The organism is Winkia sp. C0117E2, assembly GCF_056590455.1.
The window spans coordinates 1-57,671 of sequence record NZ_JBWPWD010000006.1; the positions used below are offsets into that span (position 1 = coordinate 1).

The 57,671-nt window shown below is 58.2% G+C and carries 43 protein-coding genes (1 of these 43 running past the window's edge); 31 read left to right on the plus strand and 12 right to left on the minus strand.

Translation table 11 applies throughout. The features are described 5' to 3' along the window. The 11 genes from AC1EKG_RS08485 to brxL all read left to right on the plus strand — a co-directional run. The coding region (locus tag AC1EKG_RS08485; RefSeq protein WP_481067822.1) for a Rib/alpha-like domain-containing protein at positions 1–1,321 on the plus strand (1,321 nt) is incomplete at its 5' end. Between the two features lie 117 nt (positions 1,322–1,438). Next, positions 1,439–2,083, plus strand: a complete 645-nt coding sequence (locus AC1EKG_RS08490; protein ID WP_481067823.1) for an endonuclease III domain-containing protein — start codon at positions 1,439–1,441, stop codon at positions 2,081–2,083. A gap of 283 nt (positions 2,084–2,366) precedes the next feature. Then, entirely contained in the window at positions 2,367–4,025 is a 1,659-nt protein-coding gene (locus AC1EKG_RS08495; RefSeq protein ID WP_004808456.1) for a BCCT family transporter, read from the plus strand. A 32-nt stretch (positions 4,026–4,057) separates the two neighbouring features. Then, on the plus strand, positions 4,058–5,008 hold the full coding sequence (locus AC1EKG_RS08500) for a restriction endonuclease (RefSeq protein WP_004808453.1): 951 nt from the start codon (positions 4,058–4,060) through the stop codon (positions 5,006–5,008). A 118-nt stretch (positions 5,009–5,126) separates the two neighbouring features. Next, complete coding sequence (locus AC1EKG_RS08505; protein WP_004808452.1) at positions 5,127–5,765, plus strand: BrxA family protein; 639 nt, start codon at positions 5,127–5,129, stop codon at positions 5,763–5,765. Then, positions 5,765–6,433, plus strand: coding sequence for a DUF1788 domain-containing protein (locus AC1EKG_RS08510; RefSeq protein WP_004808450.1), 669 nt, complete (start codon positions 5,765–5,767; stop codon positions 6,431–6,433). The genes AC1EKG_RS08505 and AC1EKG_RS08510 overlap by 1 nt, the downstream gene beginning before the upstream one ends. Continuing rightward, positions 6,430–9,984 carry a BREX system P-loop protein BrxC gene (gene brxC / locus AC1EKG_RS08515; RefSeq protein ID WP_004808447.1) on the plus strand — a complete coding sequence of 1,185 codons (3,555 nt, stop codon included), beginning with the start codon at positions 6,430–6,432 and terminating at the stop codon, positions 9,982–9,984. The genes AC1EKG_RS08510 and brxC overlap by 4 nt, the downstream gene beginning before the upstream one ends. Further along, positions 9,981–11,756, plus strand: coding sequence for a BREX-1 system adenine-specific DNA-methyltransferase PglX (pglX, locus tag AC1EKG_RS08520; RefSeq protein ID WP_004808445.1), 1,776 nt, complete (start codon positions 9,981–9,983; stop codon positions 11,754–11,756). Before brxC ends, pglX (AC1EKG_RS08520) begins: the two co-directional genes overlap by 4 nt. Continuing rightward, positions 11,678–13,603 carry a BREX-1 system adenine-specific DNA-methyltransferase PglX gene (pglX, locus tag AC1EKG_RS08525; RefSeq protein WP_257876675.1) on the plus strand — a complete coding sequence of 642 codons (1,926 nt, stop codon included), beginning with the start codon at positions 11,678–11,680 and terminating at the stop codon, positions 13,601–13,603. Before pglX (AC1EKG_RS08520) ends, pglX (AC1EKG_RS08525) begins: the two co-directional genes overlap by 79 nt. A 2-nt stretch (positions 13,604–13,605) precedes the next feature. Next, positions 13,606–16,143 carry a BREX-1 system phosphatase PglZ type A gene (gene pglZ, locus AC1EKG_RS08530; RefSeq protein ID WP_481067824.1) on the plus strand — a complete coding sequence of 846 codons (2,538 nt, stop codon included), beginning with the start codon at positions 13,606–13,608 and terminating at the stop codon, positions 16,141–16,143. Then, the gene (gene brxL, locus AC1EKG_RS08535) at positions 16,140–18,320 is read left to right on the plus strand and encodes a BREX system Lon protease-like protein BrxL (protein WP_004808432.1); all 2,181 of its coding nucleotides are present in this window, start codon (positions 16,140–16,142) and stop codon (positions 18,318–18,320) included. Before pglZ ends, brxL begins: the two co-directional genes overlap by 4 nt. Before the next feature lie 31 nt (positions 18,321–18,351). On the opposite strand, the gene AC1EKG_RS08540 is transcribed toward brxL, so the two are convergent. The 5 genes from AC1EKG_RS08540 to AC1EKG_RS08560 form a co-directional block, all read right to left on the minus strand. Beyond that, the gene (locus AC1EKG_RS08540) at positions 18,352–18,552 is read right to left on the minus strand and encodes a hypothetical protein (protein ID WP_040315538.1); all 201 of its coding nucleotides are present in this window, start codon (positions 18,550–18,552) and stop codon (positions 18,352–18,354) included. Between the two features lie 52 nt (positions 18,553–18,604). Further along, positions 18,605–18,880 (minus strand): hypothetical protein, encoded by a 276-nt coding sequence (locus AC1EKG_RS08545; protein WP_141740498.1) that lies wholly within the window; start codon positions 18,878–18,880, stop codon positions 18,605–18,607. A 153-nt stretch (positions 18,881–19,033) separates the two neighbouring features. Beyond that, complete coding sequence (locus tag AC1EKG_RS08550) at positions 19,034–20,395, minus strand: alpha/beta hydrolase-fold protein (protein ID WP_004808429.1); 1,362 nt, start codon at positions 20,393–20,395, stop codon at positions 19,034–19,036. Between the two features lie 146 nt (positions 20,396–20,541). Then, positions 20,542–21,819, minus strand: coding sequence for a Fic family protein (locus AC1EKG_RS08555; RefSeq protein ID WP_004808427.1), 1,278 nt, complete (start codon positions 21,817–21,819; stop codon positions 20,542–20,544). A 1,062-nt stretch (positions 21,820–22,881) separates the two neighbouring features. Continuing rightward, positions 22,882–24,936: a hypothetical protein gene (locus AC1EKG_RS08560; protein ID WP_004808424.1), complete on the minus strand. Its 2,055-nt coding sequence runs from the start codon at positions 24,934–24,936 to the stop codon at positions 22,882–22,884. Between the two features lie 198 nt (positions 24,937–25,134). Between AC1EKG_RS08560 and AC1EKG_RS08565 the strand changes: the two genes are divergently transcribed. Continuing rightward, entirely contained in the window at positions 25,135–25,269 is a 135-nt protein-coding gene (locus AC1EKG_RS08565; protein WP_004808421.1) for a hypothetical protein, read from the plus strand. A gap of 40 nt (positions 25,270–25,309) precedes the next feature. On the opposite strand, the gene AC1EKG_RS08570 is transcribed toward AC1EKG_RS08565, so the two are convergent. The 4 genes from AC1EKG_RS08570 to AC1EKG_RS08585 form a co-directional block, all read right to left on the minus strand. Continuing rightward, positions 25,310–26,161, minus strand: coding sequence for a class C sortase (locus AC1EKG_RS08570; RefSeq protein WP_004808420.1), 852 nt, complete (start codon positions 26,159–26,161; stop codon positions 25,310–25,312). A 164-nt stretch (positions 26,162–26,325) separates the two neighbouring features. Beyond that, positions 26,326–27,759, minus strand: a complete 1,434-nt coding sequence (locus tag AC1EKG_RS08575; protein ID WP_004808418.1) for a SpaH/EbpB family LPXTG-anchored major pilin — start codon at positions 27,757–27,759, stop codon at positions 26,326–26,328. 48 nt (positions 27,760–27,807) lie between these two features. Continuing rightward, positions 27,808–30,519 (minus strand): SpaA isopeptide-forming pilin-related protein, encoded by a 2,712-nt coding sequence (locus tag AC1EKG_RS08580; RefSeq protein ID WP_481067825.1) that lies wholly within the window; start codon positions 30,517–30,519, stop codon positions 27,808–27,810. Between the two features lie 401 nt (positions 30,520–30,920). Beyond that, complete coding sequence (locus AC1EKG_RS08585; protein ID WP_040315513.1) at positions 30,921–32,852, minus strand: glycogen debranching N-terminal domain-containing protein; 1,932 nt, start codon at positions 32,850–32,852, stop codon at positions 30,921–30,923. 67 nt (positions 32,853–32,919) lie between these two features. On the opposite strand from AC1EKG_RS08585, the gene AC1EKG_RS08590 reads away from it, so the two are divergent. The 7 genes from AC1EKG_RS08590 to AC1EKG_RS08620 all read left to right on the plus strand — a co-directional run bounded on the left by AC1EKG_RS08590 (position 32,920) and on the right by AC1EKG_RS08620 (position 41,911). Further along, the gene (locus AC1EKG_RS08590) at positions 32,920–33,900 is read left to right on the plus strand and encodes a substrate-binding domain-containing protein (RefSeq protein WP_004808412.1); all 981 of its coding nucleotides are present in this window, start codon (positions 32,920–32,922) and stop codon (positions 33,898–33,900) included. A 5-nt stretch (positions 33,901–33,905) separates the two neighbouring features. Beyond that, a complete protein-coding gene (locus AC1EKG_RS08595; RefSeq protein ID WP_278614542.1) occupies positions 33,906–35,138 on the plus strand; it encodes a sugar ABC transporter substrate-binding protein in 1,233 nt (410 codons plus the stop codon). Positions 35,139–35,195: 57 nt separating this feature from the next. Next, a complete protein-coding gene (locus tag AC1EKG_RS08600) occupies positions 35,196–36,293 on the plus strand; it encodes a carbohydrate ABC transporter permease (RefSeq protein WP_167568220.1) in 1,098 nt (365 codons plus the stop codon). Continuing rightward, entirely contained in the window at positions 36,294–37,166 is an 873-nt protein-coding gene (locus tag AC1EKG_RS08605; RefSeq protein ID WP_209070782.1) for a carbohydrate ABC transporter permease, read from the plus strand. 517 nt (positions 37,167–37,683) lie between these two features. Further along, positions 37,684–39,207 (plus strand): DUF3152 domain-containing protein, encoded by a 1,524-nt coding sequence (locus AC1EKG_RS08610; protein WP_481067826.1) that lies wholly within the window; start codon positions 37,684–37,686, stop codon positions 39,205–39,207. A 2-nt stretch (positions 39,208–39,209) separates the two neighbouring features. Continuing rightward, positions 39,210–40,820, plus strand: a complete 1,611-nt coding sequence (locus AC1EKG_RS08615; protein WP_278614498.1) for a cytochrome ubiquinol oxidase subunit I — start codon at positions 39,210–39,212, stop codon at positions 40,818–40,820. Beyond that, positions 40,817–41,911 (plus strand): cytochrome d ubiquinol oxidase subunit II, encoded by a 1,095-nt coding sequence (locus tag AC1EKG_RS08620; RefSeq protein WP_167568217.1) that lies wholly within the window; start codon positions 40,817–40,819, stop codon positions 41,909–41,911. The genes AC1EKG_RS08615 and AC1EKG_RS08620 overlap by 4 nt, the downstream gene beginning before the upstream one ends. A gap of 61 nt (positions 41,912–41,972) precedes the next feature. On the opposite strand, the gene AC1EKG_RS08625 is transcribed toward AC1EKG_RS08620, so the two are convergent. After that, positions 41,973–42,215 carry a hypothetical protein gene (locus AC1EKG_RS08625; RefSeq protein WP_167568216.1) on the minus strand — a complete coding sequence of 81 codons (243 nt, stop codon included), beginning with the start codon at positions 42,213–42,215 and terminating at the stop codon, positions 41,973–41,975. Between the two features lie 178 nt (positions 42,216–42,393). Between AC1EKG_RS08625 and AC1EKG_RS08630 the strand changes: the two genes are divergently transcribed. The 5 genes from AC1EKG_RS08630 to AC1EKG_RS08650 all read left to right on the plus strand — a co-directional run bounded on the left by AC1EKG_RS08630 (position 42,394) and on the right by AC1EKG_RS08650 (position 48,426). Further along, on the plus strand, positions 42,394–43,758 hold the full coding sequence (locus AC1EKG_RS08630) for an APC family permease (protein ID WP_481067827.1): 1,365 nt from the start codon (positions 42,394–42,396) through the stop codon (positions 43,756–43,758). Between the two features lie 23 nt (positions 43,759–43,781). Further along, positions 43,782–45,368: an amidohydrolase gene (locus AC1EKG_RS08635; protein ID WP_481067828.1), complete on the plus strand. Its 1,587-nt coding sequence runs from the start codon at positions 43,782–43,784 to the stop codon at positions 45,366–45,368. A gap of 106 nt (positions 45,369–45,474) precedes the next feature. Beyond that, on the plus strand, positions 45,475–46,242 hold the full coding sequence (locus AC1EKG_RS08640) for a DUF308 domain-containing protein (RefSeq protein WP_278614506.1): 768 nt from the start codon (positions 45,475–45,477) through the stop codon (positions 46,240–46,242). Between the two features lie 136 nt (positions 46,243–46,378). Beyond that, complete coding sequence (locus AC1EKG_RS08645; protein ID WP_278614507.1) at positions 46,379–47,626, plus strand: DUF308 domain-containing protein; 1,248 nt, start codon at positions 46,379–46,381, stop codon at positions 47,624–47,626. A gap of 179 nt (positions 47,627–47,805) precedes the next feature. After that, positions 47,806–48,426 (plus strand): sugar O-acetyltransferase, encoded by a 621-nt coding sequence (locus tag AC1EKG_RS08650; protein ID WP_004808383.1) that lies wholly within the window; start codon positions 47,806–47,808, stop codon positions 48,424–48,426. Between the two features lie 28 nt (positions 48,427–48,454). Here the strand turns inward: AC1EKG_RS08650 and AC1EKG_RS08655 are convergent, their stop codons facing one another. Next, entirely contained in the window at positions 48,455–49,588 is a 1,134-nt protein-coding gene (locus tag AC1EKG_RS08655) for an ROK family protein (RefSeq protein WP_004808381.1), read from the minus strand. A 111-nt stretch (positions 49,589–49,699) separates the two neighbouring features. On the opposite strand from AC1EKG_RS08655, the gene AC1EKG_RS08660 reads away from it, so the two are divergent. The 7 genes from AC1EKG_RS08660 (at position 49,700) to AC1EKG_RS08690 (ending at position 57,629) form a co-directional block, all read left to right on the plus strand. Further along, positions 49,700–51,826 (plus strand): alpha-galactosidase, encoded by a 2,127-nt coding sequence (locus AC1EKG_RS08660; RefSeq protein WP_004808379.1) that lies wholly within the window; start codon positions 49,700–49,702, stop codon positions 51,824–51,826. 10 nt (positions 51,827–51,836) lie between these two features. Next, the gene (locus AC1EKG_RS08665; protein ID WP_004808377.1) at positions 51,837–52,745 is read left to right on the plus strand and encodes a carbohydrate ABC transporter permease; all 909 of its coding nucleotides are present in this window, start codon (positions 51,837–51,839) and stop codon (positions 52,743–52,745) included. Positions 52,746–52,753: 8 nt separating this feature from the next. Further along, positions 52,754–53,686: a carbohydrate ABC transporter permease gene (locus AC1EKG_RS08670; protein ID WP_004808376.1), complete on the plus strand. Its 933-nt coding sequence runs from the start codon at positions 52,754–52,756 to the stop codon at positions 53,684–53,686. 13 nt (positions 53,687–53,699) lie between these two features. Beyond that, entirely contained in the window at positions 53,700–55,070 is a 1,371-nt protein-coding gene (locus tag AC1EKG_RS08675) for an ABC transporter substrate-binding protein (RefSeq protein WP_082149295.1), read from the plus strand. Between the two features lie 218 nt (positions 55,071–55,288). Continuing rightward, positions 55,289–56,533 (plus strand): glycoside hydrolase family 32 protein, encoded by a 1,245-nt coding sequence (locus AC1EKG_RS08680; protein ID WP_004808373.1) that lies wholly within the window; start codon positions 55,289–55,291, stop codon positions 56,531–56,533. Further along, positions 56,511–56,804, plus strand: coding sequence for a hypothetical protein (locus AC1EKG_RS08685; RefSeq protein ID WP_004808371.1), 294 nt, complete (start codon positions 56,511–56,513; stop codon positions 56,802–56,804). Before AC1EKG_RS08680 ends, AC1EKG_RS08685 begins: the two co-directional genes overlap by 23 nt. A 348-nt stretch (positions 56,805–57,152) precedes the next feature. Further along, entirely contained in the window at positions 57,153–57,629 is a 477-nt protein-coding gene (locus AC1EKG_RS08690; RefSeq protein ID WP_004808369.1) for a glutathione peroxidase, read from the plus strand. 15 nt (positions 57,630–57,644) lie between these two features. Here the strand turns inward: AC1EKG_RS08690 and AC1EKG_RS08695 are convergent, their stop codons facing one another. Further along, a protein-coding gene (locus AC1EKG_RS08695; protein ID WP_040315508.1) for an esterase/lipase family protein crosses the window boundary here: on the minus strand, positions 57,645–57,671 show its final stretch. 1,239 nt of this gene lie beyond the right edge of the window; 27 of the gene's 1,266 nt are visible here — the last part of the coding sequence; its start codon lies beyond the right edge, outside the window — the gene reads right to left on this strand; its stop codon occupies positions 57,645–57,647.

A 57,671-nucleotide genomic window follows, 5' to 3' on the forward strand; every position in this document is an offset into this window, starting at 1 on the left:
GCACAAGGAGGTCACCGGCAACGTGCTAGTCAACGTCCCTGGACGTGACAAGCCCACCCCGGTCCCCTTCAAGATCATCGTCGCCCCGGCAGAGCCGAAGTTAGCCTATGAGGACACTCCCATCAACGCAGGCGAAACCGCCAAGGTGACACCGAATGGTGTAGACGGGTATAAGCCTCTCGATGGCACCACCTTCGAGCTGCCCAAAAATGCTCCCGAGGGCGTGACTATCAACCCGAAGACCGGCGAAATCTCTTACACGGCTCCTAAGGACAGCCCGCACAAGGAGGTCACCGGCAACGTGCTAGTCAACGTCCCTGGACGTGACAAGCCCACCCCGGTCCCCTTCAAGATCACCGTTGCCCCGGCAACTCCGAAACTGTCCTACCCGGACGGAAAGGTTGAAACCGGAAAGAGCATCGAAACCCCGATCACTACCCCGGACGGTTACAAGTTCCCGACCGGAACCACCTTCACCATCGACGGAAAGACCCCCGACGGTCTGACCATCGACCCGAAGACTGGCAAGATCACCTACAATGTTCCTGAAGGACACCAACCCGGTGACGTTACTGGCAAGGTCAAGGTGACCATCCCCGGCACCGACAACCCGATCGAAGTCCCCTTCAAGATCACGGTCACCCCGGTCCCGACTCAGCCTTCTTACCCGACGGCTACCGGCACCCCGGGCGCGTCTGTTGATCTGAAGCTGCAGCCTGGCGATCAGCCGTTGCCACAGGGAACCACCTTCACAAAAGAATCCGGCCCCGACTACGTTACGGTTACCCCTGATGGGACTGTGACGGTGAAGGTTCCGGACAGTGCTAATGGCGGTGAAACCATCCAGGGCACTGTGGAGATCACCTACCCGGATGGCACCACGAAGAAGGTACCTTACCTAGTGCGTGTTGAGAAGGAGGAAGGCCCAGCTGCTGACGACTCTAAGCCGCAGCCGCCGACCACCCAGGATAGTGACCACACGGTACCCGACACTGGTGATACCACCAACCCTGACCAGGACAAGCCAGCTCCGGCAGACCAGGACAAGCCAGCTCCGGCAGACCAGGACAAGCCAGCTCCGGCAGATACCGGTAAACCAGCCACCCCGGCGGATCAGGGCAAGCAGGTCGCCGGTGGCAAGGGGCACAAGGTGACCAAGACTGTCACCAAGGCAGTGCAGGATGAGGGTGCTAAGAAGCAGGCTCCGACTACTTTGTCGCACACGGGTACCGTTGCAGGTACCGCTTCTTTGCTAGGTATCATCCTGGCGGCTGTTGGCGCCGCTGGCGTTGCATTCCGTCGCAGGAAGAACAACGACTAGCACACTAGGCTAATTGCCACATAGGCGAGGGCGTGGATTCTTTCCCGCCCTCGCCCTCTTTTTAGGCCCCTACCCGGGCGGGCGCTAGGCTTGGGGCATCAACCTTTGGAGGGCGTAGTGCCAACTTTTCGCGACTTGTTCGATCTGCTTGCAGCCCAGGTGCGGGCGGGCACGTGGTGGCCTGCGCAGTTCCGGTTTGAGATCATCGCGGGAGCGATTTTGACGCAGAATACTGCGTGGGCGAATGTGCGCAGGGCGCTCGATAATTTGCGGGAAGCAGACCTACTGGACGCCCGAAAGGTCGTTCAGCTGCCGGCCGAGGAGCTGGCTGAGCTCATCCGACCGGCCGGCTACTACAACACCAAGTCGAAGTATTTGCAAACGGTGAGCGACTGGTTCCTGCGCCGCGACCAGGACGCCGTCCACCTTCCCACTGCCGCTTTGCGCGCGGAACTGCTCGATTTGCGCGGGGTGGGTGCCGAGACTGCGGACGATATTTTGCTCTACGCCTACAGGCGTGGGGTGTTTATTTACGACCTGTATGCTCGTCGGCTGCTAGCTGCTGCCGGTATGGGCCAGTTCAAGTCTTATGAGACGGCTAAGCGGGCGTTAGACCCTAAGGTTGGTGAGGCCAACTTTACGGTCCGGGAGCTCGCCCTCTTCCACGGCCTGGTTGTCGATGCGGGCAAGATCGCGCGCAAAGTGGGCGGATGGGCCGACGCCTATCCCTTACTGGTGAAGGGAAATTTTCCGACCCCCTAGACAGACCACCCAGATGCCTAGCCGCCCCGCTGCCCGCCGCACCACCCCCTTCTCACGGGTCTCTAATATCAGTGTGATATGACTGGCTCGTTCCCTCCTTCAAGGTTGTTTGGGGTTGTGGGCGCGCAATTTGGTAGCGCTCCCCATGCTGCATGACTGTTTTGAATCTGCTTTGTGAGGTCTTAGCACACCCGCTCTTATGGAGGCTCGGCCTCGACATCTGTCGAAGCTACCGGCCGTTAGCACCGCCTGCTCTCGGCCTTGTCTACAGGAAGTGATTTTTATGCGTTCGGAATCGAAGCGTTCTTTCCGAGTTGGTGTGTTTGCTGTGCCCTGGCTGGCGCTTGTGACGATGCTGGCGGTTTCGCTGGTGGGAGCCGACATTTTGCTGCGCGGCCTCGATTTTACGACTTCGTTCATTCTGGACAATTTTGGGTGGCTGTTTAACTGGAACACGTTTATTGCGGTCATTCTGATCGTGTATTTGGCGTTTTCGCCGCTTGGGTCGAAGAAAGTGGGTGGGGATCTTGCCCGCCCGGTAATGAAGTTCCGTTCGCTGGTGTGGATTACGCTTTGCACTACCATTGCGGCGGGTATTTTATTTTGGGCGTGCGCGGAACCGCTCTACCACCTCCACCAGCCTCCCGCCCAGGCAGGTGGGGCCGAAAATTCTCCGGCGGCGATGCTGTTTGCGATGAAGGCGATGTTCCTGGAATGGACGTGGTCCCCCTACGCCCTGTACACGGTGGCGACGGTCAGCTTCGCGTTTGCCTTCCACAACATGCGTCTGCCGCATTCGCTTTCGTCGGGTTTGGTGCCGATTTTTGGCGAGGGCGTGCTGCGCTTTTCGGGCGTGATCGATGCGGTGTGCCTGACTGCATTGGGTTTAGGCATGGCTGCGTCTTTGGGTACGGGTGCCCTGTCGATTGCGGGCGGTATTGAGAACCAGTTTGGGATCGAGTCGGGTCCGGTGTCGTGGGCGATCATAATTTTTGCGATTGTGTTGTGTTTCGTCATTTCGTCGGTGTCGGGCGTGATGAGGGGTATCCGTAAGCTGTCGGAGCTGAACATGAAGGTGTACCTGGTCATTTTTGCTTTTGTGCTGATTTTTGGGCCGACCGCCTACATTTTCTCGATGGGCACCGAATCCTTGGGCGCTTTCTTCGCAGATTTCCCGAAGATGTCGCTAGCGATGGGGACTGCTCACGGTGAGGATTGGAATAAGACGTGGCCGATCTTCTACTGGTGTAACTGGTTGGCGTGGACACCAATTACGGCCACTTTCCTGGCCTCTATTGCGAAGGGGTTCACGTTCCGCCGGTTGATCGTGGCGAACTTTATTTTGCCGTCCCTATTCTCGTCGGTGTGGATGGCGATCTTTTCGTCCTCGGCAATCTACTTTGACAAAAATGGGGTGAACTTGTGGGAGGCCATGCAGGACATGGGCCCCGAATCGGTGGTTTACGGCATTTTCGAGCAGATGCCCCTAGCCGTCATCGTCATCCCCGTCTACCTGTTCATCGTGTTTATTTCGTTCGTGACGGCCTCGGATTCGAACACGACGGCGGTGGCGGACATTTGCATGCCTACCTATAGGAAGACTCCTGCGAGCAAGCACCTCTTGAAGGTGGTTTGGGGGGCCACCGTAGGGGCCGTCACCTGGATCGTGATTAGTTTCGGCGGCATTGACGGGATCAAGATGGCGTCCAACCTGGGCGGCTTCCCCAACCTGTTCCTGTTCATTGGGTTGGGAAGCGGCGTCGCCTACGTTTCACGCCAACCCGAAAGGTTCTACAACTACTTTTCGGGGCAGCGCCCCAGCCTAATCCGCGATATCAAGTACCGCCTTTCCGAACGGAAGCAACAGCGCGAGGATGAGGAAGAGGGCAAAGAAGAGGGCAAGGACGAGATGCGGGAGGTTTCTGACAGTCCCGCCCTATAGACTGAAAATGTTTAGCTTCAGAAGGAGACAAGATGGCCCAGTCCGTTCCCACCTGCGAGGAAGGTATTCCTACGATTGATGGCTTTCGGCCCGCTGTACTTGCCGTGATGAGTGACGGTGCTGCCCGGAAGGTTCGCGATATTAGGGAAGCGGCTGCGGATTATCTTGGACTCACTGATGAGCAGAGACGAAAGTTGATCCCTACGGGGCAACCGATATACCGAAATCGGGCATCGTGGGCTTGTTCGTCTTTTGTGAAGGCGGGCCTTCTTTCTAGGCCGTCTAAGGGCGTTTATGTGATTACCGAGGACGGCAAGGTGGTTGCTAACAGGCAGCTCGCAGAGTACAGCGAAGCTGATATGTGCGAGTGGCCTATGTGGCAGCAGTATCAAAGTGAGATTGCGCAGCGGCGTGGGCACACCTTGCCCAGTGCCCAGCAGATTAGCGCGGATCAGGTAGATGAGGATCCTCAGATTCGGATCGACCAGCTAGTTAGGGATGTTAACGCCGAGGTCGAAACGGAACTGCGGCAGATGCTTTTTGATTCTTCTCCGGAGTTTTTTGAGAAAGCCGTGATCGAGCTGCTGTGGGCCATGGGCTACGGCGGCCATAGTGGCACTAAGGAGCATTTGGGCAAAAGTGGCGATGGGGGCGTCGATGGGGTTATTCGCCAGGATCCGCTTGGGCTGCAAAACGTTTACGTTCAAGCTAAGCGGTATGCCCAGACCAATCCGGTTGGCCGCGGTCCTATCCATGAGTTCGCCGGCGTTATGGCTAGCAAGGCGGCTGACCGCGGGGTTTTTATTACGTCTTCTACGTTCACCAAGGCGGCCCTGGAAGCGGCCAAGTATATGCGCTCAAACATTGTCCTGATTGACGGTATCCAGCTCACGTCCCTGATGCTCGCTTATGGGGTGGGCGTGGAAAAATCCCAGACCGTCACCCTGTACCGGGTGGATCAGGATTTCTTTGCCGAGGAGTAGGCAAACCGCCAGCCATTTTGTGTCCCGTATCTATACTGTACCCTGGCGCCATTTGCCGGGGGCGACCGCTAAACTTAGAACACTGGTGTTCAGCAGGTGTGTCTCGCAAGGGAGGGCGATGTCCGATTCAGGCTACGAGCTCGGTTTCACTTCGGGCACGCTCATGCTTGCCGGCTACCGTGAAGCCGCCGAGCTATTCCTTGAAGGCCTCCCGCAAACCCAGGTTAGTAAGCGACTTTTTGCCGAAAATCTGGTGCGTATCGAGGGCGGAAACCACCGCCGCGCAATGGCTTCTCTTACTGCCTCCCGCCTGGCCCCGCTAGGCAGACCGGCCTGGCAGTATTTGGCGTCTGGCCTGCAGGGGGCCGAATTCCTAATGTGGCTGTCTCTTTGCTTGCGCTCCCGGCTAACGGCCGATTTTGCTCGCGAAGTGTTGCGCGATCATGCACTAATCCAGGCGAGCGCCACTACCGACCAGGATTTTTTGGAGTTTTGGAAGCAGAAGGCGCTCTGGCACCCCCATTTGCAGGGCCGCAGCGATAAGTCAATAAATAAAGTTCGCCAGTTTGTGTTCACGCAGGCGCGCAAGGCGGGTTTTTTGGACAGGCACAACGTTCCGCAAGAGGTTTTTATCCCCACCCAGGTTGCGCAAATAATCGTGGCCGCCAAAAGCAGGTGGGGTTGGCCTATGCGTGAGGCGTTTCCGGTGCCCCCGCAACAGTTTGAATTACTTCCCGATGATCAGGTAGGTGCGTGATGTCAAAGCAGTCTCATACGGCATCTTTTAGGCGCTCCCAACAGTATCCGCCTTCGCTACAAGAAACGTTAGATATTGCTCTGAGGGTGATGACCTCTAAGCGGTTTTTGAATAGGGAGGGTCTTGGTAACGAGGTCCCCTACTACGTGTTGCGTTATCGCATCGAGTGGGATCGTTCCTTCGACCAGAGTCTGCGGCAGATGCTTTCGCACCTGAACGAGTCGGTGCCAACCTTGCACATTGACGTCTACCAGTTGGCTATTCAGATATGGCGCGACTGCGGCTACTGGGATCAGATTTTGGCTCAGGAGGCCGGCATGGACAGGCAGGATTTTGCCGATGGGCTGGCGCAAATCTTGGATGCTGAGCGGGTGCTTGCCCCGGCTATCGCCGAAAGAATCCAGGCGGCCCCCGATTCGCGGGTGGTGATCCTTTCTGGCGTGCACCACCTGTTCCCCATCATGCGCGCTCACCGGCTACTCAATTGTTTGCAGCCGCTCACGGGGGATGTGCCCGTGGTGCTTACTTTCCCTGGCTCTTACCGTCAGTCGCCTACGGTGGGTTCGGCCCTAGTCTTGTTTGACCAGGTTAGTGAAGACAACTATTACCGCGCTTTTGATCTTTTGGACCAGCAGTACGCATTGGAAACTATCAAGGATGAATCATGAAGCTAGCTGAAATGTATGCGAAGGACATTAACCGCACTATTGACGGGGTAATTAAGGCTAGCGAGGACGAGCACGTGCGGCTCGAGGTCGAAGAGTACGTGTTCACTGCCGAGATCAAGAATGGTCTTTCCCGTATTTTGGAGCAGTACACTAGCCCCCACCCTAAGTCGAATGGCGTGTGGATTTCGGGATTTTTTGGTTCTGGTAAGTCGCACCTGCTCAAGATGACGTCGTTCTTGTTGGGGGATGTGCAGGGGTCTTCGTCTGTGAGCCGGGATTTTGTGGCCGAACAGTTTTTGCAGAAAGCCTCCCAGGATGCCTTCTTGCAGGCTTCGCTGAAGAAGGCGGCGGCGATCCCGGCCACGTCCCTGCTGTTCAATATTGATGCGAAGGATGATAAGGCGCAGTCTTCGAAGAACCTGGCGCTGCTGGGGGTGTTTTATCGCGAGTTCTACCGCGCCTGCGGCTATTACGACCGCGATTTGGCGGTGGCCCGCCTGGAGCGGGATTTGGATTCGCTGCACAAGCTGGCCCAGTTCAAGGAGGCTTTCACCCAGGTGTCGGGTGGGAAGCGGTGGGAGGATGCCCGTAAGGCGGCCCTGTTTGCGAATGGGGATGCCGAGGCTGCGCTCGCGCAGATTGGCTCCCCTATTACTAACCCGATTAAGACTTATCGCGACAATTTGGCTTTGTCTGCTGAGGGGTTTGCCGAAGAGGTGCGTGATTGGATCGACCGGCAGGGTCCCACTTACCGGTTGAATTTCTTTATTGACGAGGTCGGCCAGTACATTGGCACGGACACGAAGCTGATGCTCTCGCTGCAGACGGTTACCGAGGAGTTGTTCTCGAAGTGTCAGGGGCGCTCGTCGGTGTTTGTCACTTCGCAGGAGCAGCTGTCTTCGGTCCTTGGCGAGCTAGCTGACAGGCGCGGGGATGATTTTTCGAAGATTCAGGGCCGTTTCGACACGCAGGTTAACCTGTCTACTCAGGAGGTCGAGGAGGTTGTTTCGAAGCGTCTGCTCACTAAAACGGACCAGGCCTCCGCTGCTCTGCGTCAGGTTTACGATGCCCACCAGGCCGAGTTTGAGTCTGCTTTTAGCTTCCCGAATTGGGAGAAGACGTATCGCAACTACCCCACTGCCGCCTCGTTTGTTGACACTTACCCGTTTGTGAACTATCAGTTCGACATGTTTACCCAAACTATGATTGGCCTGTCTTCTGCGGGCGCGTTCACGGGCCGGCATTCTTCGGTGGGGGCTCGTTCGCTGTTGGGTGTTGCCCAGCAGATTGCGAAGGACATCCAGAACAAGCAGGTGGGGGTGCTGGCCTCCTTTGACCAGTTCTACGATGGCATGGACCAGTCGCTGAATTCGGACATCAAGCTGAACGTGCAGCGGGCGGTGGCGCAGTTTCGGGACAGTAACCCGTTGGCGATTCGGGTGCTCAAGACGTTGTTGTTGGTGCGGTATGTGCAGAATTTCCCGAAGGATCCGAAGAATTTGCGCGTACTGCTTCGCCGCGATTTAGACGAGGACGTAGCTCAGCTTGAGGCCGACATTGAGGAGGCGCTCAAGCAGCTTGAGAGGCAGGTGCTGGTCCAGCGCATGCCCAATGGCACCTACGAGTATCTGACGAATGAGGAGCAGGATATTAAGCGCGAGATCGATAGTATGCCGGTCTCTAATTCCCAGGTGTGGGATTACGTGAAGAGCGCGATCGTGTCTGCGCTTGGCAGCGACGCTACGAAGTACCGTTACCCGGATTCGAAGATGGACTTGAACGTTGGCATGTTCGTTGACGATACGCAGGTCGGTGGTGAGCAGCAGATTGCTATCCGCTATTACACTCCGAACGCGGGTGTGGATGAGGGCATTGTGGCGCAGCGGTCTGTGGGCTCGCAGAAGGACTTGTTCGTCCTATTAGACCTGCAGGTTGATCATTACACCGAGATCGAGACTTGGCATAAGACTAATGATTATTTGCGCCGCAATTCGACTTCTGCCCAGGGCAGCGCTTCTAGGTTTATTGTCGAGCACAAGGCGAATAATGCCGAACGCAACGCTTCGCTGCAAAAGGATATTGCCGATTCGATCAGGAACGCTCGTTTCTTCGTAAATGGGTTAGAGGTCTCGCCTTCTTCTAGGGGTAATGCGAAGGATGCGGTTAGGACTGCGTTGGGTCGGGTGGTGGCCACGGTCTACAACCGGATTGGCGAGGTGAAGCCTTTCCTGTCTTGGACGGAGTCGAATATTGGGCTCGCCTTGCAAGATGACGAGGGCGGCATTTTTACCAGCCCCGAGGTGGCTACGCTGTCTAGCTTAGCTAACGAGGTAGCCCAGTGGATTAACACCACCAGGCAGCGCGAGGGCAAATCTACTTATGTTTCGGACGCTGTGGAGCACTATCACGGTGCCCCGTGCGGGTGGCCGGCGGCGGTAACCTTGGCGATTATTGCTAGGGGCGTGCGCGATAACAAGTTGGAGGTGTCCCACAATCAGGCGCCGGTGCCGCGCACGCAGTTGGCGCAGCTGCTGGCAACGCGCAGCGAGCATAAGTCGCTGCTGGTGGAGCAGAAGAAGACCTACGACCGCTCCCAAGTTGCCCGTCTGTTAACGGTTGCCAACGATCTGACTAACGCGTGGCCGCAGATGCAGCAGGCGGCGGAGGCTCCCAAAGAGGTTACTAAGTACGCCTACAAGGTGATTGAGGAGATGCGGCAGGTAGCCGAAAGCGATTTTGCTTTTGCCGCCCAGGCAGATCAGGTGATTGGGGCTTTCGAGCCCTTCTCTGTTACCCATAACGTCGACTTCTTCATGGACGGGCAGAACATGGCCAGCCTAGAAGAATTGTTGGATGTGAAAGAGGATTTCGTTGAGCCGGTCGGCGAGTTCTTCAGGAAGCATCTTCCGCTGGCCGAAAAGGCTAGGCAGTTGGCCCTCTCTCCAGAGAATTACGATCTGCCTGGGGCAGATGCGCAGCTGCCGGGCCAAATTCAGGCTCTGCTTGAAAGCCCCAACTTGTACAACCTGGTGCCGAAGCTGAAGGCGGCCACCGAGGACTTGGAGCGCGCCCAGCGGGCCCTTGCGGAAGAACAGCACCGGCTGATCGAGGCCGAATTGGCCCATGCGGTCGAGGGCGTGCAGGCCTCCCAGCAGTGGCAGCAGGCTAGTGAGGCCTCGCGCGAGCGGGTAGGTAATGCTATTGCTGAGTTTGAGAAGTTGGTTGCCAGCTCTGCTAATTCGGCCCAGCTGTCTAGTTTGCAGCTGAAGTTGAATGCGGCTAAGACTAGTTGGGTCAACGAGCTGATGCGCGTAAGTCCCGTGCCTGCCCCTGCAGCTGCTGCCCAGGGCGACGCGGCTGCGTCCCCTGCTGCGGAGCCTGCCCGGCAGCCGGCACAGCCGAAGCAGCCCAGGGCGAAGAGCATTTCTTCTTTCCTTGGTTCTTCTTCGCTGGCTACGATCAGTTCTACCCAGGAACTGGATGAGTATTTGGGCCAGCTGCGGGTCCAGTTGGCAGATTTTATTGACGATGGTGGGGTTGTGACGCTGTGAGTGTTTTGTCCTTAGAATCTTTGGCTACTTCTGCCCGGACTAGTTTGACCGACCAGGTGGCTGTGCGCCTGTCTAGCCTGCTTGCCAGCCCAGACACGGACGCGCATGTGCGCACCTCGCTGACAAATGCGATCACCGGGTTTGGCCAAGATGGGGTGGTAGAGCGGGCCGCCTATTCGTGGTTCAACCGGCTGACTGCCGCCCGGTTCATGGATGCGCACGCCTATTCGGGCACCTACCAGGTGGTGACTCCCCCGCCAGGATCCAACCAGCCAGAATGTCTGGTGCAGGCCAGGCAGGGCAGCTTCGACTACAAGATTGATCCGCAGGTGCAGTCGCAGGTAACAGACCTGCTGCTGGCCGGTAAAGACCGGCAGGCTTACGTCACCTTACTGACTGCTTACTTCCAGCTGTGGTCTAAGGCCATGCCCGCGGTATTCCCGCATGCGAATAGTTGGGTGAACTATTTGGCCCCTGGCGATCTTTTGTCAGCTACTTCCGTGCGCTTGGATATTGTGCAGGCGATGGACCAGGATGCCTGCAAGGATGTGGAAGTTATTGGCTGGTTGTACCAGTACTACATTTCGCAGGTAAAGGCCGAAATTAACGACTCAAAGAAGAAGATTACCGCTAAGGAGCTAGCCCCTGTCACCCAGCTGTTTACCCCACACTGGATCGTGCGGTATTTGGTTGAGAACACGGTGGGCAAGCAGTGGCTGCGCGCCCACCCCTCTTCCCCTTTGCGCGAGCAGATGGAGTATTTGGTCCCCTCCGCCCAGGGGCAAGAAGATGCCGGGTTGGCCATTGGGGATCCTACCGAGTTCCGAATTGTTGATCCTGCTTGCGGTTCTGCGCACATGCTGACGTACACGTTCGACCTGCTGTGGCAGATGTACGTCGAGGCCGGCTATTCTTCCTCCAAGATCGCCAATTTGATTTTCACCCACAACCTGACGGGTATCGAGATTGACCGCCGCGCGGTACAGTTGGCTTCTTTCGCCTTGGCCATGAAGGCACAGGAGCACGACAGACGCTACTTGGAACGCTCCGGGGTGGCCAGCCCAAACATTGTGCATATCCGCTCGGTGGCGATCCCGCCCATCTCCCCCGAGCAATACCAGCGCATTTGCGACCAGCTAGCCGGCAGCGCCGAGCAGCTGCCTTCCCTAAAGGAGCTAAACAAGCTGATCGACCAGCTGGGCGAGGCCTCCACCTTCGGCTCCCTAATTCAACCCCCCGCCGGAGCGTACGAAGTACTGCAACAGCTGACCAACGTTGCCGATCCAGCACTTATGGGCACCGACCCTGACGAGCTAGCAGCAGCCGCAACAATAGTTAAAGCCCTGCATAACAGCCAGTACACCGCCGTGGTAGCTAATCCCCCGTACCTAGGGAGCAAACATCATTCTCCGTTATTGAAGAAATTTCTCGGTAAAAAGTACACTGCACACAAGGCAGATCTCATTACGTGTTTTATGACCAGAGGCCGAACTCTAGTTCAAGACGCTGGCGCTTGGGGAATGCTTACGCTAAATAACTGGATGTTCTTGAGTTCGTTTGAAAATTCAAGAAAACAATTGCTTAACGAGAACACGATTTCCACTTTTAAATGCTCGGCAGAGGCATATGTGGTGTCGCTATGGATTTTTGCGTTTTTACGTGTATCAACACGCCTCCCTCTGAAAGAACAGAAATACAATTCATCCATCTTGCAGATCGTGCTGAAACTCCCTCGGACGAAATGCGTACCGGAAGATTTTTCGATGCGCTAAAAGGAAAAAACCGCGATCGCGTATACCAAAAAAGAGTAGATGACCTCGAGGCAATTCCTGGCTCGCCGATTGTGTATTGGCTCCCCGACGCACTCCTGGACGCGTTCCGCAATGGCACCCCACTAGGAGAGATAGCTTCCCCCAGGCAGGGACTGGCAACCGCGGACAACGACAGGTTCCTTCGCCTGTGGTGGGAGGTAGGCCAGGCCAACTCCTACCTGCACGCCAAAGACAAGCAGGACGCCATAGACTCGGGAAAGAAATGGTTCCCCCACAACAAGGGCGGATCATTCCGCAAATGGTACGGCAACCAGGACTACGTAGTTAACTGGGAAAATGACGGCGAAGAAATTATAAACTTTGTCGACGAAGCCGGAGAACAAAGGTCCCGTCCACAAAATACAGAGTTCTACTTCAAACCATGCATTTCCTGGAGCGATGTATCTTCCGGAACAATAGCCTTCAGAGCATATCCTGAAGGTTATGTTTTCGACGCCGCAGGCCCATCTATTTTCCCTGACAGGGAAGAGCAACTAACGTTGATTTCATTCCTTAATTCAGGTGTAGCTTCCGAATTGCTAACTGCTTTTTCTTCCGGGCTACACTTCAGCGTCGGACACGTATCGAAAGTGCCAATCCCAAAGGAATCAATACCTAATACCAAGATTATCGATGAGCTAATATCCCTGTTCAAATCTGATTTGATGGAAACCGAAACAGCCAATTCATTTTCTGCGAATCTATCGCATATCCATCAGGATCTATCGAGAACCTTCGAGATAGACTTCCAGAGAGCTATCGAAAACACTAATTACGCAAGATTACTCGAGTTACAAAACAATAATCATTGGGCGAATGTCGTAGGAATTGAGAGACCCGAAGAATCGCTTTCTCTGAACCAAGTCTCCCTACTCCAGAATCCTTATTTTGCTTTTGCGCCTGAAAAGGGGCAGACGCGCTCGGAGGAGGAATATAGGTGGTTGTTCTTCCAGCGAGCGGCGCAGGAGCTAATCTCGTACATCATCGGGCTGTGGTTTGGCCGCTACTCGCTGGACAAGCCGGGACTGATCCTGGCTGACCAGGGGGCAAGCCTGCAGGATTACCTGGCCCAGGTGCCAGAGCCGACGCTTATTCCGGATGACGATGGGATCATTCCCTTCACCGACGGCTATTTCGCCGACGACGCGCTGCTGCGCGTGCAGGAAGCCATCAAGGCGATATATGGGGAGGAGAACTTGGAAGAGAACCTGGCCTTCCTGGTGCAGTGTTTGAACGTGAAGAGCTCGGGCAAGAAGAGTGAATTCACCGCGCCCACCCTCCCCACTAACTACCGGGAGGGGCTATTTAAGTACCTGGACAAGGAGTTCCTCAAAACCCACGAGGCGATGTATTCCAACCGGCCGATCTACTGGATGTTCCAATCCCCAAAGGGCTATTTCAAGGCGCTTATCTACCAGCACAGGTACACCGCCGCCACCGCGGGCCAGGTGCTCGCCAAGTATGCGGTCCCCTACCGCAATGCGCTCACCACCGAGGTAAAAGACCTGCAGGCCCAGCTGGACTCCGCTGCCAGGTCGCAGCAGGCCGCCCTCAGGAAACGCCTCAAATGGGTGGAAACCGCCCTGGCAGACGTAACCGCCTACATTGACGACTCGCTCTACCCCCTCTCCATCCGAAAGGTCAGCATCGACCTGGATGACGGGGTGCGAGTCAACTACAACAAGGTTGCCTACGGAATCAGCGGCAACAGGGAACAGCTGAAAAAGAGCGCTCTGCGCCCTCAAAAAGGCTTTAGCGACTGGTACAAAAAGCGCAAAAAAGCTGGAACCCAATTCTGGCAGGAGTAGCAATGAGTGGAACAAACCTAGACCAACTAGCAGGCGCCCTGCGGGACAAACTCATCTACTCGCGCATCGTGTCCTGGCTAGACCTGGCCGGCGAATACGCCGAAATCATCGAGCAGATGGAAACCCTACTGGGCGTGCCCATCATCGTAGTGGACGGCAACGAATTCTCGGTCAAAATCCGCGTCCTAGCCGACCATCCAAAAGAGAAGTTTGTGCTGTACCGGAAAGGCGAACTACCCCCGGTAGAAGACGACTGGCTAGCAGACATCCGGCTGGGGTACGCCACGTTCCGCGCCGACTCCATCACGCTACAGGCAACCGAGCTGGGGCTGACCGCGGACGAACTGGTGGCCACCATGCGCGCTCACGCGGGCTTCTTCAACTCGCGCGACCGCGTAACCAAGCTGCGCTCGCGCCTGCGCGACAGCGTCGATTCAAAGACCCTGCTGGCAATGATGACCTCCACCCTGTTGGGCACTGCCGACCACTCGTTCTCGCACCTATTCGCCGAGCTGGCATCCAGCGCAGCCCCACCCGCCGGCGAAGAACCGGCCGAAGGAAAATTCCCGCTGCTCAAATACGGCCTCGACGACTTCTTCTGGGATGGGGCCGCCAAAATCTGGAACTACGACGGCCAGAAGGACCTGCCCGCCCTGGTGCTGTGGCTGTTCCTGCAAGAACAAAACAACTGGCCCGAAAGTGCAAACGCGAACGCGCGCGCGGACTTTAGGAGCTGGTTTAACGCCCTGCCCAACCAGCAGGCGGTCCAGGCGTGGGCGGCGTACGCGGCCGAAAAGCTCAGTTCGTTACAACAGCTGTCGGCCCGGCCGGCAGGTGAGCTCCTGCAAAACAAGACGGTTCCGGGGGTAGACGAGCTGCTGGTGCGCCAGCTGGCAGACGAGCTGGTTGCTGGCTCCACCAATGCGGAAGCGGTCCGCAAGGTTGCCGCCGAAAGGCAAAACACCATCTGGTATGAGCGCTCGCGAAATACCTGGAAAGCTCTGCTGAGCGGGGCCGAATGCTTGACGCTGATCCGCACTATGGGCAAGCCCCTGTTCGCCGACGCGGCAGACGGGTTCTTCCAGTACACGGATAGGTGGTGGAAGATCGACCAGGCCTACCGGCAGTTCCTGTACTTTGCTGCCGGCACCGGCGGGGACAGCCCCATAGCAGTGCTGAAACAGCAGGTAGAGACCGCTTACACCTACGACTACCAGCAGCCGCTAGCCCACGAATGGGACGGGGCAATCCGGCAGCTGGGCGGGTGGAAGATCCCGGCTCGGGGAAGCGAGTCAGCCCCGTCCAGGCAGGATCGGTTTGTGGCGCTCAATGCTCGCTCGGGCAGGCGCACCATCGTGATCATTTCGGACGCGCTGCGCTTCGAAGTGGGCAAAGAACTAGAAGAAAAACTGAACCGGCAGGGCCGATTCACGGCCCAAACCGAACCCTGGTACACCCTGCTGCCCTCAGTTACCAAGTTGGGAATGGCGGCGCTGCTACCGCACGGGCAACTGGAATTTACCGAAAAGTCGGAGGTGCGCCTAGACGGCGCCTCGGCCGAGGGCACTGAGCGACGCGACCAGATCCTGGCTGACGCTTTTGCGGGGCGGGCCGGGGCGCTCACCTTCGAGGATGCCAGGTCAATGAACCGGGACCAGATTCGCGACTATGTGCGCGAGCGGGACGTGGTGTACATCTACCACAACGAAATTGATGCCATTGGGGATTCGGGCAGTTCCGAAATGGACACGCCCGGGGCCTGCCAGCGCACCCTGGAGGCGCTTTGCCGGCTCTGCACGCAGTGGGCAAACTACGCCAACACTGCCCGCATCATTATTACTGCCGACCACGGCTTCCTGTACCAGGAGCGGGCGCTCGAAGACAACGACACTGTGCTGCAGGGGCAGGTGCCCGCCGGCAAGCAGATGGTGGGCAAGATGAAAAGGCGCTACGCCCTCGGCAAGAACCTGCAGACCGACGACAACTGGACGGCCTTCACCGCGGAGCAAATCGGCTTGGCGGGCGGCTTGGACGTGGCCGTACCGAGAGGGCTGCGCCGACACCGCGTGAGTGGGAAGGGACGCCAGTTCGTGCACGGGGGTGCTTCCCTGCAAGAAATCACGATCCCAGTTATCACGGTGACCGTGGGCCGGCAGAATAAGACAGAAGACGCGCGGATCGAACTGCACTACTCGCAAACTGCGATCACCACCCCGGCTATCTCCGCTCGCCTGGTGCAAAAGGACCCGGTAGGTGGAAAGACCGCGCCCTTTACCGCCCAGATTGGCCTGTACGCCCAAGACGGGGCGCTGCTATCTGACCTGGTGACTGTAGAGGTGAATTCGCCCTCGCAAAGCCAAGAGCAACGCAACCGAAACGTGCAGTTGGCCCTAACGGCCGAGGCGAACGCACACAACAACCAAGACGTTTACATCAGAGCGCATAAGCTGGTAAACGGAAACCAGGTAGCGGCGGTGGCCGAACACAAGGTGCGCTTGTTGCGCAGTGGATTTAATGCCTTTGGAGGATTCGACATATGAGCGAACGCAACCAGCTAGAAGCAAAGGCAGCCGAATACTTTCCCGGCTACATAGTGCGCAAAGACCTGGTGCAACAGGTCAAAGGCAACGCGGTTGTGCCCACCTACGTGCTGGAGTTTCTGCTCGCCCAGTACTGCGCAAGCACCAATGAGGCCGAGATCGCTGCGGGCGTGGAATCGGTGCGCAAGATCCTAGCGAAACACTACGTGAACCGCGGCGAATCGGAACTGATCAAGTCGCGCATTCGCGAGCAGCGCGGATACCGGATAATCGACAAGGTCTCTGTGAGCCTGGACGAACGCAAAGACAGGTATGTGGCCGCCTTCGAGAACCTGGGGGTACGCGACGCGCTAGTATCTGACCAGACCGTGCAGGGCAACGACCGGCTACTTACCGGCGGCGTCTGGTGCATGGCCGACATAACCTACACGGCAGACGTAGCGGTTGGGGGCAAACCTAAAGAGGGGCCGTGGACGGTAACCAACCTGAATGCGATCCAGCTGCCGTTCTTTGACCGGGATGGGTATGTGGCCGCGCGGGAGCAGTTTGACACTGCAGAGTGGATCGACCTGCTAATCGCCTCGATCGGGTTCAACCCGGAAAAGCTCAGCCGGCGCGCAAAACTGTTGCAGCTTACCAGGCTAATCCCCTACGTTGAGCGCAACTACAACCTGGTCGAGTTAGGGCCAAAAGGTACGGGCAAATCGCACATCTATTCGGAGCTTTCCCCGCACGGCATGCTAGTTTCGGGTGGCGAGGTGACGCTGGCGAAACTATTCATCAACAACACCACCAGGCAGATTGGGCTGGTCGGTTTTTGGGACGTGGTGGCCTTCGACGAGTTCGCCGGCAAGAAAAAGGTAAAGCAAAACCTGGTGGACACGATGAAGAACTACCTGGCGAACAAGTCGTTCTCACGAGGGGATTCGCCGGTGACCGCGGAAGCGTCCATGGTGTTCGTAGGCAACACGTCGAACACCGTGCCCGCCATGTTGGCCAACTCGGACCTGTTTGAGTCTCTCCCGGAGGCCTACCACGACACCGCCTATATGGATCGCATCCACTACTACATTCCCGGCTGGGAAGTGGACGTGATCCGGCCCGAACTGTTCAACCGCGGTTACGGGTTTGTGGTCGACTACTTGGCCGAAGCTCTGCGGGCGTTTAGGGCCGAAGACTATTCGGGGCGTTTTGCGCAATATTTTGATTTGGACAGGGAAATGTCTACGCGCGACCGGGACGCGGTGCGCAAGACCTTCTCGGGGCTGATGAAACTGGTGCACCCCAGCGGGCAGGCGAGCGAGCACGAGGTTGAGGACCTGCTGCGGTACGCGATCGAAGGGCGCAGGCGCGTAAAAGAACAGATCCTGCGCCTGGATGCGACCATGCGCGAGTCAGGGCTGCACTTCTCGTATGCGCCGGCCTCGGGCGGGAATCCGCGCGAGGTGGTCACCCAGGAAGAGCTAGACTACCCGGAGCTATTTGGCCGCGACGCGCAGGACGGGCTGGCCGAGGCGGCGAGCGGCGAGGCAGCTAGCGGCGAGCGAGCAAAGCCGGCTGCGGCTGAATCGGCAAAGGTGGCCGCGACCGGGCCGGCTAAGGTTGAAGGCGCTGGCCCAGCAAGTTGCGCCGGCAGTGCCGGGAACGGCGGTAGTGGCAAACAGGCGGCTGCGGGCCCTAGGGAGCGCCGGCTTGAGGTGCCCGAGAATAAGCTGGGGGTCAGTTTGCAGCGGCTGCTAGTGGACTACCTAGTGGGAGCCGCGAAGGTGGAAATTGTTGACCCGTACGTTCGCATGCCCTACCAGGTAGAAAACCTATACGAAGTTCTAGCAACTATTTTGGCGGTCAAACCCCGTGGAGAGACTGTCGATGTCAAGCTACTTACTGGCTGCGACAGGGAGCATTTGGAGTGGGTCGATAATCAGCGGGACATGCTGGAACAGCTGCAGAACAATTTCGCTAAATACGGGCTGAATTTCAGCTTCGAGATTGGCAAGGCTGGCCACGACCGCAAAATAACCACCGACACCGGGTGGAGCATCGACTTGGGGCGCGGGCTGGACATCTACCAGCCGTGGACGTCGGATGGCGCCTTCGACCCGCGCCGACGCGTAACCCACTACCGCCGGACCAAAGCATTCACCTTCACCGCCAGCAGGCAGGAGCGTGAGAACTAGGTTTCAGGCCTTTGCCCACTCCGAGGCAGACCTACTTGAACATGTCCCAGAGGCTGAATGTGGTGCGCCTGTAGGTCGAATTCTTGATTGACCGCTTTGGGCTCTTCAGGAACCCCATCCCCTTCCGGCCGTACCCGGGGATAATGGCCCGTTTCAACGCCCTCTTCGCACGTCCAGTCGTGCGCGCCTTAATAGAACGGGTCAAAGATGGCGTACGCATACCGAACTTCATACCACCCATGCTAGTCCTGCCCTCTGTAATACGTGGCGTCCCCTGCATAAATCTACCTGTTCTGCCAATACCCGGATGAACCCATCAAATACACGTTTCCTTCTATGACACTTCCAGGCGTAGGGGCAGGCTTAATGTCATAAGGGAGTGCAACATTCAAATCCAGCCCACAGTCGACTAGACACTTCCACCACTTCTGATTCGTCAGCGTGTTTGTGCACAGCTCAGCCCGTTCAACTATCCCCTGGAAGAAGGTCGAAGGGTTAGCATCCTTTGGTTCAGCACTGCCGTCAACCAACGCGAAAAGCCACGGGCTAGTAATGAACAATGGATCTAATTCTGTGCTGCCATCCGGGTTATCCAAGCGCTGCGACTTTCGATTCTTCCTCCAGTCAGCAACCGTCGGATAAACATCGACCTCTATAGCAGTGGAAATCTAATCTACACTAGCGGCCGTCAAGAACAGCGGCCCGCCCTCGGCCTATTTGAATGCGACCCTGCGCAGGTAGTCGTTCAGTTCGGCGCGCCAAATATCCCACGAGTGAATACCCGGCTGGTCAAACTCGACCACACGCGCCCCCGCCCGGCGGAAAGAATCAGCGCGCAACAGCGAATTCTTCCCAATCGAAACCAAATAATCTTGCAGTCCAGCCCCAGTGTGGATAGCGCCTTTGAGCTGGCCAATAGCGCGGCGGTCAGCCTCGGCAAAATCGGTGGTGAGCGTGCCCGCACTCCACAGGCCGTAATAATCAAAGACCCCCGGATGCTTCGTGAGCAGCTCAATGCCACGCGCCCCGCCCAGCGAGAGGCCGCCAAATGCGCGCAGGCTCGGATCGTCGGAAGCATTGAAATTCGCCTGCACGTACGGGATGACGTTTTCGACCATATCCTTCGCGTAAGCGCTAGAGACGATCAGCGAGTCGGCGCCCAGATGGTTAAAGTTGGTGGCCACAAGAATAGTGGGCTCTGCCTTACCATCTGCAATCGCATTTTCCAAAATGTAGGGGGCGGCCCCCTGCGTGAACCAGTCAGTGTCATTACCGCCCACCCCATGGCTCAAGTAGAGGACGGGGTAAGGCTTGGCGCGGTTAGGATCGTAGCCCTTGGGCAGGTAGATCGACAGCGGGTGGGACCCCGCCGGCGACATTGAATAAGAGGTCTTATAGCTGGCGTGGACGAACCTGCCCATCTGCTCCGCGGGGCGCGGACGCTGGTAGGCATTGTTATAGGTTGGGTACTTTGGGTTTTGCGGCACGTAAACCTGCGACATGTTCTGCCTAGAGAAACTGGGCAGGTCAGCACTGACGTTCAGATTGGCCGGATCGGGGTGGCGCTTACACGTGTTCGCGTCCGCATCCAACTGCGAGCAGCCGTGCCCAAAAGCGTAACTAAACGTTCCCGAAGGTAAGGGCACTTTCAGTTCCCATATGCCGCCTGCCACCTTGTTCATTTCCAGGATCTTCCACGGTGCAGCAGGCACGTCCCCCTTCTTCCACAGCGCCGGGATTCGCCCGTCGCCGCCACCTAATGTTTTGATGGAACCAGGCTGAGAAAACGTCCACTCGCCGTACAACTGCACCGACTTGACGCCCTCGGGCGCCTTGTACCGGAACGTCACCTCGTAACCGGTAGGGCCACGGTCCGTCTTAGTCACCGTAGGCCCCAACTTGGCCACCTCCGTCTGAGCAGCCGGGGAAGACTGGCCGGACTGGCCCTCGGCGGCCCCGCCCTCGGCCGCGAGCGCTACGGATGCGAAACCGGCGGAAAGGGAAAGGCTCATGAGCGATGCCGCCCCTAGGGTGGCGATCTTTTTTACCGTGTGGATTGAGCGTAGACGTGCCATGGGTGTGCTCCTTCGCAAGGTGGCCGGCTTGGGTCCACCCTAACGACATGCTAAAGCCCCTGCAATTGTAAGGCTTGCGCTCGCTGGAACTGAGGGCTGCAAAACACAAGATGCTGGCAGGGCCTGCTTGGTGTTTAAGCCGGGGGCTACTTTTGTCTTCCAGGCAGGTGTGGGACCGGCAGTTCGGGTGGGGACAACCGAGTGTCCCACCGGGACGAGGCTAGCTTGCGTTCGCTGTGGGTAATCAGTTCGAAAAGGCCCTGATGCCACCATCCCCGCGAGCGCGCGGAAGCAGACGTAGGACCGATAATCCCAGCTTGCTCCAACTCAGAACAAGCCTTACGGGCACTTTGCCTACTGAGATCGAGCCTTTCCTGTACCAATTCGACAGTAAAAATTGGCATCTGAGGCAAACTATCCAAAAGGCGGATAGGGGCTGAATCCGCCCTCGGCGAGTTCTTATGCTCCGCAGCGTAATAGTCTAAGTACTGCTGTTTCCACCCTTTAACCAGTTCGTCCAGTTCCCTTTGTAACGACTTAGTGTTGTCTATAGCGATCTCTACGGCATCTAGAAACGCCCGCAGCCAGGTGTTTACCCCCTGACCGCCCGCGTGTTCGCCCTCACGAAAAGACATGAGTCCTTTCGCGTAAGCTTCGGACTGGGTTTGTAAAACCACCGAAATAGGCAACGGCCCAAGCAACAGCCCCCTGCGCGCAAGTACTACATGGATCAGTATGCGCCCAAGCCGTCCATTGCCGTCAGCGAAGGGGTGAATACTCTCGAACTGAGCATGAACGAGCGCGGCCTGAATGAGCGCACCATGGGTGGCGCCATCGATGTATTCAGTCAAATCTTCTAACAGTGGTTGAACATATTCCGGCGGCGGGGGCACATATTCCGCATCCAGCGGATGGTATTTGTCGCCTCCTAGCCAGTTTTGTGTCTGCCTTAAACCACATATCTCTTTGCGATCGACAATTGTCTGCTGGATACGCTCCAAGTCCGCTAAAGTCGTTTCCTCGGAAGCAGCCAAGGAATTTACCGCGTCTTCATGTGCCTTAATATTTCGAACAACGTCGTACGCCGTACCACTACCTTCCCCGGCCTCCCCCAGGTTCAGGGCTAGTTCCGCCTGCGCTAGTTTCTTCGCTGAGGTCTGCAACCCCTCGATTTTCGAAGAGGCTACTGCCTCCCGCCTAACTAGCAACCTAGCTATACTCTCGAGGCCGCTGGCGATCTTCGTTGGGAAAGCAGCATTGATGCGACGTTCCAGCCGGCCGGCGCGCTTAGCAACATCTGCAGCAATCGGGACGCCTTCGCACAGCTTTTGTGGGATATAGGCTCGGTAGGGGCCGGACGAGCGGCCGTGTTTGGAATGCGCGTTCGGGTTCGACTCCCAAAACCGCTCTTCGAATCGCCCCAATTTAGCCCCCTTATTTTGCTGCGCGCAAGGGCTACCAGCCCCCGTGAAGATAAAAATTATCTTATGCACCAGCCGCGAAACGCGCAAGGATAATATTTATCTTCACCTCTCGAGGGGGGGTTGCGTGAAGATAAGTTTCATCTTCGCCTTCCCGGCAGATCGGGGTGAAGATAAAACTTATCTACGCATGCCGGTAGGGCGCGCCTGCAGCCAATACCCCGCAGGCCAAATCGACAGCACATCAAATGGTCGAGGGCACATCAAAATGCGTACCGTTTGATGTGCCCTGGACGCAATAATGTGCCCTCGGCGCGAAACACTGCACCCGCCTTGCCCCGGCCTAGAGCTTCGCCGCATCAACTGACAACTTGTCTTTGCGAGTTAGCCCCAGTCGATCGGTTTTCACTAGACCCCTACCCGCTTCTGCTTCCAAAGCGTTACGTTACAACGCTGCTTATTCCCTCAAGCATAGGATCTAGTGGACCAGTCGCGCTAGGCTAGTGCCGCCGCAGCGGCTAGCTTTTCAAAGCAGCCTTCCGCACTAGCTGAGCTGCAAACCGCAGATGCGGTCAGTGTTCACCTCGATCTCGGCGCCCCCATTCTCAGCTTCAAACTGTATGGGGCCGCCCGCATGCCCACAATGGCTACGGCCGGCCCCTTCTGGCGGAAAATTCCACCGCGCGAGCGTCCTTACGCCCCCTCAAAAGCGAGATTAAAGGAGGGCGGCGCGGTGCTCGCCAGTCTACGATTGGGGCTGTAGTTTTACCCGTCCACACCTCTTCTTCCGGGCTGGAATGACCAGGCTGGACACGCCTTACAGGCCACCACTCAAACCCCCTCGTTCGCCCGCACCCCGCGTGGGTGAAAAATACTCCCCTCAGTTTACTAGCGCGCGGGGTCTGGCGCCGGGCCTTTTGGTACAGGTCCACACCCAATTTTTAGGTCAGCCTCTCCCCCGGCCGAGGGCGGGCGAACCAGTGGCCGGGACTCTCACCTGCTTGCATACAAGTGAGCACTCCCGGCCACTCGGTTTCCAATAGGCGCAATGCCTACTAGATGCGTTTAGCCGCGCTGGGCTCGACGCCTTACAACCAGGCCAGCACCCAGCGTAAGAGCCACAACAGATGCGCCAGCTAGGCTGATGCCAGCAGTACCGGTGTGTGCCAGAGGGGCCTTGCCATTGTCGCTCAGAGTAACCTGGCGTTCGCTCACAATGGTCTTTGCAACCTTTACCTGCTTAGGCGCCTTCTCCTTCCCAACCTGCGCCTTGCCGGCCTTGTGACCACCACAGCAATCAGCGGCTGGCTTCTCAGTACCAGCAAGCTTTTTACCCTTGCCTTCCTTTGCGGCTTCACCGGCGCCAGGGCCGGTCTGCTCGCCCACGCCTGCCGGCTCCTGTCTGGGCACGTCCCCCGTTTGGGTACCCGCATCGGTCTTGTCCGGCTTGGACTCCTGCTTAGTTTCGCCCTCGCTCTTCGGATCTACCTTCGGATCTACCTTCGGGTCTTCCGGCTTTACTTCCGGTTCAGCATCAGGGGTGCCCTTCACGTACTGGATTTGCAGCGAAGCCACCTTCGCCTCATTCTTAGCTTCGGCCTTAAACACCAGGTAGTGGCGACCGTCGCGGTCCCGCAGCACGCGTGCTAGTGGCCGAGATCCGTCCTCACTGTTCAAACTGAATACGGCCGGCTTGTAGCCGTCAAACTTCTTGATCAACGGGTCCGAAAGTCCAATGCGAACCTCCTGGCCCTCTACCACCTTTAATTCGGCGCTGACAGGCACCCCTGCCTCGTCCTTGAACGGTTCGGTGAGCAGATCAGTGGGCCCATTTTCGCTCGGATGCACGTAGGTGAACTTTACAGTCACCTTTTTCGCGGGATCCAGCTTTTCTTCGACCAACTTCGCCTGGGTATCCTTCAGCTGCTTGGTCAGCGCGTCCACGTCAGCCTGGCTGGCGTACGGGAAACCGGTGGGCAGGGAATTTTGCACCTTCTTGATCGCGTCCAAGAACGGGGTGCGCGATGCCACCGTCCACCCGTTGCCCTTGGCGGGAGTCTTCGCCACGGCCTCGTCGAACGCCTTCTGCAACTCGACCAGATCCGGGGCCTTGTATTCTTCCTTCACCAACCCGGCAATTGCCGCTGTTAGCGCCTTAGCGGCACGGTCGAAATCAGCGTGAGTATTCAGCGGGCCCGCCTCACCCGGGGCAAGAATCGAAGTTAGGTCCTTAGCGTCAACCAGGTTTGCTGCCTCGGCAAGGGCGGAAGTGAGCGCGTCGTAGCTGGCCTTCGTGTAGCGCTTGCTGTCCTTGCCGTTTTCAGCCAGCTTCTTGTCGGCCTCAGCAATTAGGCGCTGCAGCGGTTCGCGGTTGAAGGGAGCCGGTTCGATCTTTTTGAACGCCTTATTCACTTCGTCGCGCATCTTCGCCAGGTCATCTTGGCTAATCCCCGCAGTACCCGCCTTGGCCTGCCCAACCAGGAACTCTGCTGCAGCCTTGGTCTGCTTGTAGGCGGCGTCGGTGCCTTCCTTGATCTTGATACCGGCCGAGGTCGCAGCCTGGTAGTCGCGGTCGTGTTCGGCTAGGGCGCCTTCAAGTTCCTTGGTGTCAAGCTTCTTCGGGGCAGAATCAATCTTTACGGTAATGGGCTGCTGGCCTTTTAAGTTCAGCACAACGGAATCGCCCTTGACCCAGATCGGGCTGCCCAGGCGGAACAGGGTCTTGTCATACTTGCCGTTGGTGTCCTCTGGAGCCCATTCCAGGCTGGCGGAGATAGCTTGGTTGTACTTGAGGCTGTTGTCGTCGGGCAGTAGGAGTTTCCCGTCAAATTCCTCAACTCCCAAATCAGTTGAGGAATAAGGGAATCCCAGCTGGCCGTACAGGGCAACCTTCACTGTTTTGCTCGTAGTGTTCTTCTCTAGGGTGGCGGCCCAAACTTTTAGGGTCCCGCCCATATCTAGAGAGAAATTCTGTACAGAGGAATTTGCCTTCACATTTTCAAATGTGTTTTCATCAGCGGCGCTTGCGGCGGCGGGGAATAACGCCAACATAACGAAACCTGCCACGAGGGCGGCCAGCGCCCGCTTGAGCAGGCCGATGCGGCCTGAGGTTTTCAGCATCGAATCACCTTTCTTCAAGTTAACTTAGGCGACCCTTACCTTATAGTTGTGCAGGCCAGAGCGTCAACATACCCAAATGGGAAAGCTAGAGTTCTGCCCGCTAGAGTCTCAAGTACCGGCTTTGGCTACATCGCCGCTGCGCAGAAGAGCACGCCACCAACTAGAGTGAAGTCGAAGACCTCCCTGAAAGGAACGCTCATGTGTAAGCCGGTTACGTGCAAGATCTGCGGCAAAATTACTTGGGAAGGCTGTGGCAAACACATCGACGAAGTGAAGGCATCTGTGCCCGCCGACCAGTGGTGCGATGGCAACCATTCCACCACTAAGGACTAGCGCCCGACCGCCAGGGTACCCGGCTGCGAAGGCCTAACGCTTAGCAGGCGTCGCGCCTGGCCGCCCTCACTTCCCTGGTAAGGAAGGTGGCCACGGCCCCCAAAGTCCCCGCTGCAATGACTGCCCACCAGGGAAAACGCGGCAACTGGGAGGCCTTACCCGCATTGGCTTTGTCGCGGGCGGGGGTAGGGATGACGCGCTCGCCGGTAACCAGGATCCGGTGCGAATTGATCCCCAGCGGAGTGCAAGTCACCAACGTGGCAAGGTCCTTTCCCTCCATGGCTTCAATAGCGCGCGTTTCCGAGGGCGCCACCACCTGCGTCTCAAACACCCGGTAGGTCAGCACCTCACCGAAGACTTCCAAAGTGAACGTGTCGCCCTTGCTGATCTGATTCAAATCCGTAAACAGCCGCGCAGACGCCAGCCCGCGATGCGCCGTAATAACCGTCCTGGTCGACGGCCCACCCACCGGCAAAGACGTGCCCTCAAGGTGGCCGGCCCCCTTCAGTAGGCTCGCCTCGGTGGTGCCATGGTAGATCGGCATGTCCACATCGATCTTGTCGATCTTGATGCGCCCCATCGTCCCATTTTCATCCGCCCGCAAAATGTCTTCGTAGCGCCAGCTGCCCTTCGCGCTCCCCGTCCCAGAGGCGATGCGCGCGCCCGACTTTAGCTCCGCCCCCGACGCCAAAGCCTTGTTATATTCCCGACCTGCCTCTAACTGCGCCACCCTATCCGGCCGCACAGACTGCAGGCGGTGCGCATACTCGCCCACGATCTTCGACTGGTTGTACTGGCTAATCCACGCCGCCGTCGACGGATACAGCAACAGCCCCACGCCAACCAACACCAAAGCGCTAATCAGAACAGGTAACAGCAGACGCTTCACCATAGCTACTCCTTATATATGTTGCCGTAACGGGCGAGGGCGGGGGTGCCGAGCGCGAAGGGCGGGGTCAGGGGTGCGGGCGCGGTGAGAGTGCACCCTACAGTCCCCCGCGCAACATAAAGATCGAGGGCGACAGCTAAGCCGCCGCCCTCGAAATTGCCTAAAAACTAGGCGCGCTTACGCGATTTGAACAGGTACAGGCCACCTGCAACCGCTAGCACAGCTGCGCCACCAATGGTCAGCAGCAGCTGGCCGGCAGCACCAGTCAGCGGCAGGGACGGGCCAGTCTGCTTGGTGTTGTCGTATACCAGGTCATCGGTAGTGGTCTTACCAGCGGTAACGGTGATGGTCTTGCCGTCAGTGGGCAGCACGTAGCCGGCCGGAGCCTTGGTTTCCTTTAGGGTGAACTGCTTGGTCACGCCGGTGGAATCTTCGTTCTGGCCAATCTTCTTCAGGTACAGGCCTTCGAACTCATAGACGCCGTTGCCAACATACTTAGCAGCAGCAATTTCAGTGTTCGTGTCCTTTTCGTAGACCTTGAATTCGGCGCCTTCCAGGATCTTGTGGGTGTCCTTGTCCTGCTTCTTCAGGCGGTAGTTACCAACGACGGCCTTATCGGAAGGAGTAATGGTCGGAGGGGTGTCCTTGCCCGGCTTCACCATGTCGTTGATGAAGAAGTTCGCGCCGGTGTTTTCCACCTTGCCGTCGGCGGGCAGAGCAGAAAGCGTGGTGGTCAGGGCGAAGTTAAGCTTCTTGCCTGCTTTGCCCTTTAGCTTTGCAAGACCGGACTGGGTAAGCTCGACGGTTACGAAACCGTTGTCGTTATTCGCGGTGTAGTCACCTGCATTCAGCTTGGTGTCGCCAACCTTGACTTCAGCGGAAACGAACTTTAGGTAGCTGGCCAGCTTATCGGTAACGCCAGCCTTGGTGTATTCCTTCCCATCGCTGACTGCGGGGATGTCGTAAGAGATGTTCCAGACCATGTTCTGGCCAACCTTCTTGAAACCGGTGTCGTCCAGGGTCTTAGTTGCCGGCTGGATTACCTCGTTCTTCGGGTAGGCGTGCACGTCGTACAGCCACTGCGCAGTATTCGGGAACGGGATGGAGACAAAGAAAGGCTTGGCCTTTTCGGTCACGTTATTGTGGCCGTTGTCAGCGCCTTCAGTCACGTAGTAGACGCCAGCAGCGAGCCTTTCAAACTTAGCGACGCCATCCGCGGCGGTTACCTTGCTAGAAGCAGCAGCCAGGTTGTAGTCCTTGCCGTTAGCAGTGGCCTTATCGCCCTTCGGAGCCAGCCTGGACACGACATCCCAGGATTCCGGCTTCGTTAGGTCCAGGCCTTCAACCTTCTGCACCTTGAATTCGATGCCGGCCAGGGCGCGGGCATTTGCCGGAGCGGTCTGCTCAGTGCCGTCGTTCTTTTTGCCCTGCCAGTCGGTCTTGGCGTACTTGTGCACGGTAATCGAACCGGTGCGGTTCAAGTCCGGGTTGCCCTCTGCTGCAACGGCGTGCGGCGCAACCAGAACGGTCAGCGCACCCAGCACTGCCGCCAGGAGCGCAGCGAGGACCACGAAGATCCCCTGCTTCTTTAGCTGTTCCATCAAAAATCCTTTCCGATATGGAACTTTCAGTAGTGCCGGCCTTGTGGCTCAGCTGAACTTGCGCTTCCGGAACAGCCATCCGGCCAGTCCAAGTGATAGCGCCGCGACAATTCCTCCTGCCAGGTAGAACATGTCGCTACCAACCCCGCCGGTAAGCGGCAGAGGTGGGACGTCTTGTTTCTCATTTTTGATATTGCCGAGGGCGATGTTCGCCCTTCCCTGATTGGCATACAGGTCCGCTCTGTGTACCTGCCTGCTAAGCTTGTACCCAGTAGGCGCCTTAATTTCGCGCAGGAAGTAGGTGCCCCACCCCATGTCTTGCAGAGCGAAGTGGCCGGCGCGCGGGTCCTTGTCAGGACCTTTACAGGCACTAGAGTTTGCCGCATTACAGTCAGCAATAGTGGTATGCCTGATCACGCGGTGTTTAGGCGAGGTCGCCGGCGAGTTATCGTTGCCGTTAATCTGCCAAATGGAGCCGCCCAGGGGTTTGCCGTTACTCGCGTCCACCTTCGTCCACGTGATCTTGCCTTTAACACGCGAATTTGGTACCAGCACGCGGATCGGACTTTGCGTGCCTCCGCTAACACGGACTGGGAGCCCAGCGAAGCGCTGATACCCATTTGGGGCATGCGGTTCGACAATCACATAGTCGCCGACCGGCAAGTTCTGCCACGATGCTTCGCCTTGCCTATCAGTGGACTGCACGCCACCGATGCGCTGCTCGTTCGGCTCGCACGTGCCGTTGTTGTTCACATCCCTACACAGCTGCAACCCAACCCCCGCAAGGCGCGCCTCAGGTGGCATCGACGCCTCATCGCGAGCACCCGCCTTCGCGTAAGAATCGTGGTCATGCTTCACCGCGGTGATAGAGCCAGTGCGCAGTTCGTTCCGCACGGTGCAGGAGACGTCCCTAAAGCTCCCGGCAGAGAGCTCCACGGCATAACGCTCCTTGGTATCGGCCACGACCGTGGTGCGCACACTGCGGTTCTTACTATCGGTGCATGTAACAGACTTCTGGTAGGCTGACAACTTCAGAGACGACGTCGTGGCCATCTCTTCTTCCACAAGATAGGTCGACCCAGCAAAACGCAGCAAGGAATCGGTCACTGCCGCCCGGTTACGAGCCCTCCCACTAGTTATGGCAGAAGCCTGCTGGCCGCCATTCTTCTTTTTCACAGAAATCCTGAACTGGTCATCTCCAGCGCGCGAGACCACGTCCTTCGCTGCCCGAATCGTCGGCACCGCGGCCACACAGCCTTCCATGTCAGTAATTGGCGACCCAAACCTGAAGTTGTATCTATCCAGATTCACGCTCTTCTGCTGTTCAAGTACCTTGACCAGGACGTTTCTTTCAAAATCGACCTTAAAAATGCCGTTATACCGTGGCCTACCGGCACGATGCTCAACATTGCCTTCATGGTTGGCGGACACGTAGAAGTTGCCGTCCTGGCCGGCCAAAAAGCCGGTAATAGCCCAGCGCCCCATACCGCCGCCGAAAGGCACGCCCTCCGGGCCCCTGCTCAGCATCGCAGAATGGACAAGTTTGGCAGAAAGCGGGCCAGCGTTCGCAACGCCATTAGTAGTCCAAGCAGGCACCAAGCTCATGCCAGCGCTGGTACTAACTTTCTCCGCCTTCTGCGGTAAAAGCTCCGCTGCACTACCCTGAGCCTGCCGCGAAGCGGCGTTGAAATCAACCCGATAAATATCGATCTTCGCGGCACCATTAGGATCAGGTATATTCCTAGTGCCCTCGGTGGCAGCCACCATCACATACAGCTGGTTGCTGTTGTCGAAAAGCAGATCCACGTTGGTCCTGGCCGCTGGGAACGGGCCCGCCGAGAATTGTCCAAGCGTCAGCACTCTTCGAGTAACCGTGTCATACGCCATAACCTTGATATCGCTGTACTGCGCACTGCGACTAGTAGTCACGTCACCCGCAAACACGTAGTAACGGCCTTGGTTATCCATGGTGCCACCCTTAAACGGCATGCCAGCACCCACCACTTTGATTCGTTCAGTCTGAATCAGAGTGTTCGGCGCGATAGTTGCCTGAACGATGGTCACATAACTCTTATTTCCCGACGCCGCCGACATCACAGTCGCATGGTCCGCGAAGAAAATCCGCCCGTGCTTTCGATCCACAGCAAGGGCGTCATACCCACTACCAGTGCCTGTCGTATTGCGCTTCTTGTGCCAAGTCGCAGAGCCCATCCAGATCGGACCGCCCGTAATCCGGTCGTTACGCAAGGTAAAAGCCTCGACAGAGCCGCTTCCACTTTCGATCCAGTATGAATCTCCCGGATCGCAGAAGTTACTGGTTGCCGACGACAAGGCATAGTATCCAGCCCTTCCCCGTCCGGCATCTCGGTCATCTTCGGTATTTGCAGGGTTTCGTTCATCCGTACGAAGGTGAGCGGCACCTGCAGCTTCAGCCGCTTCCGATTCAGAAGCCGGCTGCGCGGCGGGATCGACGGGCTGGGCGTCTGGTTGCGGGGCTGACTGATCTTTTTCCCCATGGGCTACATCTTTGCCCTCGCGCGTATCCTGACTGTCAGGTTGGGGATTGGAAAATCCTGGACCGCCCGGCTCGTCCTGGTTGACGGCCGCCCGCATCTCTGTGGGCTTAGCATCTACAACGGAACCATCCGCAACGGTGGGACCATCCGCAAAAGCGGGGCCGGCGAGCATCACAGAGGTGACCAGCCCAATGCCAGCTATTGCAGCACCCGCAGCAGTCGCATAGCTGTTCTTTCTACCCAAGGCTTTACTTTCTATCCGCCAACACAACTCACCGACCAATATTTCGGCAGCTGTCACGCCCTGGCGCTGTGGTTTACCAGCCGCAAGACAGCGAGAAGTAACCTAACACGGCACAAAAACAGACAAAATCAAACCAGATGGCCAAATTTCAACAAACTTTCCATACAGAATTGCAGGGGCTCTAAGGAGCTTCACAGGAACAGTCTTAACCAACACCCTTTTTTGGGCAGACAAACAGCGGCAAACTAATACACAAACGCACGATTGGCAGTGACTTTCACTTTCCAAAAGCTAGAAATGTGCGCCTACACACAGCCCCCATTTTCGGGATAGTCCAAATAATGAGAGAGATCAGCGGCAAGATTGCACCGAGATCGAGGGCGCGGCAGAGGCGGCGGTCTTTAATTGCGTGTTCGCAGGGCTCGGGCGCTAACGAATGCGGTCGCCGCGGCCCAGGCCTGCGGACGGCACGAAGCTGGATACGGCACTGGCGGGATAAACGGGCCGCCGCCGGGCAGGACCCCAAATAGCTCGGGCATGCGGAATTGGAAACGTTCGGCAGCGCGGGAAATCCGACTGGCGATTGTGCGGGCGTGCTCGTCGAGTCCCTCCGTCAGCATCCCGTCGATAATCATGCCGTTGTCGTGCGCCCACACACTCCCGCAGTGGTAGGAGAGGGGGTGGAATGCGCCGCAGCTTGTGCTCAAGGTGCGGATTCCGTAAGGGCTCAGAAGGTCTTCTTGGCACAGTCGTTCAGCCACCGCTCGCGCCTGATCGGCACGCAAAATCCCAGTTCCCAGCAAGTGCCCCATGTTCGAGGCAGCGCCAGTGACCGTTTGCTTGTGCGCGTCCAGGGCAATGGCCGGGTAGGAGTCTGCGCCCTGGCCAACCCAAAAAGTGGAGGTGAATTTTTCTCGAATTTGCTCAGCACGCTCAGCGTACTTTTCGCTATCCACTCCCTGTTCTCCTAGCAATTTGCCGCCCTCGACAAGCGCCGCATACGCGTACCCCTGCGCCTCGCACAGAGCGATAGGCGCCTTCGCGAACTGCCCGTCGGCCCACCGGATCGAATCACCCGAATCTTTCCACCCCTGGTTGGCCAGCCCTCTCCCAGACTTGTCTACATATTCCAAAAACAGGTCCCCGTCGGCATCCCCATCAGTACATATCCACTCCAGCGCAGCCTGTAGACGCTGCAGCAGAGGACTCAATTCGCCCTCCATACCACCCCTCCAGAGGGCGACGAACAGGCGCACCCACAGGGGCGTCGCGTCGATCGTGCCGAAGTAGGTAGGCGGCAGAGAAATCCGGCCGCCCGCATCAAAGGTTTCGAGGCCGTCGCGCCTCACCTCGTGCAGGATTTTGCCGGGCTGTTCGCCAGTCTGCGGGCGATCGGCCTGCCCCTGCCGCGCCGCCAGCGCGCGCACCGTTCCCAGTCCGACCTGCGGGCATTCGTGGCGCAGCAGCCAGGCGGTGATGATGGAGTCGCGGCCAAACAGGGTGAAGAACCACGGGGCTCCTGCCGCGTAGAACGAGTTTTCGGGGCGGGAGCGCTCACCCATTAGCAGCGAGTCTAAGTCTCGGGCAGCCACCGCCGTCCAAAGGTCTACCTTCTCCTGGGCCGCGCGGGGACCAGCCGCCTCTTGCGGTTCCTTCCTACGCTGTGCCTGCGCGGTTATTCCCGCATGCCTACTCGCGGCGAATTGGCCGGATTCGTCACGCATTTGCAGCGACCAGGCACAGGCTTCTTCAGAATTGGGCTTCAGGTTGAGGCACCAGCAACAGGTGAAAGAGGTCTCGCTCTCGACGAGTTTAGCTTCCGGAGCCCACCAAGTAGCGAAGGCGCTCCCGTCATCCCACTTGCCACCCTTGGCATAAACGGCCCTAGCCGGTTTGCCGGACTTGATCTTTTCCATGGAGCTCAAGTCGGGACTAACCTGCAGCTCCAAGGTGAGGACGAAGGCCTTCGAGGACGCGTTCTGGACGGCCATCTGTTCGCGCACGCCTTCGATATCGACGACGCGGTCGCGCACTAGCAAGATCTTCGGATCAGCGGTGTCGCCCTCGATTCGCAGCGCGTTCACGAAGCGGGTGTGCCCACTTTCTAAGTCCAGTTGGGTCAGAGGTTCGACGGCGACTTCTTCCCCTTCGAGGGTGAGCCTCAGGCTTAGCCGGGAGATCAGGCGCGTGTCGTAGCAGTAGATGCCTTGGGCTCCCCCGTCAAGGTTTCCGGCGGTGTCGGCCCACACCTGATTAGGCACGCGCAGGGTTGGCACCAGGTTGTGCAAGAAGGGCTGACCAGCCATTTTCACTCCATCGGGGTTGACTTTCATTCACGATCGTATTTATGCTAGTAGACATTATTTGAACGTTCAAATCAAGTGCAAGAAAGGGGCGGCAATGGCACACAAACCGACACTGCTTTCCCTGGCCATGGACCTAAACGTGTCCAGGCAAACCATTTCAAACGCCATCCACCACCCCGAACGCCTGCAGGCCGACACTCTTGCGCGCATCCGCGCCGAATTGGACCGCCAAGGTTATGCCCCCTCGCGGGCGGCACGCCAACTGCGCAACAATCGAGCCGGCGCCTTCGGCTACCGCCTGCACCCCACTTTTGACGGCATCAACGGCAACATCCTGGACCGCTTCCTGCACGAACTGGTCGCAACGGCCCAGGCAGCAGGATTCTCTGTGGTGGTATTCGCCGCCAACTCGGACGAGGACGAAATTGCGCAGCTACAACATCTGCACCAGACCGGCGCGATCGACGGGGCCATACTAAGTGCCTCTTCCGAGGGCGACCCGCGCCCCACAGCACTCGCTACTGCGGGCCTTCCAGGTGCCAGCTTTGGCCGCCCCTGGGCAGCCCCCGCCAGCCCATACGCCTGGGTAGACGTAGACGGTAAAGCAGGCACGGCAGCAGCTGTCACCTCCCTCCGAAACGCCCACCACGACCGCATCGGGTGGATCGGCTGGAACCCAGAAGTGGGCGTCGGCCATGACCGCTACCTAGGCTACAAGGAGGCGTTAGGCGATCTAATTGATCCCGACTTACAACGCCGCTACCCGGATTCAACAGACGCAGGCCGCAGAGCCGCCCTCGAACTGGCCGAAGCGGGGGCCACAGCGGTCGTGTGCGCATCAGATTCGCTAGCACTAGGCGCGGTCACCTCGGGCGCTTTTGCAAGGGGGAACATCTTCGGCTTCGACGACACCCCCGTCGCTGCCGCAATGGAAATGAATTCGGTGCGTCAGCCCATCGAGGACATAGCCCGCACCTGCTTCCAACTAGCTCTTAGCTCCCTAGAAAAGAACATAAAACCTACAGGAACACTGGTCAAAGCCAGTCCTGTCATAAGAACCTCAATAGAAAGGTAACAGCAATGGGGAAGAAAAAGATCACGGCAGCTATGGCGCTGCTCGCTACCTCTGCGCTAACGCTGAGCGCGTGCGGATCCGGTTTCGATGACGATAACGCCTCCGGCAGCGACAGCAAAGGTGACGGCAAACTGTCCGTTCTAATTGCGGCCTCCGGAGACGCCGAAGCCAAATCCGTCAAAGACACCATCGCCAAGTGGGCGGACAAGAATGGGGTCGACACCAAGGTTGACGTCGCCTCCGACCTAGTTCAGCAGTTGGCCCAAGGCTTTGCAGGCGGCAACCCACCAGACCTGTTTTATACCAGCGCTGACCAGTTCCAGGGCTACGCCGAATCCGGGTACCTGCAAGCCTACGGCGACGATTTGAAGAACAAAGACGACTTCTACCCCAGCCTGCGCGACGCTTTCACCCACGATGGCAAGTTCTACTGCGCCCCCAAAGATTTTTCGACTTTGGCACTAATTATCAATACTGCCGAATGGGAGAAAGCCGGTCTGACCGACGCTGACTACCCGAAGGATTGGGACCAGCTAAAGACTGTTGCCGCCAAACTAACCAAGGGCGACCGGCCCGGCCTCACTATGAGCCCAGAGTTTCAGCGCATGGGTGCCTTCCTGGCCCAGGCGGGTGGCGGCCTCGAAAAGGACGGCAAGGCAATCGCTTCCGCACAAGGCAATAAGAAGGCCTTACAATACCTGTCTGACCTGGCCAAAGAGGGTTCTTTGAAACTATCTAACCAGCTCGGCTCTGGTTGGGGCGGCGAAGCCTTCGGCAAGGGGCAGGCAGCCATGGTAGTTGAAGGAAACTGGGTCGAGGGCGCCCTCAAGAACGATTACCCGGATCTGAAATACAAGGTAGTCGAACTACCTGCCGGCCCGGCCGGTAAGGCCACCCTTCAGTTCACCAACTGCTGGGGCCTGGCAGCAGATTCGAAGGATAAGGCGGACGCTAAGAAGTTGGCCGAATACCTGACCGAGGCAGAACAACAAAACACCTTCGCGAAAGACTTCGGAGTAATGCCTTCCGTGAAGTCAGCTGCCGAAGCGTGGAAGAAGGACAACCCGGCACTAGCTGCCTTCCTGGACGGAGCCGACTACGCGCAAAACGTCCCCACCGCCAAGGGAGCCACCGACGTGTTGGACGAGCTGAACTCCAAGCTGGAACAGTTACCCAACTTCGACATTGAAACAACACTCGAACAGACCCAAAAGGACATGGCAGCAGTCCTGAAGTAACGCTGCGGGTGGGGGCGCCGGAGCCCCCACCCCTACACCAGGCTTAGAGAGGCAATGATGGCAACGAAGCACTCCAGCCGCACGACGGGCCAAAATCTGGCCGGCTGGCTATTCTTGAGCCCCGTCATTTTGATTCTGGGATTGTTCTTATTCGTCCCAGTACTAATGGCAGCATGGGTGTCCGTTTCTGACTGGGGAGGACGCGGTTCCCCCTTCAGTAGCAACGTTTCCTTCGTAGGCGCAAACAACTACGCCTCAATCCTTACCGACGGCGGACTGCCCACCCGCGACTTTGGCACCGCGCTCCGCAACAACGTCTACTACGTACTGCTGGTAGTGCCGCTACAAACCATCGTGTCGCTAATACTGGCCGTCTTTGTGAACCAGCGAATTTTGAAAGCAAAAAGCTTCTTCCGCACCGCCTTCTACTTCCCATCCGTGACCTCCTCGGTAGCCATCACCGTACTGTGGCTATTCGTTTTCTCCTACACCGGCCCAGTCAACAAAGTACTGAGCTGGCTAGGAATACACGGGCCAAACTGGTTCCAAGATCCACGCGGCATCGTCCACCTTGCGCTATCCGGCCTCGGCGTAAATAAGGTAAGCGCCCTAGCCGACCACAACCTGCTAGGCATAAGTTTGTGGGACTGGCTTTCGGGCCCCTCCGTGGCAATGACCGCGTTCATTCTGATGGCCGTGTTCACCACCTCGGGCACCTTCATGCTCCTGTTCATTGCCGCGCTACAGGCCATCGGCAACGAGACCGAAGAAGCCGGAATGATGGACGGCGCCGGAGCCCTCCAACGCTTCCGGTACATAACCGTGCCGATGCTAAAACCCACCGTGTTCACCGTGCTCACACTAGGTTTAATCGGGTGCTGGCAAGTATTCGACCAAATTTATACGGGCACCCAAGGAGGGCCCGCAAAAACCACCCTCACCCCTGCCTACCTGTCCTTTAACTCCGCGTTCAACAACCAACAGTGGGGACAAGGGGCCGCAATCGCGTTCATCCTGTTCTTCATCATCGTAGCCTTCACCCTGCTACAGCGATTACTGCTCCGGGACAAAGACGAGGTTCGCCCACGCAAACGGAAAGTGCGGAGGCAGCAAGTCGCCCTCGCCAACGCCACGAGCGCGAAAGAAGGTAAGTAAATGAGCACCGGTATTACCAAGCCAAACGCTAAAAAGGTGGGCGGTTTTGCCGGCCTGAAGGCACGCCACCTGCCCTTCTACCTGGTAGTGATCGCGCTTGCGCTAGTGTACATTTCGCCGTTCTTGATCCAGATTTTTACCTCATTCAAGACCGAGCCTGATGCCGCCGCTAACCCGCTAGCACTACCGCAGCAGTGGACCACGGCAGCGTATGAGCGCCTCTTCGTCCACTCGGATTTTCCGTTATGGATCCGCAACTCCCTCATAGTTACCCTCCTAGTAACTGCAGGTAGAGTCCTATTTGATTGCATGGCCGGGTATGCCCTAGCACGCATTCCCTTCCGAGGGCGGACGCTCATGTATTCAATCCTGGTTGCCGTCATGTCCGTGCCCGGCGTCGTACTACTAATCCCGAAGTTCCTGGTAATCAAACAGCTGGGCATCTACGATTCCTTCGCGGGCATGATCCTGCCTCTTTTGGCAGACGCGACAGGTGTGTTCATTATGACCGGATTCTTCGCCTCAATTCCCAAATCGATTGAGGAGCAAGCCCGCATCGACGGAGCCGGGACACTGCGAACCTTCTGGTCTATCGTGATGCCGATGGCGCGGCCCGCCGTAGTCACCATCATCATCCTGTCCTTCCAAGGATCGTGGAACGAGCTGAATCACTTCATCGTCTCTACCCAAGATTCGCGACTGACGACCCTTACCAAAGGGGTCGCGCAGCTGGCCTCCGGGCAACTATCGCAGGGCTCGCAATACCCGCTGAAACTGTCTGCCGCGCTGCTCATGACCATCCCGGTCGCAATCTTGTTCTTCACCTTCCAAAAGCAGATCATGAACTCCACCGCCGGCGCAGTCAAAGAATAGGCAGGCGCGTTGCGCGAGCGGTCGCTCCAGATATTGCGCAGGCAGGCGCGGACTTGACCAGTCGGTTAGCCCCGCGCCTTATATTTGTCACCGCACTACACCCGCATGCTTGCCACCGCACTGGATCGGCTTTGGAGCCGGGGGCGGCACCAGTACCGGGCATCGCCCTCGAAATAGGTACAGACCGCCCGCGAAACATGGTCGAAATTCGCGACCCTTGGCGTTATCCGCGAAACATGGTGTAGATCGCCAAGGTTCGACGAAAACACCAAGGCTCGCGCACGCCCCGCGCACGCCCCGCGCCCTATTTTGGCTGGATTTGGATAAACGAACTACTCGCAGCACGTTTTACACGCATTCGCGTATCACATTTTTACTGGTTCGGCCCGGTTTAGCATGCGATGTTGTAGCATTTTGGTGATCGCGGCTCATTTGTCGCTGATTGCAGCGTGGTTTCTGACGGCGACTGGCAGCCGCGTCTGCACTATTTCCCGTAGGTCCCTTGGAGCCTTGAAGAATGAATGAAGATTCACCCCGTGATGGTGTCGGGCGTGCTGATGACGCGCAGCAGTCCGCTCACCGCGAGTTCCCTTCGCGTTCCTCTAGGCGGAGGCGGGCTGCGCACCCGCACCTGCATCACCGCGCCGGCCAGCAGCCGGGCACTTCCCGAAAAGCCTCCGAGCCCCTAGCCGCGCAAGCCGATAACTCTGAGGCTACTGAGTCGCTACAGCCGCGCCGATCCTTGCGGTCCAGGGCTGCTTCTTTGTCGCGCCCCACTTTGCGACCCACCCAGGCCAGCAGGGCGGCTTCTCGCCCTCACTGGTATGGCACGTCCGACCCGCGGGTTAAGGATCTGTCTCCTGCGCAGAAGGCCCGCATTCGCAATCCTCGCCTATCAATGCGCGACCATGACGACGCCTACGATGCCACGTCGCCAACTACTACTCTGACGCACATGCCCGCCATCAAACCGATTACGGGCGCAACGCCGATTATTTCTACCAAGCGTTCTAATTCCAGCCCCGCTTCTTCTTCCGAGGGCGACCCCACCCCTACGCGGGACCCCAAAGCCGGCTCTAGCCCGGCAGTTGCTAGTGCACCGGCAGCCGCGAAGCAGGATCAGGATGATACTGCGGTGAAGGCCGCACCACTCGCCGCGGCAGCAACTGCTGCGGCTCCTTCCAGCACGCCAGTTGAAAAACCGGCCGAAACGGCGGCTGACGATGCTGGCTCGTCTGCAGAATTGAAGCGGCAAGAATCCCGCTGGTGGCTGGGCGCTTCAATCGTTGTTTGTCTACTCGCACTGATCGCGGGCGCGGTCTTCGGGTTCTTCAAGTTGGCGAAGCCGAACACGGAGGCGCAGGTGCTGCCTTCGGATAAGACCACGTCGGCTTCCGCTTCGGAAACGCCCTCGTCCTCGCCCTCGACTGAGCCCACCCCGATCCCAACTGTGCGCACCACTGAGGTGCCTTCCGGGCTGAAGGGCACCTACACCCCGCCCGCAGCGACTGGGCGAATGATCGCTATTCCCGGCCAGAAGGCGGCTCCCGAGGGCGACGGCCAGCAAATTGCCTACGACCTGTCCTACGAGCAAGGCATACCCATAGACCCGAATGTCTTTGCCAACTCGGTGCACTCGACGTTGAACGACAACCGCTCCTGGCCCGCACAGGGCATGCGCTTTGCGCGCACTGACTACCAACCGCAGGTGTCGTTGCGTCTGGTCAGCCCCAACACCATTAAGAAGGAGTGCGCTGGCACTGTTGATGACGGTTTCGCCTCGTGCCTGGTTGGCAATACGGTGCTGCTGAATTCGGATCGCTGGTTCAATTCCGCCGAAGTCTGGGATAAGGCCGGCGGCGGCCAGGACGAATACCGCGCCTACCTGCTGAACTACTTCGTCGGCCTAGCTACCGGGAAGAAGCAGGTCGATTGTAAGAAGCCGGGCGAGGTAGCGAACGTGATGCAGTCACAGACCTACGAACTGAATGGGTGCAAGCCTAACGGCTGGGTAAACCCCGACGCCAAGAAAGGCCAGTAATAATGGTATTTGACCTGTTAGCGCAGGGTGTCGCCATACCGCAGGGGCTGCTGCAAAGCGCGGGGGACAGCATTGCCCCCGACAAGGGCGGCTTGGACCCGCTGACGTTGGCGCGGTGGCAGTTCACGATCACCACCATCTACCACTACGTGATCGTGCCTATTTCGATCGGGCTGTCGCTCTTCCTGGCTATTGCCCAAACAATGTGGCTGCGCACTAAGCAACGCTACTGGTGGTCTGCCGTGCGCTTTTTTGGCCCGATCTTCTTCGTCACCTTCGCGGTGGGCGTTGCTACCGGCCTGGTCCAAGAGTTCCAATTCGGCATGAACTGGTCAGAGTATTCCCGCTTCGTCGGCGACGTCTTTGGAACCCCGCTCGCGCTGGAATCCCTCTTCGCATTCTTCGCCGAGTCCGTCCTTTTAGGCCTGTGGATCTTCGGCTACGGCGCCCTCTCTCCCCGTCTCCACACGGCCACGATCTGGGGCGTCACCATCGCCGCCCACCTTTCCGCCTGCTTCATTATTGGCGCGAACTCCTGGATGCAGCACCCCGTCGGAGCCGTCTTTGACGCCACCACCGGCCGCGCGGCGTTGCACGGCTGGGCGGGATTCTTCGCGATCATCACGAACTGGACCCTGTGGACCGCCATCTTGCACGTGTGCGTTTCCTCCTGGATCGTTGCGGCCGCCCTCATTGGCGGCATCTCCTGGTGGTGGATGATCAAGGCCCGCCGCCTCAGCAACGCCCGCGCCACGCACGCAGGCGACCATCCCTCCCCCGAGCAGGATGCTCGCACTCAGGCCGCAGCTAGCGCGTCAAAAACCTGGCGCCCCCTAGTGCGATTCGCTTCTTGGGCGATCATTGCCTCCTCGGTACTGACCCTTCTTACGGGCCACCTGCAGGGCATCCAGATGGCCACCGAGCAACCCATGAAGCTAGCCGCCGGTGAAGCCTACTGCAAGCCCGTCGAGGGCGGCGCCCCCTTAGCGCTGTTCGCCTTCGGCTCTGATTGCAGCAACATCAAGACCTACGGTTCCATTCCGGGAGGTCTTTCGTTCCTGGCCACCGGCAGTTTTGACGGTAAAGTCCTGGCGGTGTCCGAGGTTGAAAAATCCTACCAGGACTACTTCAGCAAGGCGGGGGCGGAACGTGGCCGCACCGAGTCCTATCATCCGCCTTTCATGCTGACCTTCTGGTCGTTCCGCATCATGGTGCTTTTGCAGCTGCTGGTGCCTGCCCTGGCGGTGGGCGCCCTGATTGCCACCCGTGGTGGCCGAGTGCCGAGACGGGGACGCTGGTGGGGACTCGTCCTCTTGCCGCTGCCGTCGCTGGCCGCGGTCGCAGGCTGGGTGTACACCGAAGTGGGCCGCCAACCGTGGATCGTTCACCCCAACTTCGAGGGTGGCAAGACAGACCTTTACCTGCTCACCAACCAGGGCCTGTCGCAGGTGGGAGTATCGGGCACCCAGCTACTAATCTCCCTTATCCTTTCGACCCTGCTGTACTTGGTGCTTGCCCTGGTGTGGGGTGTGCTCGTGGCCAGGAAGGTGCGAGCCGGACTGCCCAAGCCCAGAAAGCGTCAGAGCCAAGCTAGGGAGTTGTCCTTCGAATGATCACCACCTTGCAGTTCATCTGGTATTTCCTGGCTTGCGCCCTAATGGCCACCACCCTGGCGTTGGTTGGCCTGGATTTGGGTACGGGCATAGTGCTCGGCCTGCTGGGCAAGAACGGGGACGAACGCGCCCTGCTTGTACGCACTATTTCACCGCACTGGGGTGGCCACGAGGTCTGGCTGATCAGCTTCGTCTCAGCTCTGTTTGCCGCGTTTCCCGAATGGTATTCCTCGCTGCTGTCGGGCCTGCAAACCTACTTTTTGCTGCTGATTTTCGCCCTGGTACTGCGCGTGGTCACCATCGAGTGGCGAGGCCAGGTATCGGCGCGGATCGGCTCCCTACTGGATTGGGTTCACACCGCCTGCTCGCTGGTGATCGTTTTCTGCTTCGCAATCATTTTTGCCTCCCAGTTGCGCGGCCTTCCGGTGGAGGTCATCAACCCGCGCGCCGGTGCCATCGCCGACCCTTCCATGGTCGATCCGAACGGCCCCGCAAACCCGGATTTGGTCGCTTACGTCCACTCGGTCACCGGCTCGCCCTGGGCTGCGATAAACCTATTCTCGCTGCTGGGAGCCGTCGCCCTCGTGGTGTACCTGGCGTATGTGGGCGCGGTGTGGGCATTGCAGCGCATCACGTTTGAATGCGAACCGCAAGAGCGCGCCTTCACCCTGCGCAGCCTGCTTGCTCCCTTCGCCGGCCTCCCCCTGCTCGCCTGGGCGGTGTGGGGCCAGCTTGCCTACGGCCGCTCCGCCTTTGGGTGGGTGCTCATCGTTCTTCTAGGTGGGGCGTTGGCGTTGCAGTTCGTCTTCCGAGGGCGCATCCTGGCCCTGCACGTTTCCCTTGCTACGGCACCGCTCGCCCTGGTCACGGCGTGGGTGTACGTTGCCGCCTACCCGGTGCTGATGCCCTCCACCGTGAACAAGGCTTACGATCTGACGGTCAATCAGGCCGCTTCTTCGGGGCCCGCGTTGGCAGTGTTAGTGGGAGCCGCCGCCCTCGGCATTCCGCTGGCTGGCGCACTTACCTGGTTCTCGCACCGCACTCTGGGTTCGCGCGTTGATTTCACGGCCATAGCCACGCCCTTCGAATAGGCCGAGGGCGGCCGCTCCGCCCAGGCGGGTTTCCGCCCGCCCTGGCAGGCGGCTTTTCCGGCTAGCGGTGTTCCTCGTAGGGGCTTTGGGATTGCTTCTCTTGCGGCCCGCGGGGCAGATCGTTGCCCTTGGCAAACTTCCACACGCAGACCGCGGTAGTTGCGGTGGCTGCCATGAGTGCCGCAATCAGCACTCTAGCTTTCAAGGCGAACATGCCCTGCCCCATGGCAATCGACATGACCACCCAGTACAGTACGAAGTCGAGCGCAAAGAATCCGACGGTAAAAATGATCGAGTTTTTCACTCCTCGAGTCTAACTTTGCCCCCTTTGCAAAGCATCCGAGCGGTTTTTATATGCAGAAGGCAACCCCACGCCCTCACCAATAAAAAGTAAACAGTTTCCCAAATAATGAAATAAATAGAGACTTAAGTCCCACCCCTGTGTTATGTTGCGGATCACAACAACGTACAAGGGGGTACGTATGGAAATACGTGGAGGACCAGAACGCCAAACTAGAACCGTAGCGGCCGAAGCACAGGCAATGAATCGGGTGCTCGGCCTTCCTTCTGTGATCGCCTACGGGCTGGCATCAATGGGGCTGCTGGCAGTATTCACGATCTACGGCACAGGGGTAAAACTTAGCGACGGCCACCTACCCGCCGCCTACATAATCGCTTTGACAGCAATGTTGCTGACCGCTCACTCTTACGCACGCATGGCCTGGGCCGTTCCCAAATCCGGTTCCGCATACATGTATTCGCGCCTGTCATTCGGCCCGTACGTGGGCTTCTTCATCGGGTGGACCATGCTGCTCGGATATATCTTCTTGCCCATGGTCAATTTCCTGCTGACCGGGCTGTACCTGAACACCCTATTCACTTCGATCCCGCCGTGGATCTTCACCCTGGCGTCAATCATCCTGGTCAGCATCTTGTCCATCGTGGGGGTCACCTGGGTGGGAAAACTAAATATTGCGCTTGCCGTCGCCGGCACCGCCATCGTGGTCGTCTTCGCCGTCCTAGCTTTTACCCACGCGCAGCATCTGAGCGCCGAATCGCTCATCGCTCCGATCACGCCCGAGGCCGGCTCCCTGGGAACCGTAATGGCCGCTGCCGCAGTCCTCTCTTTCGCCTTCCTAGGCTTTGACGGGGTATCCAACCTGGCCGAAGAAACAAAGAAGCCGCGCCAAAACATCCCGCGCGCCATCATGCTCTCTACACTGATCATCGGGATCTTGTTCTTCACAGTCGCGTGGGCCGGCTCGCAGCTGTACCCGAACTGGCGGGAGCTAACGAACCTGGATGCGGCAGGAACCGAAATGATGCAAAAGATCGGCGGGCCAATCCTGGCAACTGTCTTCCTGGCCATCTACGTTTTCGGCACCACCCTGTGCGGAACCGCCGCGCAGATGTCTGTATCCCGCGTAATATACACAATGGGTCGCGACGGCGTTCTGCCCTCATTCCTGTCCCGCCTGCACCCCCGCTTCAAGACCCCTTACGTGGCGGCGCTGCTAGTGTCCGCCCTGTCCCTACTCGCCCTCGTGTTGACGCTTGACCAGTCGGTTTACATGATCAACTTTGGCGCCCTGGTGGCTTTCGCGGCCGTGAATCTGGCCGCCTTCAAATACTTCTGGATCGACCAGAAAAAGCGGGGCCTGCGCGCCCTCTTCTCTTTTCTTTTGGCCCCACTGGCAGGCTTCGCTTTTATCGCCTACCTGTGGAGCTCTCTGGAATGGTTCAGCTACCTGGTCGGGGCCATCTGGGTCGTCTTTGGCCTGGGCATTTTGACCTTCCAAACCCGGGGATTCACCAAGACTCCCCCACCCCTAAACATCGACGCGTAATCGCCTAACGGAACGGGAAAACAATGGACCTAATCATCACCGCAAACACCATTCACACCATGTCGGATGCTCCGGATACACCCCAGGCGTTAGGGATTACTGCCGGGTGCATCGAAAAGGTGGGCTCGCTTGCCGAGGCCGATTCCTGGCAGGCTGACCACCGCGTCGATTACCCGGATGCCACCATCACTCCCGGCCTCACGGACGCGCACATTCACCCCATCTGGGGTCAGCACATCGCGCGCGGCACCTACCTGGGGAAAGCGAAGGATAGCGCCGAAGCTGCCAGCCTCCTCCGGGAAGCGGCAGGCGAGGTAGCGGAGGGCGAATGGGTGTTCGCCTGGGGGCTTGAGCAGTCCACTTTTGGCGAGGGCGCACCCTCGGGTGCCGCTATCACTGATGCCTTCCCAGACAACCCCGTGTTCGTGATGCTCTTCGATGGGCACGCGGCCGTGGCCAACGCCAAGGCGTTAGAGGCGGCAAATATTCGCGGCGCTGAAGAGCTGGCTGGGCCGGGACAGATCATTGTGGATCAGGATGGAAAACCAACCGGATTCTTACGGGAGGCGTCCGCCATCGACCGTCTAAAGGAAGCGGCCCCGCCACTTACCTTGCAGCAGAAGGTGCAGGACACTTTGGAAACTTTCCAGCAGATGGCGGCGAGCGGCCTTACGGGCGGCGAAATGTTGGATTTCGACGACCCGGAGTCCCTAGACGTGCTAGAGGCTATCGAAGCTCAGGCGGACTTACCGATCCGCTTGCGTATCGCCCCCTGGATTTTAGCGGGGCACCCTGCCGAGCGAGTCCAGCAAGTGCTCGATCTACAAGGCAAGGCGGGCCGGCGTTATCAGGTGCGCGGAGCCAAGATGATGATCGACGGCACCATCGACAATGGCTCCGGCTGGCTAGCTGAGCCCGATACGAAAGGGGAATGCACCAGCTCCTCTTGGGCCAACCCGCACGATTACGTGCAGGTACTGCGCACTTTCGACGCGGCCGGGGTGCCGACCTCGACCCATGCCGTTGGCGATCGCGGCATCGAGTCCGTCATCGACGCGATCCGTTCCTTGGGGCGGACTAAGGTCGTCCACCGAATCGAGCATATTGAAGAAATTACCGACGAGGGCGTGCGCGCCCTTGCTGAGTCCGGCATTTCCGCGTCCATGCAGCCCACCCATTGCACCCACTTCCTAGATCCAGATGGGGCCGACGCGTGGTCGCGCAGGCTAGGCCCGCAGAGGGCGAAACTGGCGTTCCGACTAAAGGACGTCTACGAGGCCGCCGACCATTTAGCGCTCGGTTCAGACTGGCCCATTGCGGGTTCCGATCCCCGCGAGATCATGGCGGATGCCATCTCGCGCCAACACACCAAGGACCCGAATAGCAGGCCGATCAGCCCAGATCAGGCGCTCACCAACTTGCAGGCGTTACAGTGCTACACGCGTGAAGTGGCGGCCTCTTCTGGCGCGAGTGGCGGGGTTATAGAACCGGGGGCGTTGGCCGACCTGACGGTCTTCGCCGCAGATCCGCTGCAGCTACCCGCGAAAGAGCTTGCCGAGGTAAAGATCGTGGCTACCTACCTAGATGGCGTGCAGGTACACCATGGCTAACACGCCAGGCCGACAGGCCCCTTATCTGTTGTAGCGTTACCTATTTCACAGTACATTTTAGGTGATACATGTCTAAATAATTATTTTGCAGAAGGAAGACAAGCAAATGTCTAGCCCATTCCAGTCCCCATCAGACCCCAATGCGGACAATAACAATAGCGGCGGCACTGGCAACCAGCAGCAGGGTTCCAACCCCTTCCAAAATCCCGGCACCCAAGGGCAGGGCTACCAGCAAAACCCGCCCCAGAACTACGGCCAGCAGTACCAACAGGGCCAGCACTATCAGCAAAACGCGCCCCAAGGGTATGGCCAGCAGGGATACTCCAACCAGGAGCAGGGCTACTACCAGAGCTCACCCCAGGGATACGGGCAGCCACAATCGGGCTACTACCAAGCCCCGCGGCAAGGAGGGCCAACCTACCCTGGCCAGCAAAATCGGCAGCCAGAAGGAAAGAAAGAACGCAACACCACTAGCATCGTCGGCATCGCGGTGGCGGTAATCGGCATAATCCTGGCATTCTTCAAGCCCACCCTGATCATCGCCTGGTCGTGCATCCTTGCAGCGTTGATCTTGACCGTTGCCGGATTCATCGTCAAGGGCAAGGAACGGAAGACCGCGATCGGCGCCGCAGTTGCAACACTCTTGCTGATAATAATCACGATCACGATGACCTCTATCATGGCATTCAAGATGATCGACCCCGACAAGATGAACTGGACCTACACCCGGGACATCAACGGCACACACAAGGAATACACCCACTACCCCAACGGCAAGACTCACATCAAGGAGTACACCGAAGGATCGGACGATGGCGTCAAGGAATACGACGAGGGCGGAGACGAGGACCAGGAAGATGACGGCAGCTTTTAGGGCACACCCATAGCCCACCTGCACAATCGTTCCGAATCCTACAGGTTCCTTATTTGTTGTGACGTTACCCACCTCACAGTAAGTTACGAATTAATACACCCCAAAATGTTTAAGTCAGAGAAGAAAGTACAGGCCAATGTCGAGCCCATTTACACCACCCTCTGGTCCGAATAAGGACCAGGATAGATCCGCGCGCACAAATCCTGGTGCGGCAGGATCCCAACCAGAAAAACCTGAAACTAAGCCGGGCAAGCCGCAGGCCCAGTCAGGCAATTCCCAGCCCCAGTCGGGCAGGCCCGAAGGCAATACTCCCTGGTCGCGAAGCGGCGCATCCGCTGACCAGACTTCCCCCGCATTCCAAGCTCCGGTAAGTCAGCCTCACAATAGCCGGCCGCAGCCGGACCATAACCAGCAGTTTACGCAGGGCAACCAGGGCCAGCAGCAACAGGGTCCCCAAGGTTCGCAGGGCGGAATGGGGCCTTACACGGGCGCCAACTACAACCCGTACCAGAGACAAGGCACAACTCAGACTGGTAAGAAAGACCTAAACTATGTCGGCATCGCCGGCATCGCAGTTGCCGTAATCGGTATCATCCTGGCATTCTTCAAGCCCACTATTATCGCTGCCTGGCTCTGCATCCTGATCGCGTTGGCCCTGGTGGTCGCCGGATTCATCGTGAAGAATAAGGAACGCAAGACCGTCATTGGCGCTCTTGTCCTAACGGGCATTCTTGGTCTTACCGCCATATTCACAACCGGGAAGGCACTGATGGACGCGGGCTTGGCGTCGATCTCTTACCGCCCTCACAATGACACGCATTACTCTGAAAAAGCCGATCCCTCCCAAAAAGCTGACGAGGATTCTTCTGACGATGCTGTGCCCTCGAAAGAGGACGGTAAGGACGATGCTGACCAGGACAAGAAATCGGCTTCTAAGAGCGTGGGCACTAGGGCCAACCCGTACAAGCTTGGCCAGGACGTCGAAACCACAGAGTGGGTTATCAAGATAAATTCCTTCAAGCGAAACGCAGATAAAGAAGTCCTCGCTGCGAACAGATTCAACGAGCCACCAGCAGACGGTAACGAATACGCCATTGCGAATGTCACCGCGAAATATAAGGGATCAGCTGACCCGCAGCACCCCGATGAGGCCGGTATACCCAGCCTGCTGCGAGTGACTTTCGTTGCCGAGGACGGGAAGAGCTACAACCGCACTAGCCACGTCATTGTGTACGACTCCACGAGAAACGGCTCCGGAGAGCTCTACGAGGGCGGTACTGCAACATTCAATGAGGTTATTGAGGTGCCCAAGGGCGCCAAGGGCGTAATAACCATGCGGCCTTCCTACGATGAAGACCCCGTCTTCATCAAAGTGCAGAAATAGCCTTTAGCGTTGCGGACTACGGCAACCGGTAGCGACCTCCGCAGGCAATGTGCGGAGGTCGCAGCGTCTTTACAGCAAGTTGCCGGCACCTGAGGGGTACATGTTTGCCGTATCGCAGACACGAAGCCTGGGCCCGCATACCATGGGATGGTCTGATCCCTCGTTGGCATGGAGACAATATGGATCCCCGGGAGCGCGAAGTGCGTCGACGCATGCGCGAAAATGAGCTCTACCTTGATTTTGGTCCAGGTTTGGAGGTGCTTGAAGAGGAGCGCATTCACGGCAAGGAGTTGGCTGACAAGTACAACCGCACTTCGGCCAGGGATAGTGCTGGCAGGACTCGGTTGCTGCAGCGGTTGTTCGCGCATGTGGGTAAGGACGTGTGCGTAGAACCGCCATTGCATGTGGCTTATGGTTCTAACACCAGCGTGGGCAATGACGTGTACATGAATTTTGGGACGACCCTGGTGGATGATAGTGAGATTCAAATTGGCAACCAGGTGCTGATTGGTCCGAACTGCACGTTGTCTACGGCGGGCCACCCGATCGACCCGGAATTGCGGGCTACTTACGCCCAGTTTTCCAGCAAGATCACTCTTGAGGACAAGGTGTGGCTTGGCGCTAACGTGACAGTGCTGCCGGGCGTAACCATTGGCCAGGGCGCAGTGGTTGCTGCCGGTTCGGTGGTTACGGCGAACGTGCCTGCCAGGGTGGTAGTGGGCGGTGTCCCTGCCAAAATTTTGCGCCACATTACCGATGCGGACAAGGAGTTCACCTACAAGCCGCCGAAGGATCTGTAACTAGGGTTCGCCCTCGGGATAGCCGCCTTTACTTTTCCAGGCGATGCCGAATCCAGGTGCGGAAGGCTACGGCTGCAGCGCCCCTAGCCCAATCAACGAAGGCCCCATCGCGCACGTGCAGAGTCAGGCCAGGTTCATCCGGATCGTGCATTTGGGCCAGCTTTTCTTTCACGGCCAGTTCCTGCCACCCTGCCAGTTGGGCCAGTTCGCCTCCCACTACTACCTGGGAGACCATCGACACGTTGCCAACTATAACGATGGTGCGGCACAGAGCTTGCGCGTAGTTTTCAAGCACGGCTATCCCAGCAGGGTCGCCCTCTTGCACTATTTGCCGCAAACTGGAAGCAAATTGGTCGGCGTCTGCAATGTCTGCGACGGGTACCCCAACCGCGTGCATGTCATGCGCGAGGGCGGGCATCGACAAGACGGCGCTGGCACATCCACGATGGCCTAGTTTGCACACCACCTCGGGGCCGGCAACCGGCACATGTCCAATAAGTCCGATCCCGGAATACGGGCTGTCAAGGAGTTTCCGCTCCCTTACCACCGCGTGACCGACCCCCATTCCGGTGGTCACTATGGCAAAGTCGGAATACTGCCGCCCCACTCCGTACCAGAGCTCTCCGAGGGCGAAAGCATCCGCGTCGTTCACAAATACCGTAGGTTTCTTCCGCCCCCACTGCGCACCAAGATCCACCTGCCGCCATCCATAAAACGGTGCCCGCGTCACGTACCCGGCAGGGCTTATTGCTCCGCCTAGAGAAACTCCTGTAGCGGTTATCGGGCGATCGGCCTCCGCAGCCAATTCGCGCAACAGCTCTTTGCCTAGGGCTGCCACTGCCGCAACCGAATGGTCTGACAGTTCAGCCTCTAACGATTCACGCACCTGTCCGCGCGCGTCCATGAGCACGGCAGTGGCACCACTGGTGTGGAACGTAATGCCGGCCAGCAACAATTTTGAAGATGGCTGTACAGCAACCACCGGCCGCCCCAGCGTGGGCTGGGTTTCTTCGCCCTCTTCTACTATTCCGGCTCCAAGAAGTTCCTTCACCAGCCTGGTGGCTGACGCCGGCGACAATTCCAGCGTGGCGGCAAGACTGCGCCTACCCACCGGCGCTGAACGCACAATCTCGTATGCGAGCTGCAGGGCAGTTGACCCCATCGTCGTCCCCCATTCCCCTCATGCTGACTAGGTTTATCCCGCATTGGCTTTTATTTTACCGCAAAACAAAGTAGAGTCGAAGTATCACTTTTCAGAGTCGAAAGGTACCTCATGGCGCAGCCGCATATCATCACCCTATCCCGGGGTGGAACCTCATTAGTTTTAGATGTAACACCTGTTCACACGGCTACTCCAATTTATTGGGGCAAGCAGCTACCAGTCGCATCTGACTCCACCCCCCTTGCCGCAAAGTTTTTCACCCCCGGCCTGGCCCCTAGCGCCACCGACTTACCAGCCACACTTAATTTGATTCCGCAACAATCGAATGGCTGGTTAGGGACACTTGGGCTAATCGGGTCCAGGCAGGGCAAAGACTTCGCCCCCCAGTTCTCGCTGACCGCCACAAAGGTGGAAGACGCCAGTGCAGAGCTGTCCTACGAGGCCGCCGACGCCGGCCTCGAACTGCGCCTACATCTACAAGTAACCCCATCTGGTCTCGTACAGGCCAACGCCACCCTGACCAACACTGGACAGGATCCGTACGAACTAACCCGCCTGGCCCTGGCTCTACCTACCCCGGCACGCGAGAGTCGCGTCCTGGACCTGGCATCCCGGCACCTGCGCGAACGCAACCTGCAAACCCACGAGTTCACCATCGGTACCCACACCAGGCAGAACATGGTCAGTCGCGACTTTGCAGGCTCCACCCTGCACGGCACCTGCACTCCGGGTCCTACCTGGACTGATGGAAGTGCCCACCTTCTCCACGTGGCCTACTCCGGCTCAACCCAAACGTGGGCAGAAAAGACGAATTCGGGGATCACGTATCTGGCCGGCGGCGAATACTTGTACCCCGGCGAAGTAGTACTGCAAAGCGGCGAAAGCTACACCAGCCCCACCATGCTGGCCTCCTGGGGAGCAGGCCTCAACGACGCCGCCGCCCGCTACCACGGCTACGTGCGCGCCCTCCCGGCACACCCCGACACCCCCCGGCCCGTCACCCTGAACGCGTGGGAAGCAGTCTACTTTGACCACACCTTGCAGCCCCTCCTAGACCTGGTAGACGAAGCGGCAGCCATCGGCGTGGAGCGATTTGTCCTGGACGACGGATGGTTCGGCTCCCGGCGCGACGACACTAAAGGCCTGGGCGATTGGCACGTCAGCGACGAAGCCTGGCCGCAGGGGCTTTCCCCCATCGTCGATGCCGTCACCAGCAAAGGCATGCAATTTGGCCTGTGGTTCGAACCCGAAATGGTAAACCCCGACTCTGACCTGGCCCGCGCCCACCCCGAGTGGATCCTGGCCCCCACCCGCGAGCGCTCCCCCATGGAAGGACGCCACCAGCAGGTGCTGAATCTGGGCATTAAAGAATGCTTCGACTACCTTTACAACGCCATTGCGAGCCTGCTTAGCGAATACCAAATTTCGTACATCAAGTGGGATTACAACCGCGACATTCTAGAGGGCGGCTCCCGCCTTACCGGTCGGCCTGCCTACCGCGATCACGCCCTCGCCCTGTATGCCCTGCTAGATAAGCTGCGCGCGCAGTTCCCGCACCTAGAGATCGAGTCCTGTTCTTCCGGGGGCGGGCGAATCGACCTGGGCATCATGGCGCACTGCCAGCGCGTATGGGGGTCGGACTGCATTGATCCGCTGGAGCGGCAGGGCATTCACAGGGGTGAACTATTACTGTTGCCGCCCGAGGTAATCGGATCGCACGTAGCCTCCACCACCTCGCACACTACTGGGCGAGCGCACTCGATCGACTACCGCGCGATTACCGCCCTCTTCCAGCACATGGGCATCGAATGGGACCTGCGCAAGGCCACGCCCACCGAGAAGGAGCGGCTAGCCGCCTGGATCAAGGTGTACAAGGAACATCGGGGACTGCTGCATTCCGGCAAAACCGTGCGCGCAGACTACCCCGATGCGGCACTGAGCTGCCGCGGAGTGGTGGGGAACGGGCAGGCCATCTTCGAGCTCAGCTGCACTTCGACCTCGGCAAGTGCGCCCTTTGCGCCCCTCACCTTGCCGGGACTTGCCCCCGAGGGCGAATACGAAGTTCGCCTGCTAGGACCCACCCAAACCGTGTTCGACCTTCGGAGCGCCCCCGCATGGTGGCCACCCGAGGGCGAAGCCGTAGCCATTCCTGGAGCCGTGCTATGCCAAGTCGGCCTTCCCATCCCAACGCTGATTCCCGAATCCGCGCTGCTTTTGCAAGTTTCAAAGAAGAACTAGGAAGCAAGCCATGTCATCAACCAAAGCGCCCGCCAAATTGCGGCGCAAATCAAATAAAGGACTGTGGGGCACCGTCCTCCTGTTCCTGGGGCCGGCCTCTATAGGCCTAATCGCCTTCTACCTGGTCCCAGCCATTCGAGGACTGTACTGGTCGTTCACCGAGTACCACGTGCTGACTCCCCCAAAGTTCGTAGGTACCGCCAACTACGCCCGCATGTTCTCTGACCCACTGTTCTGGAACGCCCTCTGGGTCACCTTCTACTACGTGATCTTGAATATCGGATTCCAGACAATCATTGCCGTGCTATTGGCCGTACTGCTGCACAAACTGACCAAGTCCACGGTAATTCGCGGTATGGCACTGCTGCCCTACTTCGTAGCTAACGTGATCGTAGCCCTGCTGTGGTATTTCATGATGGATTTCAACATCGGCATCGTGAACTCGCTGCTGCAATGGGTAGGCATAGACCCGGTCGCCTTCTTCGGCGACGAAAAATGGGCCATCCCCACCGTCGCCGCCATCAACGTGTGGCGCCACATGGGATACACCGCCCTGCTAGTGTTTGCGGGACTACAAACCATCAACCCACAAGTTTACGAAGCTGCCTCCCTGGACGGGGCTAGCGAGACCCGCAAATTCTTCTCGATCACCCTGCCACTACTGCGCCCGGTCATGGCAATGGTGCTAGTGGTGACCATGATTGGCTCCTTCCAGATCTTCGACACCATCTCGGTCACCACCAAGGGCGGGCCGGTCAACGCCACGCGCGTGCTGTACTTCTACATCTACGACCTAGCATTCGGACAGCTGGACTTCGGATACGCATCCGCCCTAGCGGTAGCCCTATTTGTGCTGCTGCTAGCCGTGGCACTCATCCAGATGAAGCTCATGCGAGCCAGCGAATCCGACGAACTGTGAGGGCAAAAATGACAACCGCAACAGCGCCCGCACACATTGGCGCAAAGAAAAACAAGGGCACAAAGGTTCGCCGCGGCATCGGCCACTACCTGGCCTGGGCATTCCTGATCATCATCCTGGCAATCACCATCCTGCCGTTCCTGTGGATGCTACGCACCTCGCTAACCCCAAACTCCGAGATCACCGGATCGCTAAACAACCTGATTCCAGACAACCCCACTCTGGACGCCTACCGCCGAGTACTGGGCCTAACCTCGCTAGACGAAAACCTGGCACAAGGCGGCGCCGGCGCCCAAATCAACTTCTGGATTTACATGCGCAACTCCGCCGTGGTCTCCACCGTCGTAGCAGTTGGGCAAACACTCTTCTCGGCAATGGCCGCCTACGCCTTCTCAAGGCTGAAGTGGCCGGGCCGAAACATCGTGTTCACCTTCTTCCTATCCGCGCTCATGATTCCGTCAATCTTCACGGCAATCCCCAACTTCGTCCTCATCAAGGAACTGGGCCTGCTGAACACCTACGCCGGGATCGTGCTGCCCACCCTGCTGATGACTCCCTTCGCCATCTTCTTCCTGCGCCAATTCTTCCTTGGAATTCCGCGCGAAATTGAAGAGGCCGCCCTCCTAGACGGGGCCTCGCGCATCGGCACCTTCTTCCGGGTCATTATTCCCATGGCAAAGGCACCCATAACCACCCTGTTCGTGCTGACTTTCATCACCCAGTGGAACGACTACCTGTGGCCACTGCTAGTAGGCCAAAACGAAAAGGTGCGCGTGCTAACCGTGGCGCTCGGCATCTTCCGGTCGCAAACCCCGCAAGGAGCCCCCGACTGGTCTGCGCTCATGGCAGCCACCCTGCTGGCGGCCGTGCCCATCATGATCCTCTTTGCCATCCTGGGCAAGCGAATCGTCAATTCCATCGGCTTCTCTGGCCTGAAGTAGAAGGAGCGGAAAAGTGAGAAACAAACGCAAAGGGATGCTCGCCCTCGCCCTTGGATCTATAAGCGCCCTGCTACTAGCAGGGTGTAGCACCGGCGAGGTCGGAGAAGCAGGCAAGACCACCATCAACTACTGGTTGTGGGACAGCGCCCAGCTACCCGGATACACCGCATGCGAGAAGGCGTTCGAAAAAGAAAACCCCCACATCGACGTTCGCATCAACCAGTACGGATGGGACGACTACTGGACGCAGATCACCGCGTCCATGGTGGCCGAGACGGCCCCAGACGTCTTCATCAACCACACCCAGCAGATGCCAAAGTACCAGCAACTAGGGCAAATACTGGATATCTCCAAATATGCCAAACGCGACCACGTAGACATGTCGGCATACCAGGACGGGCTGGCAGGGCTGTTCCAAGGCAAGGAAGGCAAGGGCCTTTACGGGCTACCGAAGGACTGGGACACCGAAGCCATGTTTTACAACAAGACCTACCTAAAGCAGGCCGGCTACACCCCGGAAGACCTGTGGAAGCTCAGCTGGAATCCCAAGGACGGGGGTACCTTCGAAAAGTTCATCGCCCACATGAGCATTGACAAAAACGGGGTGCGCGGAGACGAAAAAGGTTTCGACCCGAAGCACGTAGAGATCTACGGTATGGGCTACAACGAGTCAGGTGCCGGCTACGGGCAGGTGCAGTGGTCCACCTACGCCCTGTCTAATGGGTGGCGCTACAACGCCGACAAGGACGAGGCCGGCAAATGGATCACCAAGTGGAACTACGATTCCCCCAAACTGACGGAAACTATCGCCTGGTGGAAGGGACTAATCAAGAAGGGATACATGCCCTCCCTCCCAGCCGCTACCTCGGGCGTTGGGACCGTGGAATCGCTAGCCGCAGGTAAGTACGCCACCCTGATCGAGGGGGCCTGGCAGAACGCCAACATCAAACCCAAGATGGAAAAATGGGGCGTAGACGTAGCACCCGGCCCATACGGACCGGCCGGATACAGAGCCTCGGTAATGAACGGCGTGGGCGACTCCATCTTCGCGGGCACGAAACACCCCGAAGAAGCCTGGAAGTGGGTCCGGTTCATGGGCACACCCAAGTGTCAGAACCTGGTTGCCGCACAGGGCGTCGTCTTCCCGTCGCTGAAGGAATCCACCAAGAAAGCAATCAGTACAGTATCGGATATGGGCTATACGGCCACCGCCTACTCTTCATATATGAAAGAGGACGGCCGGACGGTCCCCTCGCCCGTCACCGCCAGGTGGGACCAGATTCAGACGATCATGCAGCCAGCCATGGACGCCGTGGTTGGCGGCAGCAAGCCCCTAGAATCGTTGATGGGCGCAAACAAGCAGGTAAACGCCCTCTTCAAGTAGGCGCTACCAACAAGAAGCCCCGCTTTGCCCCGAATTTTTCGGCCAGCGCAAGGCGGGGCATTTCTTTTGGCGCGGGCAGCAAATTGGGACAATCAGGCAGCGGCTCGGGGCGATCCGCAACAGATGCGGCGTGGGCGCGCTTGTGAAAAGGGGCGTAAAACAGCCCTAAAGTGGGCTTCTGGCTCGCTCAGCTCATACAAATGTGCTACGCATAAAGGGTGAATTTCAGCGCCCATCGTCCCGTTTTGCACGTCCGTCCCGAAAAAGGTTGGTTGTCTAACCCCGCCGGATTATTCCGCGCTTCTGGCGTTACTCACGTCTTTTTTCAACACAACCCCAACTCCACCATTCGTGAACAGGTGCACTGGGGACACGCCACCTCTAGGGACATGCTGCACTGGCACAACGAGCCAGAAGCGCTGCGCCCCGAACTAGACGGCATCGATGACAACGGCTGCTGGGGCGGCACCGCCCTTGCCGAGGGCGACACGGTAAAACTGGTCTACGCGGGCGTAAGCGGCGTCTCGAACGGAATCTGCCAGCCCATCATCGCAACCGGCACCCCGGACACCAAGGTATTCACAGACAAATCCCCTGTGCAGGTAGAAAACCGGCAGGCTGAAGCCGCCAAGCTGGGCGCCCCCTGCGTATTCGTACACGACGGTTTCCGCTACGCCATTCAAGGTGGGCAGGTTGGCGAACGCGGAGGCGTAGTCATTTACGATGCCAACGATTTGGATTCCTGGCGCGAACTGGGCGTGTTCTACAGCGCTGCGGACGCCCCCGGCGCCTTGGAAGCCCCCAACTGGGAATTCCCGCAGCTAGTCCGATTCGGGCAGCGATGGGTATTCTTCATTTCCATGCGCCAGCGCGACACCTTCAAAGATTCCGTCGGCTGGGCTTTGGGCACCATCAATTTCGACGGCGAAGTACCCCACTTCCAGGCCACCAAGGCTGGCAGAGCCGATTCCGGCCCAGACTTCTTCTCGCCAAAAATTGCACTCCTAGACGGGGTGCCCACCATGATGGCGTGGGCTCCCGAATCTAAGGTTCGCCCTCTAGGAGAGGTCGCTAAAGACGGCCTGGCTGGCGCACTAACCTTCCCGCGCATCGTCACCCTAGCCGAAGGCCCCGACGGCGCCTTCCCCTACCTGGCTCCCTTCGAAAAGCTCACCGAGCTGCGCCAGGAAGAGGTAGCACAAGACGAGCTAGCGGGCGTACATGCGTGGGAGGCAGAGTTCACCTCCGCCGGCAAGATCACCCTGGCTAAGCGACGCGACCTAGACGTAGAACCGGGCGACCGGCTGCTAGTAGACGGATCCTTGGTAGAGTTCTACCCGGCAAAGGTAGGCAGGTTCCCCCACACGGAACGCTTCGACCCCACGAACGGGATCAGCCTTGAGCTGCAGGATGCAACGGCAAATTTTTGGAAGTTAGCAGATGGGACGCAAGAGGCGAACTAACAAGTGGGCGCAAGAAGCGCGCCCTCTACAGATACGCCGCCTAGCCTCCACCCCAACCACCCAGGTGCGTGGCGGCAACACCTATCGGGTGCAACGCCTACCCGCGGCAGAGAAGGAATACATCTGCCCCGGCTGCACCCACGTCATCGAGGTCGGCAGCCCCCACGTAGTCGCCTGGATAATCCAGGGCTCCTTCGGGCTGGACCAAGGCGTCGACGCCCGTCGCCACTGGCACCCCTACTGTTGGAACGCCGGCACGGTAGGCCGCTAAAACCCCAATTACAACAGGCCAGCAAAACCCAATTTCTGAGGCTCATCAGGCCACATTTTTCCTTTTGTGCGACTTTTCTGATAATTTTTTAATCTGCGTGGATCTCACTTCCGCTACACCTGCACGGAAGCGGGAAGGAAGCTAGAGTCCCGCATGTACAGCGCGAATATTATGCGCAACAACTAGTTGAGCTTTGCCCCGGACTCTAGAGCCATGGTCCCTGGCGGGGCTCAACTCATTTAAAAACCCCACCCCCACTTCCTTAATGCACCCGGGCGTCCAGTTGTTTCTAATCTTTGCGTATTAGGGTGAAGGGCGTAGCAAAGCGTAACGAGTGGAGATGGGACAATGTCAGTTTTTGATTTCACTGTAAAAGCCGCCGACGGCAGCAACTATGACCTTTCCCAGCACCAGGGAAAAGTGTTGCTCATAGTAAATACTGCCTCTAAATGTGGTTTCACTCCGCAGCTCGAAGAATTGCAGAAGCTACACGAAAAATATGCCGACCAGGGGCTAGTGGTGCTGGGATTCCCCTGCAACCAATTCGCCAATCAGGATCCCGGTTCCAATGACGAGATCCAGGAATTCTGCAAACTAAACTACGGGGTTTCCTTCCCCGTGCTCGCAAAGATCGATGTGAACGGGCGCAACACCGACCCGCTGTTCGAACACCTGAAAACCGAAACGGGCGGTATGTTCGCCGCCATCAAATGGAACTTCACCAAATTCCTAGTGGGACGCGACGGCCAGGTAATCCATCGCTATGCCCCCACCACTAAGCCCTGTTCCTTCGAGGACGCAATCCAAGAGGCGCTCAAGGCTTAGGGCAGGGGCAACTCGCTATTCTTCCTGCGCTGGCTGAGAAGT

Coding starts and splice junctions, on each gene's coding strand:
- AC1EKG_RS08550 (WP_004808429.1), bottom strand. CDS start 20,395: ATGGCACGTCTACGCTCAATCCACACGGTAAAAAAGATCGCCACCCTA.
- AC1EKG_RS08510 (WP_004808450.1), top strand. CDS start 5,765: ATGTCAAAGCAGTCTCATACGGCATCTTTTAGGCGCTCCCAACAGTAT.
- AC1EKG_RS08620 (WP_167568217.1), top strand. CDS start 40,817: ATGATCACCACCTTGCAGTTCATCTGGTATTTCCTGGCTTGCGCCCTA.
- AC1EKG_RS08650 (WP_004808383.1), top strand. CDS start 47,806: ATGGATCCCCGGGAGCGCGAAGTGCGTCGACGCATGCGCGAAAATGAG.
- AC1EKG_RS08665 (WP_004808377.1), top strand. CDS start 51,837: ATGTCATCAACCAAAGCGCCCGCCAAATTGCGGCGCAAATCAAATAAA.
- AC1EKG_RS08495 (WP_004808456.1), top strand. CDS start 2,367: ATGCGTTCGGAATCGAAGCGTTCTTTCCGAGTTGGTGTGTTTGCTGTG.
- AC1EKG_RS08540 (WP_040315538.1), bottom strand. CDS start 18,552: ATGAAGTTCGGTATGCGTACGCCATCTTTGACCCGTTCTATTAAGGCG.
- AC1EKG_RS08565 (WP_004808421.1), top strand. CDS start 25,135: ATGTGTAAGCCGGTTACGTGCAAGATCTGCGGCAAAATTACTTGGGAA.
- AC1EKG_RS08615 (WP_278614498.1), top strand. CDS start 39,210: ATGGTATTTGACCTGTTAGCGCAGGGTGTCGCCATACCGCAGGGGCTG.
- AC1EKG_RS08570 (WP_004808420.1), bottom strand. CDS start 26,161: ATGGTGAAGCGTCTGCTGTTACCTGTTCTGATTAGCGCTTTGGTGTTG.
- AC1EKG_RS08560 (WP_004808424.1), bottom strand. CDS start 24,936: ATGCTGAAAACCTCAGGCCGCATCGGCCTGCTCAAGCGGGCGCTGGCC.
- AC1EKG_RS08500 (WP_004808453.1), top strand. CDS start 4,058: ATGGCCCAGTCCGTTCCCACCTGCGAGGAAGGTATTCCTACGATTGAT.
- AC1EKG_RS08600 (WP_167568220.1), top strand. CDS start 35,196: ATGGCAACGAAGCACTCCAGCCGCACGACGGGCCAAAATCTGGCCGGC.
- AC1EKG_RS08645 (WP_278614507.1), top strand. CDS start 46,379: ATGTCGAGCCCATTTACACCACCCTCTGGTCCGAATAAGGACCAGGAT.
- AC1EKG_RS08690 (WP_004808369.1), top strand. CDS start 57,153: ATGTCAGTTTTTGATTTCACTGTAAAAGCCGCCGACGGCAGCAACTAT.
- AC1EKG_RS08635 (WP_481067828.1), top strand. CDS start 43,782: ATGGACCTAATCATCACCGCAAACACCATTCACACCATGTCGGATGCT.
- AC1EKG_RS08590 (WP_004808412.1), top strand. CDS start 32,920: ATGGCACACAAACCGACACTGCTTTCCCTGGCCATGGACCTAAACGTG.
- brxC (WP_004808447.1), top strand. CDS start 6,430: ATGAAGCTAGCTGAAATGTATGCGAAGGACATTAACCGCACTATTGAC.
- AC1EKG_RS08585 (WP_040315513.1), bottom strand. CDS start 32,852: ATGAAAGTCAACCCCGATGGAGTGAAAATGGCTGGTCAGCCCTTCTTG.
- AC1EKG_RS08595 (WP_278614542.1), top strand. CDS start 33,906: ATGGGGAAGAAAAAGATCACGGCAGCTATGGCGCTGCTCGCTACCTCT.
- AC1EKG_RS08685 (WP_004808371.1), top strand. CDS start 56,511: ATGGGACGCAAGAGGCGAACTAACAAGTGGGCGCAAGAAGCGCGCCCT.
- brxL (WP_004808432.1), top strand. CDS start 16,140: ATGAGCGAACGCAACCAGCTAGAAGCAAAGGCAGCCGAATACTTTCCC.
- AC1EKG_RS08660 (WP_004808379.1), top strand. CDS start 49,700: ATGGCGCAGCCGCATATCATCACCCTATCCCGGGGTGGAACCTCATTA.
- AC1EKG_RS08655 (WP_004808381.1), bottom strand. CDS start 49,588: ATGGGGTCAACTGCCCTGCAGCTCGCATACGAGATTGTGCGTTCAGCG.
- AC1EKG_RS08670 (WP_004808376.1), top strand. CDS start 52,754: ATGACAACCGCAACAGCGCCCGCACACATTGGCGCAAAGAAAAACAAG.
- AC1EKG_RS08630 (WP_481067827.1), top strand. CDS start 42,394: ATGGAAATACGTGGAGGACCAGAACGCCAAACTAGAACCGTAGCGGCC.
- AC1EKG_RS08610 (WP_481067826.1), top strand. CDS start 37,684: ATGAATGAAGATTCACCCCGTGATGGTGTCGGGCGTGCTGATGACGCG.
- AC1EKG_RS08575 (WP_004808418.1), bottom strand. CDS start 27,759: ATGGAACAGCTAAAGAAGCAGGGGATCTTCGTGGTCCTCGCTGCGCTC.
- AC1EKG_RS08505 (WP_004808452.1), top strand. CDS start 5,127: ATGTCCGATTCAGGCTACGAGCTCGGTTTCACTTCGGGCACGCTCATG.
- AC1EKG_RS08605 (WP_209070782.1), top strand. CDS start 36,294: ATGAGCACCGGTATTACCAAGCCAAACGCTAAAAAGGTGGGCGGTTTT.
- pglZ (WP_481067824.1), top strand. CDS start 13,606: ATGAGTGGAACAAACCTAGACCAACTAGCAGGCGCCCTGCGGGACAAA.
- AC1EKG_RS08640 (WP_278614506.1), top strand. CDS start 45,475: ATGTCTAGCCCATTCCAGTCCCCATCAGACCCCAATGCGGACAATAAC.